At 44.3% G+C, this 55,866-nt stretch carries 73 protein-coding genes and 1 other annotated feature (1 of these 74 only partly in view); of the genes, 3 read left to right on the top strand and 70 right to left on the bottom strand.

Annotation, left to right across the window (positions count from 1 at the left end; translation table 11 throughout):
• Positions 1-362: 362 nt before the first annotated feature.
• Both ABRS97_RS26100 and ABRS97_RS26105 read right to left on the bottom strand, forming a co-directional pair.
• Complete coding sequence (locus ABRS97_RS26100) at positions 363-593, bottom strand: hypothetical protein (protein ID WP_270881330.1); 231 nt, start codon at positions 591-593, stop codon at positions 363-365.
• Positions 594-806: 213 nt separating this feature from the next.
• Positions 807-1,412, bottom strand: a complete 606-nt coding sequence (locus ABRS97_RS26105; RefSeq protein ID WP_367818883.1) for a stage II sporulation protein M — start codon at positions 1,410-1,412, stop codon at positions 807-809.
• 111 nt (positions 1,413-1,523) lie between these two features.
• Between ABRS97_RS26105 and pdaB the strand changes: the two genes are divergently transcribed.
• On the top strand, positions 1,524-2,306 hold the full coding sequence (gene pdaB / locus ABRS97_RS26110) for a polysaccharide deacetylase family sporulation protein PdaB (RefSeq protein ID WP_367818885.1): 783 nt from the start codon (positions 1,524-1,526) through the stop codon (positions 2,304-2,306).
• A gap of 45 nt (positions 2,307-2,351) precedes the next feature.
• Here the strand turns inward: pdaB and ABRS97_RS26115 are convergent, their stop codons facing one another.
• Positions 2,352-2,948, bottom strand: coding sequence for a KinB-signaling pathway activation protein (locus ABRS97_RS26115; protein ID WP_367818887.1), 597 nt, complete (start codon positions 2,946-2,948; stop codon positions 2,352-2,354).
• A 137-nt stretch (positions 2,949-3,085) separates the two neighbouring features.
• On the opposite strand from ABRS97_RS26115, the gene gerD reads away from it, so the two are divergent.
• Complete coding sequence (gene gerD, locus ABRS97_RS26120) at positions 3,086-3,850, top strand: spore germination lipoprotein GerD (RefSeq protein WP_367818889.1); 765 nt, start codon at positions 3,086-3,088, stop codon at positions 3,848-3,850.
• Between the two features lie 50 nt (positions 3,851-3,900).
• Here gerD and ABRS97_RS26125 read toward each other — a convergent pair whose 3' ends face one another.
• From ABRS97_RS26125 to ABRS97_RS26435, 63 genes are all read right to left on the bottom strand, one after another.
• Positions 3,901-4,980: a P-loop NTPase gene (locus ABRS97_RS26125; protein ID WP_367818890.1), complete on the bottom strand. Its 1,080-nt coding sequence runs from the start codon at positions 4,978-4,980 to the stop codon at positions 3,901-3,903.
• Between the two features lie 64 nt (positions 4,981-5,044).
• A complete protein-coding gene (cwlD, locus tag ABRS97_RS26130; protein ID WP_367818892.1) occupies positions 5,045-5,800 on the bottom strand; it encodes an N-acetylmuramoyl-L-alanine amidase CwlD in 756 nt (251 codons plus the stop codon).
• 71 nt (positions 5,801-5,871) lie between these two features.
• Positions 5,872-7,044 (bottom strand): sulfate adenylyltransferase, encoded by a 1,173-nt coding sequence (sat, locus tag ABRS97_RS26135; protein ID WP_367818894.1) that lies wholly within the window; start codon positions 7,042-7,044, stop codon positions 5,872-5,874.
• A gap of 47 nt (positions 7,045-7,091) precedes the next feature.
• Positions 7,092-7,784: a phosphoadenylyl-sulfate reductase gene (locus tag ABRS97_RS26140; RefSeq protein ID WP_367818895.1), complete on the bottom strand. Its 693-nt coding sequence runs from the start codon at positions 7,782-7,784 to the stop codon at positions 7,092-7,094.
• 224 nt (positions 7,785-8,008) lie between these two features.
• Positions 8,009-8,401: a 30S ribosomal protein S9 gene (gene rpsI, locus ABRS97_RS26145; protein ID WP_367818897.1), complete on the bottom strand. Its 393-nt coding sequence runs from the start codon at positions 8,399-8,401 to the stop codon at positions 8,009-8,011.
• Between the two features lie 21 nt (positions 8,402-8,422).
• A complete protein-coding gene (rplM, locus tag ABRS97_RS26150; protein WP_367818899.1) occupies positions 8,423-8,860 on the bottom strand; it encodes a 50S ribosomal protein L13 in 438 nt (145 codons plus the stop codon).
• A gap of 171 nt (positions 8,861-9,031) precedes the next feature.
• Positions 9,032-9,799 (bottom strand): tRNA pseudouridine(38-40) synthase TruA, encoded by a 768-nt coding sequence (gene truA, locus ABRS97_RS26155; protein ID WP_367818901.1) that lies wholly within the window; start codon positions 9,797-9,799, stop codon positions 9,032-9,034.
• A 131-nt stretch (positions 9,800-9,930) separates the two neighbouring features.
• Positions 9,931-10,296, bottom strand: a complete 366-nt coding sequence (rplQ, locus tag ABRS97_RS26160; protein WP_163953683.1) for a 50S ribosomal protein L17 — start codon at positions 10,294-10,296, stop codon at positions 9,931-9,933.
• 24 nt (positions 10,297-10,320) lie between these two features.
• On the bottom strand, positions 10,321-11,265 hold the full coding sequence (locus ABRS97_RS26165; RefSeq protein ID WP_367818903.1) for a DNA-directed RNA polymerase subunit alpha: 945 nt from the start codon (positions 11,263-11,265) through the stop codon (positions 10,321-10,323).
• A 125-nt stretch (positions 11,266-11,390) separates the two neighbouring features.
• A complete protein-coding gene (rpsK, locus tag ABRS97_RS26170) occupies positions 11,391-11,786 on the bottom strand; it encodes a 30S ribosomal protein S11 (RefSeq protein WP_367818905.1) in 396 nt (131 codons plus the stop codon).
• A gap of 18 nt (positions 11,787-11,804) precedes the next feature.
• Entirely contained in the window at positions 11,805-12,173 is a 369-nt protein-coding gene (gene rpsM, locus ABRS97_RS26175) for a 30S ribosomal protein S13 (protein ID WP_367818907.1), read from the bottom strand.
• An 18-nt stretch (positions 12,174-12,191) separates the two neighbouring features.
• Positions 12,192-12,305: a 50S ribosomal protein L36 gene (gene rpmJ, locus ABRS97_RS26180; RefSeq protein WP_003333770.1), complete on the bottom strand. Its 114-nt coding sequence runs from the start codon at positions 12,303-12,305 to the stop codon at positions 12,192-12,194.
• Positions 12,306-12,432: 127 nt separating this feature from the next.
• Positions 12,433-12,651, bottom strand: a complete 219-nt coding sequence (gene infA / locus ABRS97_RS26185; RefSeq protein WP_009676800.1) for a translation initiation factor IF-1 — start codon at positions 12,649-12,651, stop codon at positions 12,433-12,435.
• Positions 12,652-12,653: 2 nt separating this feature from the next.
• Positions 12,654-12,959 (bottom strand): hypothetical protein, encoded by a 306-nt coding sequence (locus tag ABRS97_RS26190; protein ID WP_367818910.1) that lies wholly within the window; start codon positions 12,957-12,959, stop codon positions 12,654-12,656.
• 10 nt (positions 12,960-12,969) lie between these two features.
• On the bottom strand, positions 12,970-13,722 hold the full coding sequence (map, locus tag ABRS97_RS26195; RefSeq protein WP_367818911.1) for a type I methionyl aminopeptidase: 753 nt from the start codon (positions 13,720-13,722) through the stop codon (positions 12,970-12,972).
• The gene (locus tag ABRS97_RS26200; protein WP_367818912.1) at positions 13,722-14,372 is read right to left on the bottom strand and encodes an adenylate kinase; all 651 of its coding nucleotides are present in this window, start codon (positions 14,370-14,372) and stop codon (positions 13,722-13,724) included. The genes map and ABRS97_RS26200 overlap by 1 nt, the downstream gene beginning before the upstream one ends.
• Positions 14,373-14,457: 85 nt before the next feature.
• A complete protein-coding gene (secY, locus tag ABRS97_RS26205) occupies positions 14,458-15,762 on the bottom strand; it encodes a preprotein translocase subunit SecY (protein WP_367818913.1) in 1,305 nt (434 codons plus the stop codon).
• On the bottom strand, positions 15,762-16,202 hold the full coding sequence (gene rplO / locus ABRS97_RS26210) for a 50S ribosomal protein L15 (protein WP_367818915.1): 441 nt from the start codon (positions 16,200-16,202) through the stop codon (positions 15,762-15,764). Before rplO ends, secY begins: the two co-directional genes overlap by 1 nt.
• A gap of 37 nt (positions 16,203-16,239) precedes the next feature.
• Positions 16,240-16,428 (bottom strand): 50S ribosomal protein L30, encoded by a 189-nt coding sequence (gene rpmD / locus ABRS97_RS26215; protein ID WP_163953700.1) that lies wholly within the window; start codon positions 16,426-16,428, stop codon positions 16,240-16,242.
• A gap of 11 nt (positions 16,429-16,439) precedes the next feature.
• Positions 16,440-16,937: a 30S ribosomal protein S5 gene (rpsE, locus tag ABRS97_RS26220; RefSeq protein WP_367818917.1), complete on the bottom strand. Its 498-nt coding sequence runs from the start codon at positions 16,935-16,937 to the stop codon at positions 16,440-16,442.
• A gap of 28 nt (positions 16,938-16,965) precedes the next feature.
• On the bottom strand, positions 16,966-17,334 hold the full coding sequence (gene rplR, locus ABRS97_RS26225) for a 50S ribosomal protein L18 (protein WP_367818918.1): 369 nt from the start codon (positions 17,332-17,334) through the stop codon (positions 16,966-16,968).
• A gap of 101 nt (positions 17,335-17,435) precedes the next feature.
• A complete protein-coding gene (gene rplF, locus ABRS97_RS26230; RefSeq protein WP_367818920.1) occupies positions 17,436-17,978 on the bottom strand; it encodes a 50S ribosomal protein L6 in 543 nt (180 codons plus the stop codon).
• Between the two features lie 29 nt (positions 17,979-18,007).
• Positions 18,008-18,406: a 30S ribosomal protein S8 gene (gene rpsH / locus ABRS97_RS26235; protein WP_367818922.1), complete on the bottom strand. Its 399-nt coding sequence runs from the start codon at positions 18,404-18,406 to the stop codon at positions 18,008-18,010.
• 32 nt (positions 18,407-18,438) lie between these two features.
• Positions 18,439-18,624, bottom strand: a complete 186-nt coding sequence (locus ABRS97_RS26240) for a type Z 30S ribosomal protein S14 (RefSeq protein ID WP_367818924.1) — start codon at positions 18,622-18,624, stop codon at positions 18,439-18,441.
• A 39-nt stretch (positions 18,625-18,663) separates the two neighbouring features.
• Complete coding sequence (rplE, locus tag ABRS97_RS26245) at positions 18,664-19,206, bottom strand: 50S ribosomal protein L5 (protein WP_367818926.1); 543 nt, start codon at positions 19,204-19,206, stop codon at positions 18,664-18,666.
• Positions 19,207-19,238: 32 nt separating this feature from the next.
• Positions 19,239-19,592: a 50S ribosomal protein L24 gene (gene rplX / locus ABRS97_RS26250; RefSeq protein WP_240344311.1), complete on the bottom strand. Its 354-nt coding sequence runs from the start codon at positions 19,590-19,592 to the stop codon at positions 19,239-19,241.
• 39 nt (positions 19,593-19,631) lie between these two features.
• Positions 19,632-20,000: a 50S ribosomal protein L14 gene (gene rplN / locus ABRS97_RS26255; protein WP_367818927.1), complete on the bottom strand. Its 369-nt coding sequence runs from the start codon at positions 19,998-20,000 to the stop codon at positions 19,632-19,634.
• Positions 20,001-20,036: 36 nt separating this feature from the next.
• Positions 20,037-20,300: a 30S ribosomal protein S17 gene (gene rpsQ / locus ABRS97_RS26260; protein WP_367818929.1), complete on the bottom strand. Its 264-nt coding sequence runs from the start codon at positions 20,298-20,300 to the stop codon at positions 20,037-20,039.
• 27 nt (positions 20,301-20,327) lie between these two features.
• Positions 20,328-20,525, bottom strand: coding sequence for a 50S ribosomal protein L29 (gene rpmC, locus ABRS97_RS26265; RefSeq protein ID WP_028557487.1), 198 nt, complete (start codon positions 20,523-20,525; stop codon positions 20,328-20,330).
• A complete protein-coding gene (gene rplP / locus ABRS97_RS26270; RefSeq protein ID WP_367818930.1) occupies positions 20,515-20,949 on the bottom strand; it encodes a 50S ribosomal protein L16 in 435 nt (144 codons plus the stop codon). The genes rpmC and rplP overlap by 11 nt, the downstream gene beginning before the upstream one ends.
• A 3-nt stretch (positions 20,950-20,952) precedes the next feature.
• Positions 20,953-21,615, bottom strand: a complete 663-nt coding sequence (rpsC, locus tag ABRS97_RS26275; RefSeq protein WP_367818931.1) for a 30S ribosomal protein S3 — start codon at positions 21,613-21,615, stop codon at positions 20,953-20,955.
• A 13-nt stretch (positions 21,616-21,628) separates the two neighbouring features.
• Entirely contained in the window at positions 21,629-21,961 is a 333-nt protein-coding gene (rplV, locus tag ABRS97_RS26280) for a 50S ribosomal protein L22 (protein ID WP_314799769.1), read from the bottom strand.
• Between the two features lie 30 nt (positions 21,962-21,991).
• Positions 21,992-22,270, bottom strand: coding sequence for a 30S ribosomal protein S19 (rpsS, locus tag ABRS97_RS26285; protein WP_367818932.1), 279 nt, complete (start codon positions 22,268-22,270; stop codon positions 21,992-21,994).
• Between the two features lie 42 nt (positions 22,271-22,312).
• Entirely contained in the window at positions 22,313-23,143 is an 831-nt protein-coding gene (gene rplB, locus ABRS97_RS26290; protein ID WP_367818933.1) for a 50S ribosomal protein L2, read from the bottom strand.
• A 29-nt stretch (positions 23,144-23,172) separates the two neighbouring features.
• A complete protein-coding gene (gene rplW, locus ABRS97_RS26295) occupies positions 23,173-23,463 on the bottom strand; it encodes a 50S ribosomal protein L23 (RefSeq protein WP_367818934.1) in 291 nt (96 codons plus the stop codon).
• Positions 23,460-24,086 carry a 50S ribosomal protein L4 gene (gene rplD, locus ABRS97_RS26300; protein ID WP_367818935.1) on the bottom strand — a complete coding sequence of 209 codons (627 nt, stop codon included), beginning with the start codon at positions 24,084-24,086 and terminating at the stop codon, positions 23,460-23,462. Before rplD ends, rplW begins: the two co-directional genes overlap by 4 nt.
• A gap of 16 nt (positions 24,087-24,102) precedes the next feature.
• Positions 24,103-24,726 carry a 50S ribosomal protein L3 gene (gene rplC, locus ABRS97_RS26305; RefSeq protein WP_367818936.1) on the bottom strand — a complete coding sequence of 208 codons (624 nt, stop codon included), beginning with the start codon at positions 24,724-24,726 and terminating at the stop codon, positions 24,103-24,105.
• Positions 24,727-24,771: 45 nt separating this feature from the next.
• Positions 24,772-25,080, bottom strand: a complete 309-nt coding sequence (gene rpsJ / locus ABRS97_RS26310) for a 30S ribosomal protein S10 (RefSeq protein ID WP_028557496.1) — start codon at positions 25,078-25,080, stop codon at positions 24,772-24,774.
• A gap of 240 nt (positions 25,081-25,320) precedes the next feature.
• Positions 25,321-26,511, bottom strand: coding sequence for an elongation factor Tu (gene tuf, locus ABRS97_RS26315; protein WP_367818938.1), 1,191 nt, complete (start codon positions 26,509-26,511; stop codon positions 25,321-25,323).
• 39 nt (positions 26,512-26,550) lie between these two features.
• The gene (fusA, locus tag ABRS97_RS26320) at positions 26,551-28,626 is read right to left on the bottom strand and encodes an elongation factor G (protein ID WP_367818940.1); all 2,076 of its coding nucleotides are present in this window, start codon (positions 28,624-28,626) and stop codon (positions 26,551-26,553) included.
• A gap of 38 nt (positions 28,627-28,664) precedes the next feature.
• Entirely contained in the window at positions 28,665-29,135 is a 471-nt protein-coding gene (gene rpsG, locus ABRS97_RS26325) for a 30S ribosomal protein S7 (protein ID WP_367818942.1), read from the bottom strand.
• 44 nt (positions 29,136-29,179) lie between these two features.
• On the bottom strand, positions 29,180-29,599 hold the full coding sequence (gene rpsL / locus ABRS97_RS26330) for a 30S ribosomal protein S12 (RefSeq protein WP_367818944.1): 420 nt from the start codon (positions 29,597-29,599) through the stop codon (positions 29,180-29,182).
• Positions 29,600-29,759: 160 nt separating this feature from the next.
• The gene (locus ABRS97_RS26335; protein ID WP_367818945.1) at positions 29,760-30,011 is read right to left on the bottom strand and encodes a ribosomal L7Ae/L30e/S12e/Gadd45 family protein; all 252 of its coding nucleotides are present in this window, start codon (positions 30,009-30,011) and stop codon (positions 29,760-29,762) included.
• Between the two features lie 176 nt (positions 30,012-30,187).
• On the bottom strand, positions 30,188-33,808 hold the full coding sequence (rpoC, locus tag ABRS97_RS26340) for a DNA-directed RNA polymerase subunit beta' (RefSeq protein ID WP_367818947.1): 3,621 nt from the start codon (positions 33,806-33,808) through the stop codon (positions 30,188-30,190).
• A 69-nt stretch (positions 33,809-33,877) separates the two neighbouring features.
• Positions 33,878-37,414, bottom strand: a complete 3,537-nt coding sequence (gene rpoB / locus ABRS97_RS26345; RefSeq protein ID WP_367818948.1) for a DNA-directed RNA polymerase subunit beta — start codon at positions 37,412-37,414, stop codon at positions 33,878-33,880.
• Positions 37,415-37,771: 357 nt separating this feature from the next.
• Positions 37,772-38,371 carry a class I SAM-dependent methyltransferase gene (locus ABRS97_RS26350; protein ID WP_367818950.1) on the bottom strand — a complete coding sequence of 200 codons (600 nt, stop codon included), beginning with the start codon at positions 38,369-38,371 and terminating at the stop codon, positions 37,772-37,774.
• Between the two features lie 126 nt (positions 38,372-38,497).
• Positions 38,498-38,863 carry a 50S ribosomal protein L7/L12 gene (rplL, locus tag ABRS97_RS26355; RefSeq protein WP_367818951.1) on the bottom strand — a complete coding sequence of 122 codons (366 nt, stop codon included), beginning with the start codon at positions 38,861-38,863 and terminating at the stop codon, positions 38,498-38,500.
• A 51-nt stretch (positions 38,864-38,914) separates the two neighbouring features.
• On the bottom strand, positions 38,915-39,424 hold the full coding sequence (gene rplJ, locus ABRS97_RS26360; RefSeq protein WP_367818953.1) for a 50S ribosomal protein L10: 510 nt from the start codon (positions 39,422-39,424) through the stop codon (positions 38,915-38,917).
• 68 nt (positions 39,425-39,492) lie between these two features.
• Positions 39,493-39,647 (bottom strand) — a sequence feature (ribosomal protein L10 leader region).
• 54 nt (positions 39,648-39,701) lie between these two features.
• Positions 39,702-40,394 carry a 50S ribosomal protein L1 gene (gene rplA / locus ABRS97_RS26365; protein ID WP_367818955.1) on the bottom strand — a complete coding sequence of 231 codons (693 nt, stop codon included), beginning with the start codon at positions 40,392-40,394 and terminating at the stop codon, positions 39,702-39,704.
• Positions 40,395-40,509: 115 nt separating this feature from the next.
• Positions 40,510-40,935, bottom strand: coding sequence for a 50S ribosomal protein L11 (gene rplK / locus ABRS97_RS26370; RefSeq protein WP_126144112.1), 426 nt, complete (start codon positions 40,933-40,935; stop codon positions 40,510-40,512).
• 108 nt (positions 40,936-41,043) lie between these two features.
• Positions 41,044-41,577 carry a transcription termination/antitermination protein NusG gene (gene nusG, locus ABRS97_RS26375; protein WP_367818956.1) on the bottom strand — a complete coding sequence of 178 codons (534 nt, stop codon included), beginning with the start codon at positions 41,575-41,577 and terminating at the stop codon, positions 41,044-41,046.
• 24 nt (positions 41,578-41,601) lie between these two features.
• Positions 41,602-41,814, bottom strand: coding sequence for a preprotein translocase subunit SecE (gene secE / locus ABRS97_RS26380; protein WP_367818958.1), 213 nt, complete (start codon positions 41,812-41,814; stop codon positions 41,602-41,604).
• A gap of 19 nt (positions 41,815-41,833) precedes the next feature.
• Positions 41,834-41,983, bottom strand: coding sequence for a 50S ribosomal protein L33 (rpmG, locus tag ABRS97_RS26385; protein WP_134756045.1), 150 nt, complete (start codon positions 41,981-41,983; stop codon positions 41,834-41,836).
• A 255-nt stretch (positions 41,984-42,238) separates the two neighbouring features.
• A complete protein-coding gene (gene sigH / locus ABRS97_RS26390; RefSeq protein ID WP_028557511.1) occupies positions 42,239-42,883 on the bottom strand; it encodes an RNA polymerase sporulation sigma factor SigH in 645 nt (214 codons plus the stop codon).
• A 116-nt stretch (positions 42,884-42,999) separates the two neighbouring features.
• Positions 43,000-43,515, bottom strand: coding sequence for an NYN domain-containing protein (locus ABRS97_RS26395; RefSeq protein ID WP_367818959.1), 516 nt, complete (start codon positions 43,513-43,515; stop codon positions 43,000-43,002).
• A gap of 5 nt (positions 43,516-43,520) precedes the next feature.
• Positions 43,521-44,261, bottom strand: coding sequence for a 23S rRNA (guanosine(2251)-2'-O)-methyltransferase RlmB (gene rlmB, locus ABRS97_RS26400; RefSeq protein ID WP_367818961.1), 741 nt, complete (start codon positions 44,259-44,261; stop codon positions 43,521-43,523).
• A gap of 36 nt (positions 44,262-44,297) precedes the next feature.
• Entirely contained in the window at positions 44,298-44,735 is a 438-nt protein-coding gene (locus ABRS97_RS26405; protein ID WP_367818962.1) for a Mini-ribonuclease 3, read from the bottom strand.
• Complete coding sequence (cysS, locus tag ABRS97_RS26410) at positions 44,732-46,138, bottom strand: cysteine--tRNA ligase (protein ID WP_367818964.1); 1,407 nt, start codon at positions 46,136-46,138, stop codon at positions 44,732-44,734. The genes ABRS97_RS26405 and cysS overlap by 4 nt, the downstream gene beginning before the upstream one ends.
• Positions 46,119-46,790 (bottom strand): serine O-acetyltransferase, encoded by a 672-nt coding sequence (gene cysE / locus ABRS97_RS26415; RefSeq protein ID WP_367818966.1) that lies wholly within the window; start codon positions 46,788-46,790, stop codon positions 46,119-46,121. Before cysE ends, cysS begins: the two co-directional genes overlap by 20 nt.
• Before the next feature lie 330 nt (positions 46,791-47,120).
• Positions 47,121-48,575: a glutamate--tRNA ligase gene (gene gltX / locus ABRS97_RS26420; RefSeq protein ID WP_367818968.1), complete on the bottom strand. Its 1,455-nt coding sequence runs from the start codon at positions 48,573-48,575 to the stop codon at positions 47,121-47,123.
• A gap of 37 nt (positions 48,576-48,612) precedes the next feature.
• Complete coding sequence (gene ispF, locus ABRS97_RS26425; protein ID WP_367818970.1) at positions 48,613-49,098, bottom strand: 2-C-methyl-D-erythritol 2,4-cyclodiphosphate synthase; 486 nt, start codon at positions 49,096-49,098, stop codon at positions 48,613-48,615.
• The gene (ispD, locus tag ABRS97_RS26430) at positions 49,095-49,799 is read right to left on the bottom strand and encodes a 2-C-methyl-D-erythritol 4-phosphate cytidylyltransferase (protein ID WP_483312501.1); all 705 of its coding nucleotides are present in this window, start codon (positions 49,797-49,799) and stop codon (positions 49,095-49,097) included. Before ispD ends, ispF begins: the two co-directional genes overlap by 4 nt.
• Positions 49,800-49,921: 122 nt before the next feature.
• Positions 49,922-50,986: a PIN/TRAM domain-containing protein gene (locus ABRS97_RS26435; RefSeq protein ID WP_483312502.1), complete on the bottom strand. Its 1,065-nt coding sequence runs from the start codon at positions 50,984-50,986 to the stop codon at positions 49,922-49,924.
• Between the two features lie 157 nt (positions 50,987-51,143).
• Here ABRS97_RS26435 and ABRS97_RS26440 point away from each other — a divergent pair, with 157 nt between their 5' ends.
• Positions 51,144-51,539 carry a DUF1573 domain-containing protein gene (locus ABRS97_RS26440; RefSeq protein WP_367818974.1) on the top strand — a complete coding sequence of 132 codons (396 nt, stop codon included), beginning with the start codon at positions 51,144-51,146 and terminating at the stop codon, positions 51,537-51,539.
• Between the two features lie 82 nt (positions 51,540-51,621).
• Here ABRS97_RS26440 and pssA read toward each other — a convergent pair whose 3' ends face one another.
• The 4 genes from pssA to clpC form a co-directional block, all read right to left on the bottom strand.
• The gene (pssA, locus tag ABRS97_RS26445) at positions 51,622-52,371 is read right to left on the bottom strand and encodes a CDP-diacylglycerol--serine O-phosphatidyltransferase (RefSeq protein WP_367818976.1); all 750 of its coding nucleotides are present in this window, start codon (positions 52,369-52,371) and stop codon (positions 51,622-51,624) included.
• A gap of 85 nt (positions 52,372-52,456) precedes the next feature.
• Entirely contained in the window at positions 52,457-53,536 is a 1,080-nt protein-coding gene (gene disA, locus ABRS97_RS26450; protein WP_367818978.1) for a DNA integrity scanning diadenylate cyclase DisA, read from the bottom strand.
• A gap of 39 nt (positions 53,537-53,575) precedes the next feature.
• Positions 53,576-54,943, bottom strand: coding sequence for a DNA repair protein RadA (gene radA, locus ABRS97_RS26455; RefSeq protein WP_367818980.1), 1,368 nt, complete (start codon positions 54,941-54,943; stop codon positions 53,576-53,578).
• Positions 54,944-55,146: 203 nt separating this feature from the next.
• Positions 55,147-55,866, bottom strand: the final stretch of a protein-coding gene (gene clpC, locus ABRS97_RS26460) for an ATP-dependent protease ATP-binding subunit ClpC (protein WP_367818982.1). The gene runs 1,722 nt beyond the window's last position; only the last 720 of its 2,442 coding nucleotides appear in the window; its start codon lies beyond the right edge, outside the window; it ends in the stop codon at positions 55,147-55,149.

Genomic DNA, 55,866 nt, shown 5'->3' on the forward strand with positions numbered 1-55,866 from the left:
TAGGCACGCCGCCAGCGTTCGTCCTGAGCCAGGATCAAACTCTCCAAAAAGGTAAACCTTTATCGAAAGCTCAATAGCTCAATTGACTTGCTAGCGAGATTTTCATCTCTTTTTTTGAACGATTGCTCGTTCGTGCTTCTTCACTCGTTGTTCAGTTTTCAAAGAACAATTACATTCATTTCGTCGTCACCGTTGTTTTAGCGGCGACTTTTTAAATATACCACATTAGCCTACTTGATTGCAAGTGTTTTTTTCAACTTCGTTATTCCTATGTTGTTCTTCACTTCGCCAACCGACCTGCACATCAGAGCAGCGAAATATAAAATAACATAATTGAAGAGGGTAAGTCAAGCATCTACCCTCTATTTTTTCTCAACTTGATAATTGCGGTTTCTCGCGTACTTCGAAATCTCCTTGGGCGTGGCTAGACGAGCATACATTCGAAATATTACTTTGTATCTTGATTCTATTGCTCCTTTTATCTCCTGATCGATTCTCTTGTCATTCAGATCGAACAGCATTTCATCTAACTCTTTTCGAAGTACATAATCTAATTCTCTGCATTCCCGATCATTGAATAAAAATCCGAGCATACATCCATTCAAACCCCTCTCAACTGTAGATACAGAAAGGACATGTTAATGCAGCGGCTAAGCATCTTAGTTTGCTAACATGCCCACTATACAAGGATTTATGGCTTACTTACCAACAGGCGCACAAGAAGCTCGACGTGTGTAACGTCTTCCTTTTGGCTTTACTGTTATGCTCAGATTTTCCCACTTTTATCACACGTATCCAAAATTTTTTTAGGTCTGCATTAGCCAGAAGGTGAGTGTGCTCTCAATAATGGCTGCCAAGAATAGCAAAACAACGATTACAACTACTAACGGTTTAGTTAAGCGAAGTATTCTTGAAATCTCAGCTCTCGCTGTTCTTGATTCAAGAGGCACAAATAGCTGGATCCCTGATTTCCACACGAGCATGCCGAGTTTAAGGCCATAAGCGCATGCAAGCAATATAACCGGAATTTCAATGATTCCGTGGGGCAATATGCCTTTCAATACAATCAGCAAAGTGCTTTCATGCGTTTGTAATGATAATACATACCCCAGGATCATACCGTTCGCCACCAGCATAAATAAAGGGAGTATCCCAAGTAACAATCCCAGGAACATGATTAGTACCGATTTGATTGCATTGTTTAAAAAAATAACGATGAAGAACCAGAGTTGAGGATTATTTTGGGAGCTGAGCGATTGGCTCAACGACTTCATTCCTTGTAATTGAGTGTCTAAAAAGTGCGAGAAATGATCTGAATTCCCCCATCCTAAGTAAAAGCTGACTCCAAAAACAATTACAACAGCAATAAAGTAATGTTTCATTTCCCCGAAATGTCGCCATAGTAAATTCATTAATTTTATCCTCCTGCTATTTAAGCATAAATGAGATCTGTACGAGCATACATTGTTAATAAAAGTCATACAAGCCTTATCGATTATAAGGCATAAGGAGGTTCCAGCACAGTGAACTATTTCTTCGTTGTAAATGCTCGAAAGTTAAAGCAATTCATTTTTATTGCGGTTGCTATTGTATTCGCGGCAGCTATCGTGTATTCGGAGCAGCGGAACATTTCCGTTTTCTCAAATGGAGAGCCTGCGGCTATCTATAGCGTGCAAACAGATAAGAAACTTATTGCCCTGACATTCGATATTAGCTGGGGAGACAGGCGTACGGATCCCATTCTTAAAGTGCTCGAAGATAAAGGCGTAAAAGATGCTACCTTCTTCCTCTCCTCTCCATGGAGTAAAAGTCACCCTGAAATTGTCGAACACATTAAAAGGGATGGCTTCGAAATTGGAAGCCACGGAAACAAGCATGATAATTACAGCACTTTCTCTGACGAAGAGATCCGCAAACAAATTTCTACTGCACATGGAATTTTGACGGAACTCGTCGGAAAAGAGCCGAATTTAATTCGTATGCCTAACGGAGATTTTGACAAAAGGGTCCTTCGCATCGCAGGGGATTTGGGTTATTCGGTTGTCCAATGGGACACCGACTCACTTGATTGGATGAACATTGGTGTCGATAAAATTATAGATCGAGTGGTTTCTAGAGCTCATCCTGGTGATATCGTGTTAATGCATGCAAGCGATTCCTGCCAACAAACACATGAGGCTTTGCCAGTCATTATCGATCAACTACGTGCTAAAGGCTACGAGTTTGTAACTGTCGGTAAATTATTACAGCAAACTCAGGTTGATACCAAGTCCGTTGAAGATCAAGCGATGAAACATATCCATTAAACCGCAATTGAATCATGCAAATAAAAAGAGCTAATCAATTTCGAATTAGCTCTTTTTGTTTTCTAAAATTTTATGTAGGATCAGAATTTGCCATGCATTACATACTAGAAGGGGCGCCAACATGAATAAACTAGATGCCGAATTGTCAAGTTTGAGCGCCGGAACAGCTTCAAGAGCTGTAACTGCTGTCATGAAAAACAATGTCGGGATGAATGCGTTCCGATTAGTCATTTTCATTTTCCAATAAGCAACTGCCATTGCAATGACCACTAAAATGATAGGTAAAGCTAAATGATTCACAATTGCACTTGTTCCATCCACATTCGTCGATCTTAGATATACCAAGTCAAATAAAACGACAATTACAATCGTTAGCTGAAGCAAATCCCAAACTGTTTTGGAACGAATAATGCCCATTACAATAAACCTAACAATCAGGTATGCAAAAAAACCCATTTGGCTTAACACACTTATCGTCGCGCCACCCAGGAGCATATTAACCACATTGAAGCCTACAGCTGACAATCCCATAACCGAGAACTCACGATCCGAGTATTGTAAGATAAGCCCTATCGCTATCGAAACGACCATTCCAAATGCTAATGTTGTCCAGAATAAATGAAACCATTTCCTTAAAGTCAAGATCAAAACCCCCACATTTCAAACTCTAGTAAATAATTGTACCAACGTTTTAAATAAAAAGCCAATGAATGGACGTTATAATCTGTCTCTAACCACACATACTAACAATATTCAGCTAGGGAAGGGAGCTTGCTTTCATGTTGATAAAAAGGTTAAGAACACTGAAAGTCGTACCGTTTATCCTGTTCACCGTGCTTCTCTCTTCATGTGGATCGGACAACTCCTCGCAAGGCCAAGGCAATACGTATAAAGAAACAAAATCTATGGTACTGGATATTTTAAAATCAGATGATGGCAAGAAAGCAATCAGTACTGCAAACCAAAGTATTATGAATGGAGATATCGGAACGAATAGTTTAGCCGGTCAATCACAAATAAAGCTCCTGTCTGCCAATGAGTCGCTGCAGTTGCAAATGGCCGTTAAAGATGTCTTAACTGCACAGGAAAACAATAAATTTCTTCAAGACATGATGAAAGACCCTAAATTTGCCGGAGACTTTGCTAAAGCTATTCAGAAAGATACAAAACAAATGTTTAAAGAATTGCTAAAAGACCCCGAGTATCAAAAAGCGCTCGTTGATGTTATGAAGAACCCTGATTATGAGAAAATGATTCTTGATGTCATGAAGACAGCTGCATACCGCCAACAAATGATGACAGTCATGCAGGACGCTGTTCAGAGCCCTCTTTTCCGAGCACAGATGGTCGATTTGTTAAAAGCTGCAATCGCGCAGCAAAGCAGTCCTGAACAGCTATCCACAAGCAACCAGCAAGGTCAGAAGAAAAGCGACGGTGGAGGCGATACTGGAGGAGACAGTCAGAAGGATCAGAAGAGTGATTCAAAAGATTCTCAAAAACAAGACAGCGATCAGAAGAAAGATTCTAGCTCCGGTGACTCTTAATAGAAGAAGGACTAACAGCATATTATTGCCGCTAGTCCTTTTCTTTAATTTTACAACTTCGCGATAATATTCGCGGCGACTTCTAAATATATTTGTCCCGTTGTTGTATCCTGTTTATACACTGAAGGCGAGTAATCGATTTCTGAAATGTGATTATCAGGTGCTCCTAATGGAATTTGGGCCAGAAGTTCACTATGCAAATCCTCAGCCAATTTTGCCCCTCCACCTTTGCCAAAGACAAAATCTTTGCCTCCACATGTTTTGCATTCATAGTAGGACATATTCTCAACAATACCTAGGATGTCGTGGTTCGTTTGCACGGCCATCGCGCCCGCTCTGGCAGCTACAAATGCCGCTGTGGCATGAGGTGTAGTGACAATGATCTCTTTGCTTTGCGGAATCATTTGATGCACGTCTAAGGCAACATCTCCTGTACCTGGCGGTAAATCCAGTAGGATGTAATCGACATCTCCCCAGTTAACTTCATGAAAGAAGTTTTTCAACATTTTCCCAAGCATAGGGCCACGCCAAATGACAGGAGCATTATCTTGAACGAAGAAGCCCATTGAGATTACCTTAACCCCGAATTTCTCTACTGGAATAATCGTATTATCGACCAATTTCGGCTGCTCATCGATTCCCATCATATCAGGGATGCTGAAGCCGTAGATATCCGCATCTACGATGCCAACTTTTTTACCTAGGCGCGCCAAAGCTACAGCCAGGTTGACTGTAACTGTCGACTTGCCTACTCCCCCTTTTCCACTCGCGACCGCTATAAAAGTCACATTGGAGTCTTCACCAATTATGGGTTTTATTACAGTAGTTTGTTGGTCTTTATCAGGTTGTTGCTTTGTCTGAGAAGCTTCGTTTAACTGCTCGCGTTCATAATCCGTTATTGCGCGAAACCGGATATGTACTTGCGTAATTCCAAGAGGTTTCAGACTTAATTGAATGGCTGTTTTAGCTTGATTCTTGTAAGCCTCATCCTCTGTTGTTGTTATTAAACTAAGAGAGACACTATCTTCCTTGATCATAACATCTCTTACCAAATTAAGTTCAGTAATACTCTTGTTGTACCCAGGATCGACAAGAGGCTTCAATGCTTCTAATAATTGGTCTTTATTCACGTAGCCACACCACACCTTCGTTAGGACATAGTATTTATGCGGCTTTAATTATATCATAATTCTATTAAGAACCAACTTTTTCCCCTGAATAAAATCGGAGGATCCCTTGATAAATAGATGCAGCGACCATTCTTTGATACTTTTCGCTAGCTAATAGCCTGGCTTCTTCAGGGTTAGATAAAAAGCCCACTTCCACTAATGCGCTTGGAATTTGTAAAACTTTCAATAGATAAACTGTTTTATCGGCAGGCTTCGCTACTCGTTCCGTATTCTCGAGATTCTTCTTCAACTCATTTTGAATTAAAGCGGCCAGGTTAGCATTGCTCGGATTGTTAGGAACGTAAAACGTTTGAGCGCCTCTCCATTTTGGAGAAGGTATGCTGTTTAAATGTATGCTGAGAAACATCTCCGCTTTTTTATCCTTGGTTAAATCAGCTCTATTGTGAAGATCCTCCGTTTTTCTTTTGCTGTAGCCTTTCGTTCTAGGATCTGCTAGGTCAATATCGGTTTCTCTGGTCATGATAACTAGGGCACCAGCCTGCTGCAAATAATCTCGGAGCTGCAGCGTTATCGCCAGATTTATATCCTTTTCTATAACTCCGCTACTGCTCTCGGCACCCCCATCCGGCCCACCATGTCCTGCATCCAATCCAATGACCTTCCCTGACAAAGGAAGGCTCCAGTCAGACCAAGTTTTCGTAGCTGGCAGCTCATGTGTGTAAATAAAAACAACCAAAGCCAACAGCATGACCGACAGAACAAGTTTAAGACTGCTGTGAAAGGTTAACCACACAACTAGCCTTTTCTTCCTTTTACGCATAAAAAATCCACCTCTGTTCCAAATAGACTCTGTATCATCTATATGGGACAGGGTGGACAAATATACCTTACTTACACTTGATACTCAGGATCTCGCAAACCTTCAATCAACACTTGAGCTACTTCAGGACGCGTAAACTCCGGAGGCGGGCATTCACCGCTTCTTAGCAAGCCACGAACTTTGGTCCCCGAAAGATGCATGTGGACTGATTTGTCGTGAGGACAGGTTTTGCTTGAAGCCATATTGCCGCATTTCGTACAGAAAAAGCTATGCTCAAAAAATAGAGGTGTAATTCCAATTTCTTCAGCTGTGAAATTACTAAAAATTTCTTGAGCTTCATAAGTGCCGTAATAATCGCCTACGCCCGCGTGGTCGCGTCCGACGATAAAATGAGTGCAACCGTAGTTTCTACGTACAATAGCGTGTAGAATGGCTTCACGCGGCCCAGCGTATCTCATAGCCGCTGGATATACACCCAAGAAAGTCCGATCCTTGGGATAGTAATTTTCAAGGAGAACACGATAGCTTTTCATGCGGACATCTGCTGAGATATCGTCAGACTTCGTTTCTCCAACCAAAGGATTCAAGAAAAGGGCATCCACGATTTCCATAGCGGACTTTTGAATATATTCATGTGCGCGGTGAACTGGATTACGCGTCTGGAATCCAACGACTGTTTTCCAACCTTTTTCAGTGAAAATACGCCTTGTATCGGACGGATCAAAGTAAAACTCTTCGAATTTTTTGGGTTTTGGGCGATTTAACAACTGAATGGATCCACCAACGTTTGTTGAAGGGCGAGAAAAGACTTTATCAACGCCAGGATGAGCCATATCGTCTGTTTTAAATACCTTTAGGGCTTCATGTTTCTGATCTACTTTATATACGCTCGTTACATCCATAATGGCATAAGTAACGTTATCCTCTTCTCCTACAAGGGCAATTTGCTCGCCAACAACGAGTCTAGATGCGATTTCCGGAGAGATAGGCAAAGTAATTGGAATGCTCCATACTGTACCATCAGCTAGTCGCATATTCTCCACAACAGATAGATAATTTTTCTCATCCAGAAAACCAGTCAATGGTGAAAATGCACCAACGCCGATCAAATCGAGATCAGAAATCGTCCATGAGGTAACACGAATTTGCTTCAGGCCGGAAGCTATCCCAAGCAAACGTACTTTATCTGCTTCTGGTACTAAACGATTAATCAATCCCCCGCCGTGAGGATGTATTGAAGTCATAATCGTGATACCTCCAATAATAATTAATAAAAATTATTATAGATCTCTTACTTGTGCAAACCACACTCTGTTTTTTCAATATTTGCCCAACGGCCTGCTCGAGGATCTTCTCCATCTGCTACTGGGCGTGTGCAGTGCTCGCAACCGATACTAGGGAAATTACGGTCATGCAGCGGATTATAGATAACATCATTCTCACGGATATAGTTCCAAACATCTTCAGAAGTCCAGCCAGCAAGTGGATTAAATTTAATCAATCCAAATTTCACGTCATATTCTACTTTTTTAGCATTTGCACGAGTTGGAGCTTGGTCGCGGCGGATTCCCGTAATCCATGCATCGTAGTTTTTTAAAATATCTGTTAATGGGTCAACTTTACGAATGTTACAGCATTGATTCGCATCACTCTTCCAAAGCTCATCTCCAAATTTTTCGGCTTGCTCATCAAGCGTCAACTTTGGTAAAACTTGCACGAATTTAGTACCGTAATGTTTTTCGAGACGATCCCTTGTTTCATAAGTTTCTGCAAAATGAACATTCGTGTCCAAGTAGAAGATATCTACATTAGGGTTAATTTTTTGTAGCATATCGACTAGCACAACATCCTCTGCCCCAAAGCTGCAAGCAAGAGTCAGTCTCGGAAATGTCTCGACAGCAAGCTTAAGCAATTCTTCTGGAGAGCGATTTTCAAATTCTTCAGCTGCTTTTGATACATATGCTTCTTTTTCAAATAGATTCATTGTAAATTCCTCCTATGGTTTATAATCCCGACTTTATTTATATGAATTATAATTTATTATATCGGAGATCTTACGTATGTCAATGACTTTTTATCATTTTGGTATTAACTTTAATGATTTCTTTAAAATATTATATGAATTGTAGCGATGCTGTGCAAAAAAGAGAAACCTTTCCAGCATAATGCCAAAAAGGTTTCTCTTGTGCGCCAAAGCGCTGTTTGATATTAACGTTTGGAGAATTGAGGAGCGCGACGAGCGGCTTTCAATCCGTATTTTTTACGCTCTTTCATACGTGAATCACGAGTTAGAAAACCCGCTTTTTTCAAAGATCCACGGTATTCTGGGTCAGCTTTAAGCAATGCACGGGAAATTCCGTGACGAATTGCTCCAGCTTGACCACTGATTCCACCACCATTTGCAAGAACTAGAACATCGTACTTTCCGAGTGTTTCAGTCAATGTCAAAGGTTGTTTTACGATCAGCTTCAATGTTTCTAGACCGAAATATTCGTCCAGATTACGTTTATTGATAATGATGCGTCCTTCACCCGGTACAAGGCGCACACGCGCTACCGAATGTTTACGACGACCCGTTCCATAATATTGAACTTGTGCCACGAAAACAGTCCTCCCTTATAATTATCCGCGAAGATTCCAAACTTCTGGTTGTTGTGCTTGATGTGGATGCTCTGCTCCACCGTAGACTTTCAGCTTTGTTTTCAAGCTGTCGCCAAGACGGTTTTTTGGAAGCATACCATGAACTGCAAACTCGATCATGCGGTCAGGCTTGCTGTTCAGCAGGTCCTGTGCAGAAGTCACTTTCAAACCACCTTGGTATAAGGAGTGACGGTAGTACATTTTGTTTTGCATTTTCTTACCAGTAAGCTTAATTTGGGATGCATTGATAACAACTACAAAATCCCCTGTGTCTACATGCGGAGTAAACTCCGGCTTGTGCTTTCCGCGGATAATGGTAGCAACTTCACTTGCCAGACGACCAAGTGTTTGGCCTGCAGCGTCAACAATGTACCATTTACGCTCAACTTCATTAGGCTTAGCCATATATGTGGTGCGCATGCTTAATCCTCCTAAAAATATATCTCAATACATGTTCGTCATTAGTAACTTGAATAGCGATGGATGGTTATGGCCACTTCATGATCAGGGGCTGTGGGTTAGCCGATCACGAAACGCCAAGTTATATTCTACAGGAAAACTAGACAAGAATCAAGTTAAGTTTTTCACTTTTTAATACTCGACTTTCCAAAGCGTCAGTCCCATAGCTTCAGCTGTTGGACCCGCTTGGCCTCGGTCTTTGGCTTCAAGAATTCGCAGCATATCGCTGCTAGGTCTTTTTCCCTCACCGATCTGAACAAGCGTTCCAGCAATGATCCGCACCATATTATATAGAAAACCATTACCAGACACGATAAGTCGTATCCGGGCTATTTTCCCATTGGCAGAAAGCTCATCGACTTCCGTCTCCAGGCGAGCCTCATAGAGCGTTCTCACCTTGATTTCCTTATCCGTTCTCACCGTGCAAAACGAAGTAAAATCATGCTCACCTAGCAAGCAAGGGAGCGCCTCTCTCATGGCTTCCACATTTAATTGCGTAGGATGATGGTATTCATAATTCCGGTGAAAGACATCAGGGAAGCGCGCCGAACGAATCGTGAAACAATACGTTTTTCGCTTCGCGGCTTTACGAGAATGAAAGAATAGAGGCACTTCTTCCGCTGTATGTGCGACGATATCTTTGGGTAGTCTAGCATTTAAAGCCAAGCACCAACGTTCAACCGGTATCTTAGAAGTCGTTGTAAAATTAATAACTTGCGCTTTCGCATGAACCCCAGCATCAGTACGCCCAGATGAGATCACTTTCACCGTTTCGCCTGTCAATAAAAGCACGGCAGACTCTAGCCGGTGTTGAATGGTATCTGCATTGGGCTGTATCTGAAAGCCCGAGTAAGCCGTCCCATCATAGCTAATTGTAAAACGAAGATTTCTCTGGCGCATGTTCCTCCGTGAGTCATCATTCCTACCTTAAAGTCTAGCTCACACTAAACCCGTTTAGGAAGCATAGGTTTAGACTGCAAAAAAAGGGCTTCACCAGAATCAATGATTCCGTCCACCCTTTCCCATCCGTCTTATGCTCGATCTACAAGCTCTAAATATACCATTGGTGCTGCGTCACCGCGGCGTGGTCCCAGTTTAAGGATACGTGTGTATCCGCCTGGACGCTCGGAATAACGAGTTGCCAATTCGGAGAAAAGCTTTTGGATAGCATCTTGATTCTCATTAGCAGCTTCTCTACGAACAAAAGCAGCCACCTGACGGCGAGCGTGAAGGTCTCCACGTTTCGCTAAAGTGATAAGCTTCTCAGCGATCGAACGGATCTCTTTTGCTTTTGCTTCTGTTGTTTGAATGCGTTCATGTATGAACAGATCTGTAACAAGATCACGGAATAATGCTTTACGATTACTGGAATCGCGGTTCAATTTCCTGTAGTTCATTGATTTAACCTCCTTCTGACTGGATTATTCCTCGGTACGTAAGCCTAGACCCAGCTCTTCGAGCTTCTCTTGAACTTCTTCAAGAGATTTGCGTCCTAAGTTCCGTACTTTCATCATGTCTTCTTCTGTTTTGGTAATCAGCTCTTGTACGGTGTTAATACCAGCACGCTTGAGGCAGTTGTAAGAACGAACGGAAAGATCTAGCTCCTCGATCGTCATCTCGAGCACTTTCTCTTTCTTATCTTCTTCCTTCTCCACCATAATCTCAGCATCTTTCGCTTCGTCAGTTAAACCAACGAATAAGAACAAATGCTCAGTTAAGATTTTGGCTCCCAAGCTCACCGCTTCTTCAGGTCTAATACTTCCATCGGTCCACACTTCGAGGGTCAATTTATCATAGTTAGTCACTTGGCCGACGCGAGTATTTTCTACACTGTAGTTTACTCGAGTAATAGGCGTGTAAATCGAGTCGATCGGAATCACACCAATCGGTTGATCTTCGCGCTTATTTTTGTCCGATTGGACATAACCGCGACCTCTGCCCGCATGAATCCTCATATGAAGACGCGCATCTGGAGACAAGGTGGCAATGTGCAGATCCGGATTAAGAATCTCTACATCGCTATCCCCGCGAATATCGGCTGCGGTAATATTACCTTCTCCTTCAGCATCAATTTCAAGCACTTTCTCCTCATCGGAGTGAATTTTCAAGGAAAGACCTTTCAAGTTGAGGATAATTTCCGTAACATCCTCAAGCACGCCAGGAATCGTTGAAAATTCATGCAAAACGCCATCGATTTGGACAGAGGTTACTGCAGCACCCGGTAAAGAGGACAGCAAGATACGACGTAGTGAGTTTCCTAAGGTTGTACCATAGCCACGCTCCAACGGCTCTACGACAAATTTGCCATAGGCGCCGTCTTCACTCAAAGCTACAGTTTCTATTTTTGGCTTTTCGATTTCGATCATGAAATGTACCCTCCATTCAAAACGTCGTTTCCCTCTGGATACTTCGGTGAAAATTTCATAGTATGCCTATCCTTCAAACCATTATTCACGATTTTGAGATATTTATACTACAAAGTGATCCTGAATTATACGCGACGACGTTTTGGAGGACGGCAGCCATTGTGAGGAACCGGAGTCACGTCTTTAATCAGGTTTACTTCAAGACCTGCTGCTTGCAAAGAACGAATTGCTGCTTCGCGGCCAGCTCCTGGACCTTTAACCATAACTTCAACAGTTTTCAAACCGTGCTCCATAGCTGCTTTAGCTGCAGATTCAGCTGCCATTTGTGCTGCAAAAGGCGTACTTTTACGGGAACCTTTGAAACCAAGGTTTCCTGAACTTGCCCAGGAAATTGCGTTACCATGCGGATCCGTGATCGTTACGATCGTGTTGTTAAATGTTGAACGAATGTGTGCCACACCAGTCTCAATATTTTTCCGGTCACGACGTTTTGTACGGACTACTTTTTTAGGTTTTGCCATTAGCTCTAACCCCCTTTATTATTTTTTCTTGTTAGCTACTGTACGACGAGGACCTTTACGTGTACGAGCATTTGTTTTAGTACGTTGACCACGAACAGGAAGACCACGGCGGTGACGAAGACCACGGTAGGATCCGATTTCGATCAAACGTTTGATGTTCAGGGAAATTTCGCGACGAAGATCGCCTTCTACTTTAAGCGATTTGTCGATTACATCACGGATCTTGCTCACTTCATCCTCAGTCAAATCACGAACGCGAGTATCAGGGTTAATACCTGTGCTTGCGATGATGTTTTGAGCTGTTGTAGTGCCGATACCGAAAATGTAAGTCAAAGCGATAACTACTCGCTTATCACGAGGTAAGTCAACTCCAGCTAAACGTGCCATCTATGGCTGCACCTCCTTCTATCCTTGTTTTTGTTTGTGTTTCGGGTTTTCGCAAATTACCATGACATTGCCTTTACGGCGAATGACTTTACATTTTTCACAGATCGGTTTAACCGATGGTCTTACCTTCATTCTTAAGCCCTCCTTAAAGATTTCTTCAAGAAATCTTGCATCGTAAGCAACCATGTTGCGTTTTCGTTAGAAAACTTGCTTCGTAAGCATACGCCTTGAGAGAGTAACTTACATGTAAGCCGAACATTTATTTGAAACGGTAGGTTATACGGCCTCTCGTTAAATCATAAGGCGATAATTCTACGGTAACCTTGTCACCAGGCAAAATGCGAATAAAGTGCATTCTAATCTTACCGGAAACATGGGCTAGGATTTTATGACCATTTTCCAATTCAACCTTAAACATTGCATTCGGAAGAGGTTCAATCACTGTACCTTCTACTTCAATTACATCTTCTTTGGCCACAGTCATTCTCCTTTCTCATGTGCTTCAACTTGCATATGATCTACGAATTTGGCAATTGCAAATCGCAACTTCCCATTAGTAACACGACCTGTTTCCCTGATGCTGGACTCTACTTCGCTGCTGATCGTTTCTTGTAGTTGAAGATGGTTAAGGTTCTTTTTCTTTGGTTGATCGAATTTGCGTTTATCACCGTCGGCAAGCCAGACAAAGCGAGAATCTACAATTCCGATGACAACCGCATATTCTCCGGGATCTTTACCGCGAAGCACCTTAACGATCTGACCTATCGCTGGTATTAAGTTATCCACTCACAATCACCTACGCTTTTGGCAAAGTCAAAATTTCATAGCCCGTTGCCGTAATTGCAATCGTATGTTCGAAATGAGCACATAACGTTCCATCCACCGTTACTACGGTCCAGTCGTCATCGAGTGTTTTGACATATCTTTCGCCGACAACCACCATCGGTTCTACAGCTAAGATCATGCCCGGTTTTAATCGAGGTCCTTTATTCGGGATACCATAATTCGGTATTTGCGGCTCTTCATGAAGTTCCGTACCAATACCATGCCCGACGTACTCTCTTACTACGGAAAATCCTGCATCTTCAATACAGGTTTGGATTGCATGCGACAAGGTGTAGAGCCTGGCGTCCGGTTTAGCCTCTGCAAGTCCTCGGAAGAGTGATTGTTCGGTAACTTCCAGCATACGCTTTGCGGTTTCCGAAACTTCTCCTACCGGATAGGTCCACGCTGAGTCTCCATGATAACCTTTAAACTTAGCTCCAATATCAATAGAGATAATATCGCCGTCTAACAGTTTTCTTGGACCAGGAATTCCATGAACTAATTCTTCGTTGACTGAAGCACAGATGCTGCCTGGAAAACCGTTGTAGCCTTTAAAAGATGGAATCGCTCCCTGACTGCGAATGAATTCCTCTGCGATCTGATCAAGTTCTTTCGTTGTAATGTTCGGACGAATAGCCCTTGCCAGTAAACAGTGCGTTTCAGCTACGATTCGGCCTGCTTCTCGCATTAGGTCCAGTTCAACCTCGGACTTACAAATGATCATTACGCTAAACCTCGTAGCAGCGAGCTAATTTGTTCGGTTACCGCATGAATGTCTTGTTCCCCGTTAACCTCACGCAATAATTCCCTCTTTTGGTAGTAATCCAGCAATGGAGCCGTTTTGTTCGTATACTCATCCAAGCGAGTCCCGACTTTCTCTTCCGTATCATCAGAACGCTGATACAATTCACCAGAACATTTATCACATACGCCTTCTTGCTTTGGTGGATTGAAGATCACATGATACGTAGCTCCACAGGATTTACAGATTCTTCGGCCAGTCAACCTAGCAAGCAGGAAGCTGCGATCAACGGATAGATTAATAACCAACTCAATCTTCTTACCCAAAGAATCAACGATTTCGGCTAAAGCATCTGCTTGGGCGACAGTTCTAGGGAACCCGTCAAGCAAAAAACCTTTATCGCAATCTGATTGAGCAAGCCGTTCTCTCACAATACCGTTCGTGATTTCATCAGGAACAAGAAGCCCCTTATCCACATATCCTTTGGCCTCGATACCAAGAGGCGTTCCTTGGCTCATAGCCAAACGGAAAGCATCACCTGTAGAAATATGAGGAATTTGAAACTCACTAACGATCTTCTCCGCCTGTGTACCTTTGCCTGCACCAGGAGGACCCATAAAAATTACGTTCACTTTGACACCCTCCCATCGCACTCGGCAATACGAACAGCACAATAGGTGCCGATGTCGCAGCAATTGCCCCATCAGAACCTATTAGCTATTTATTGATAAAACCTTTGTAATGACGCTTGATCAATTGGCTCTCGATTTGTTTCATCGTCTCAAGACCAACGCCTACTACGATAAGTAAGGAAGTTCCACCAATTTTAACTGAGTTAGGCAAACCTGCAAGTCCTCCGAACAACATCGGAAGAATAGAAATTGCTGACAAGAACAAAGCCCCCGACAGAGTAATTCTAGTCATCACGCGAGTCAGATAAACAGACGTCGTTTTACCAGGTCTGATACCTGGAATGTAACCACCGTTTTTCTTCATCTGATCGGCCATTTGAACTGGATTAATTTGAACGAAGGTGTAGAAGTATGTGAAACCAATAATCAACAAGACATAAAGTACAATCGCCAGAGGTGCTGTATTATTCAAACTTAGGTTCGAAATAATCCATTCTGCAACCACATTTCCTCTCCAATAGCTAGCTATTGTAGGAGGGAACATCAACAGCGATAGTGCAAAGATTACAGGGATTACACCAGCAGCATTCACTTTAAGTGGAATGTGCGTGGTTTGACCACCATACATTTTACGACCAACTACGCGTTTGGCATATTGTACAGGTATCTTACGAACACCCTGCTGAACGAATATGACGCCGGCAATAATCAGTATAACGACCAAAGCAATAATGACGAGTTTCACAATGTTTAAGAACAAAGCTCCCTCAGTCGCAAAAAGCGTTTTGTAGATTTGTTGAATGCCTGTAGGAATCGCCGCGACGATACCAGCAAAGATGATAATGGAAATACCGTTTCCAATCCCATACTCCGTAATTTGCTCTCCAAGCCACATCAAGAAAGCTGTACCAGCTGTAAGTACGATAGCAATTAACGCAAAGGTCGTAAAGCCTGCATCAATAACGAGTCCGTTATAAAGACGGTTAAACCCGATTGAAAGACCAAAGGCTTGAATTAAACCTAAAACGATCGTACCGTAACGTGTAACTTGTGTCATTTTCTTTCTTCCGACATCTCCTTCTTTTGCCCATTGCGCAAAGCGCGGGATAACATCCATGGACAAAAGCTGAACGATGATAGAAGCAGTGATGTAAGGCATGATACCCATCGCGAAGATGGAGAATTGGAAAAGCGCCCCGCCAGAGAACGTGTTAAGCAAACCAAAGACATCGCTCTGATTCGCTTGGTCCTGAAGTTTCAGAACACCTGTGTTGATGTTAGGCACCGGAATAAAGGCACCTAATCTGTAGACGATAAGCAAAATAAGAGTGAATACAATTCTTCTGCGTAAATCCTCTACTTTAAAGATGTTGGATATGGTATTAAACATTAAATCACCTCGGTTTGACCGCCGACAGCTTGGATTTTCTCAATTGCGGATTGAGAGAACTTATTCGCTTTAACGGTTAATTTTACTGTGATTTCACCGTTTCCTAAAATCTTGATGCCATCTTTAGGTGCTCTTACAATACCTGTTTCCAGTAATACCTCTGGAGTAACTTCGGTACCAGCTGCGAAATTGTTCAAATCTTCAAGGTTCACGATAGCGAACTCTGTACGGAAGCGGTTATTGAAACCACGTTTAGGTAAACGACGGTACAATGGATTTTGTCCACCCTCAAAACCAGGACGAACGCCTCCACCGGAACGTGAATTTTGACCTTTATGTCCGCGAGTCGATGTTTTACCCATACCGCTACTTGTACCACGCCCAACACGTTTGCGAGTGTGACGAGATCCAGTTGCAGAACTTAGCTCATGTAACTTCATCGTTGCACACCTCCTCTAAAGTCTTAATATCTTACTTCTATGCTTCGATTTCTTTAACTTCTACCAAGTGACTAACTTGATTAACCATGCCTCTGATAGCAGCGTTGTCTTGATGAACAACTGTTTGGTGCAGCTTGCGCAGACCTAAAGTTTTCACAGTTACACGCTGAGTTTCAGGACGGCCAATCAGGCTGCGTTTTAGGGTAATTTGTAATTGTTTCGCCATGTTTACCCCTCCTAACCTAATAGCTCTTGAACTGTTTTTCCACGAAGCTTTGCAACTTCTTCCGCTTTTTTCAAACGGCTTAAGCCTTCAAGCGTTGCGTTAACCATGTTCATGGAGTTGGAAGAGCCAAGGGATTTGGTCAAAATGTCGCCGATTCCGGCAAGTTCAAGAACCGCACGAACCGGTCCACCCGCGATAACTCCAGTACCTTGGGAAGCTGGCTTGAGCAGAACGCGGCCTGCGCCAAAGCGGCCAGTGACAAGGTGAGGAATGGATGTGCCTACGATTGGAACATGAATCAAGTTCTTTTTCGCATCTTCAATGCCTTTGCGAATCGCGTCAGGAACTTCGGATGCTTTACCGATTCCTGCACCAACCCAGCCATTGCCATCGCCTACGACAACAAGTGCGCTGAAGCTGAAACGACGTCCGCCTTTTACTACTTTAGCTACGCGGTTAATGTTAACAACTTTTTCAGTAAGCTCTAAAGTATTCGGATCTACACGCAAGTCTTTTACCTCCTTATATATGTTTTTCCTAGAATTCTAAACCTGCTTCACGTGCTGCATCAGCTAATGCTTGAACACGTCCATGGTAAAGGTATCCGCCGCGGTCAAAAACCACTTTGTCTACACCTTTTTCTTTCGCACGTTTTGCGATCAGTTCACCGACTTTACGAGCAGCTTCTACGTTACCGCCGTTGTTAACTTCTGCTTTCAGATCTTTGTCTTGAGTAGAAGCGGACACAACAGTGACGCCAGTCGTATCATCGATTAATTGAGCGTACATGTGTTTGGAAGAACGGAAGATGTTCAAACGCGGACGCGCTGTTGTACCTTCAATTTTCTTGCGAACACGAAGATGTCTTTTCAAACGGGCTTTGTTTTTATCGCTTTTTGTAATCATTTATACTTACACTCCTTTCATCAACTTATGATGCGAGGCTTATGTTTACGAAGCTAGTTTTCATCAGAAAACATTTAGCTCTTACCCGCGATCTATCTAACTTACTTTTTCTTACCAGCTTTACCTTCTTTACGAAGGATGCGTTCGCCTTCATACTTGATACCTTTACCTTTATAAGGTTCTGGTTCACGTACTGCGCGAACTTTAGCAGCAGTAGCACCTACTAGCTCTTTATCAATACCTTTAACGATAATTTTAGTGTTTGAAGGAACTTCAAACTCAATACCACTCTCAGGATTGATTTCAACGGGATGGGAGTACCCAACGTTAAGAACCAGTTTGTCGCCTGTTTTGTTGGCACGGTAACCTACGCCAACTAGATCCAAAGATTTCGAGAAGCCTTCCGTTACACCGCTAACCATGTTGGCAACAACAGAACGTGTTGTACCATGCAGGGAACGGTGAAGTTTGTTGTCGGAAGGGCGCTCAACGGAAATCTCGTTCTCGACAACGTTGACTTTCATATCTTTATGAAGTACACGAGATAAAGTACCTTTAGGTCCTTTAACTGTGATAACGGTATTGTCCAGTGTTACATTGACACCACTTGGTATGGTGATCGGCTTACGACCAATACGAGACATGTTTGCACCTCCATTCAATTACAATTGTATTACCAAACGTAGCAGATAACCTCTCCGCCAGCTTTGGATTGACGAGCATCTTTATCCGTCATTACTCCGCTTGAAGTGGAGATGATGGCAATCCCTAATCCGCCCAGAACACGAGGGATTTCTTGTGATTTTGTATAAACGCGCAGACCTGGTTTGGAAATTCTTTTCAAACCGGAGATAACACGTTCATTGTTTGAACCGTATTTCAGGAACAAACGAATGATACCTTGTTTGCTATCTTCAACGTATTCAGCGTCACGGATAAATCCTTCTTTTTTGAGGATTTCAGCGATTTCCCTTTTCACTTTAGATGCAGGAATTTCAACTGTTTCATGACGTACGATGTTCGCATTACGAATGCGTGTTAGCATATCTGCAATTGGATCTGACATGACCATTTGTGTAAACCTCCTTCCCGAAAATAGGGTGATTACCAGCTTGCTTTTCTAACACCTGGAATCTGACCTTTATGTGCTAATTCGCGGAAACAAATTCTGCAAATTTTGAACTTGCGTAGTACCGAATGCGGACGACCACAGCGTTCGCAACGTGTATATGCTTGAACTTTAAACTTCGGAGCACGTTGTTGCTTGATTTTCATCGAAGTTTTTGCCACTTAATATTCCACCTCCTGAGGTAGGTACGGCTCGCCAACTTATTTAACGAAAGGCGCTCCGAGTTGTGTTAAAAGCTCGCGAGCTTCTTCGTCGGACTTAGCCGTTGTTACGATAACGATGTCCATACCACGAACTTTATCAATTTTATCATACTCGATTTCCGGGAAAATCAATTGCTCTTTCAATCCCAATGTGTAATTTCCACGACCGTCAAAGGCTTTATTGGAAATACCACGGAAGTCACGTACACGCGGAAGTGTTACGTTGAAGAGTTTATCCAAGAAATAGTACATACGCTCGCCGCGAAGTGTTACTTTCGCTCCGATAGGCATATTTTCACGAAGTTTGAAACCCGCGATTGATTTTTTGGATTTTGTAACAACCGGTTTTTGACCAGAGATTTTTTGAAGATCTTCAACAGCAGCATCTAGAACCTTAGAGTTCGAAACAGCTTCACCAACACCCATGTTGATAACGATTTTCTCGATTTTAGGTACTTGCATCACTGTTGTGTAGTTAAACTTTTGAATTAAAGCTGGTGTGATTTCATTCAAGAACCGATCTTTCATTCTTGTTGACATGTTTGAGTTGCCTCCTTTCCATGTTAATTGTATTAGTCGATGACTTCACCGGATTTTTTCGCTACGCGAACTTTTGTTCCGTTATCTAATACTTTGTAACCTACGCGAGTAGGCTTGCCACTCTTAGGATCAATCAGCATCACGTTAGAAACATGAATGGCTGCTTCTTGATTCAGGATACCGCCTTGTGGGTTTTGTTGGGACGGCTTCGCATGTTTTTTGACCATGTTCACACCTTCAACAAGTACACGGTTTTGACGAGGGTAAGCAGCGATTACGCGACCTTTTTTACCTTTGTCCTTACCCGTGATTACAAAAACTGTATCATCTTTTTTCACGTGCAGTTTATTGTTATGAGACTCGAGTCTCTTTTTGGTTCTTGGCATTGTCTTCTACACCTCCTGAAAACATACTTCAACGCTCTATTAGATAACTTCTGGAGCCAAGGATACGATTTTCATGAAATCTCTATCACGCAGCTCACGAGCTACTGGTCCAAAGATACGCGTACCGCGTGGACTTTTATCTTCTTTTACGATTACAGCAGCATTTTCATCAAAAGCGATGTAAGATCCATCTTTACGGCGAGCACCGCTCTTAGTACGAACGATAACTGCTTTAACAACGTCACCCTTTTTGACAACGCCACCTGGTGTTGCTTCTTTTACTGAACAGACGATTAAATCACCAATGTGACCTACGCGACGACCTGTACCACCCAAAACGCGGATACACATTAATTGTTTAGCGCCTGAATTGTCAGCGACGGTCAAACGTGTAAATGGTTGAATCATCGTATTCACTCCTTTCGGGGTTCATGTCTAGATTTGTTAGATAACTACTGCTACTTCTACGATTTCAACGAGTCTCCAACTTTTATCTTTGGACAACGGTCTAGTTTCTGCGATTTTAACAGTATCACCAATTTTGGCTTGATTGTTTTCATCATGAGCCTTGAATTTTTTCGTATATTTGATTCTCTTATGGTAGAGATCATGTTTTTTGTAAGTTTCTACAGCAACTACGATGGTTTTATCCATTTTGTCACTGACCACTTTACCAACCTGCACTTTACGCTCATTGCGTTCAGTCATCTAAGGAACCCTCCCTTCTAGATTTGGTTACCCAATCCCCAATTCTCTTTCACGCAAAATTGTCTTGGCACGAGCGATCTCTTTACGCAAATCGCGGATTTGAGTCGGGTTGTCCAATTGACCGGTAGCTAGTTGAAAACGGAGGTTAAAGAGTTCTTCTTTAAAACCATTTACTTTTTGCTCGATCTCAGCAGTGGTTAAGTTCCGGAATTCACTACCCTTCATTTACTTCACCGCCTACTTCGTCTCTTTTCACGAACTTCGTTTTGATTGGAAGCTTATGTGCAGCAAGACGCATCGCTTCGCGAGCAACTTCTTCACTTACACCAGCAAGTTCAAACAAAATTTTGCCCGGTTTTACTACGGAAACCCATTTCTCCACGTTACCTTTACCACTACCCATACGAACTTCAAGCGGTTTTTGAGTAACTGGTTTAGCTGGGAAAATTTTAATCCAAACTTTACCACCACGTTTGATATAACGTGTCATGGCAATACGAGCAGCTTCGATTTGACGGTTGGTTACCCAAGCCGGTTCCATCGCTTGCAGACCATATTCGCCAAAAGCTACTTCCGTTCCGCCTTTAGCGCGACCCTTCATGCTACCGCGGTGTTCTTTACGGTGTTTTACACGTTTAGGTACTAACATGATTTAATTTCCTCCTTCCGGCTGAGCCTTTTTCTTAGCTGGCGGAAGCACTTCTCCACGGTAAATCCATACTTTCACACCGATACGGCCATATGTGGTCGCTGCTTCAGCAGTACCATAGTCGATATCCGCACGAAGAGTATGAAGTGGAACTGTTCCTTCGCTATATCCTTCCGTACGAGCAATCTCAGCACCGCCAAGACGTCCGCTAGTCGCAACTTTAATTCCTTTTGCTCCAGATCTCATTGTTCTTTGCATTGCTTGTTTCATTGCACGACGGAATGAAACGCGGCGCTCTAATTGAAGAGCAACAGCTTCTGCTACAAGAATAGCATCCAGATCTGGGTTTTTGATTTCAGAGATGTTGATGTGTACTTTTTTATTGGACAATGCCGCGATGTAGTTGCGAATAACTTCAACTTCCGCTCCGCCTTTACCAATAACCATACCTGGTTTTGCAGTATGAATCGTTACGTTCACACGGTTAGCCGCGCGTTCGATATCGATGTGGGATACTGCGGAATCTTTTAATTTATTTTTCAAGTATTCACGGATTTTAACGTCTTCAAGCAGCAGAGTTCCGAAATCTTTCTCTGCGAACCATTTGGACTCCCAATCGCGAATAATACCGATTCTAAGGCCTACCGGGTTTACTTTCTGACCCACACGTTATCCCTCCTTATTTTTCAGATACCACGATTGTAATGTGGCTGGTACGTTTTCTAATTGCGCTTGCGCGACCCATTGCACGTTGTTGGAACCTTTTCATTGTTGGCCCTTGGTTAACAAACGTCTCAGAGACCACTAATTTATTTGGATCTAACGAATAGTTATGCTCTGCATTGGCAATTGCGGAATTCAGAAGTTTCTCCAGAATTGGAGAAGCTGCTTTTGGTGTGTGACGCAGAATCGCAATCGCTTCACCTACCGCTTTTCCCCGAATCAAGTCAACGACTAGCTTTGCTTTACGAGGAGCAATCCGAGCGTGGTTCAAAATTGCTTTAGCTTGCATGGTAGTACCTCCTCTCGGTTAAAAATGCAATTAACGTTTCCCGGTTTTCTTATCGTCGTCGTGTCCTTTGTAAGTACGAGTTGGTGCGAATTCACCAAGTTTGTGTCCTACCATATCTTCAGTAACAAACACAGGCACGTGTTTTCTTCCATCGTACACTCCGAAAGTGTGACCAACGAATTGCGGGAAAATTGTAGAACGACGGGACCAAGTTTTGATAACAACTTTCTTACTAGACGTGTTCAAGTCTTCTACTTTTTTCAGTAAGTATCCATCGATAAATGGACCTTTCTTTAAGCTGCGACCCATGGGTGTTCCTCCCTTCCTTGAACCTCAAGAATATATCCTAGATTACTTTGTACGACGGCGCACAATGTATTTATTGGATGCTTTGTTTTTCTTACGAGTTTTGTATCCGAGCGTAGGTTTACCCCATGGAGACATAGGTGATTTACGTCCGATTGGCGCGCGTCCTTCACCACCACCGTGTGGGTGATCATTCGGGTTCATAACAACCCCACGAACTTGAGGACGATTGCCTTTCCAACGATTACGTCCAGCTTTACCGATTTTCACGAGCTCGTGATCTTCGTTACCTACAGATCCGATTGTCGCGCGGCAAACCTTCAATACTTTACGAACTTCACCAGATGAAAGGCGAATCGTAACGTAAGTTTCTTCTTTACCAAGAAGTTGAGCTTCTGTTCCAGCAGCGCGAACCAATTGTGCACCTTTACCTGGTTTCAACTCAATGTTGTGGATAACTGTACCCACTGGAATGTTTTCCAACGGAAGCGCGTTACCTACTTTAATATCTGATTGTGGTCCGGATACGATTTTATCGTCTACTTTAAGACCTTTAGGAGCGATAATATATCTTTTCTCACCATCAGCATAGTGAATCAATGCGATGTTAGCGGAACGATTAGGATCGTACTCAACTGTAGCAACGCGTCCTGGTATTCCATCTTTGGTACGTTTGAAATCGATAATACGGTATTTACGTTTGTGTCCACCACCATGGTGACGAACCGTAATTTTACCTTGGTTATTCCGCCCAGCATTTTTGCTTAATGGTGCAAGCAATGATTTCTCTGGTGTGGATGTTGTGATTTCTTCAAAAGTAGAAACCGACATCGCACGTCTAGCCGGGGAGGTTGGTTTGTATTTTTTAATTGGCACTCTGATTTCCTCCTTACTTCAAGAATGTGTTATACCGTTTCAAAAAATTCCAATTCTTTGCTTTCTGCGCTTAGGGACACGATCGCTTTCTTCCATTCGGAAGTATAACCAGAGTGACGACCATAACGTTTAGGCTTAGCTGGCATTCTGAGTGTGTTTACATTTGTAACTTTCACTTTGAAAATAGCTTCGATAGCTTGTTTGATTTCTGTTTTGTTAGCGCGAATTTCCACTTCGAAAACGTACTTTTTGTTAGCCATCAGGTCGCTTGTACGCTCAGTGATGATCGGGCGCTTGATAATGTCGCGTGGATTTTTCATTGTGCAAGCACCTCCTCTACCTTTTGTACAGCTTCCTTCGTAATGATCAGTTTGTCATATAACATGACATCCAGAACATTGATTCCATCAGCAGCAACAAATTTCACACCTGGGATATTACGAGCGGAAAGAGCAACATTAGAATCGCTAGCAACGCCAACAACAAGTGCCTTTCTTTCTACTTTCAGGTTGTTCAAAATGGCCACGAATTCTTTTGTCTTAGGAGCATTCAGTTGAAGTTGATCCAATACGATCAATTCATTTGCAATAACTTTTGAAGACAAAGCGGATTTAATCGCCAAACGACGAACTTTTCTAGGCAGTTTGTAACCATAGCTACGAGGAGTCGGTCCAAATACAGTACCGCCGCCTTTCCATTGCGGAGCACGAATACTACCTTGACGCGCACGTCCTGTACCTTTTTGCTTCCAAGGTTTACGTCCGCCGCCGCGTACTTCAGAACGACCTTTTGTTTTGTGAGTACCTTGACGAACAGCAGCTTGCTGCAGAAGAACAGCTTCATGAATTGCATGTACGTGAGGGTCGATTCCGAAAACAACATCAGATAGTTCAATATCGCCTACCTGAGCACCTGTTACGTTATATAAAGCTACTTTTGGCATCAGTCTTCCTCCTTTCTTACTTTTTAACAGCTGATTTCACGCTAACATAGCTGTTTGTAGGACCAGGAATGGAACCTTTAACAAGCAATACATTGCGTTCAGCATCTACTTTAATGATTTGCAGGTTTTGCAAAGTCACAGTTTCATTACCCATTTGTCCTGGCAGGTTTTTGCCTTTAGGTACACGGTTCGCTTGAATGGAACCCATGGAACCTGGTCCGCGGTGATAACGGGAACCGTGAGCCATTGGCCCTCTGGACTGGTTATGTCTTTTGATATTACCTTGGAAACCTTTACCCTTGGAAGTGCCTGTTACATCAACGAATTCGCCTTCTACAAACAGATCTGCCTTCAATTCCTGGCCAACTTCATAATCAGCCAACTGAACGCCGCGAATTTCTTTAACGTAGCGCTTAGGTGTTGCCCCTGCTTTTTTCGCATGGCCAAGCTCTGGCTTAATGATTCTGCTAGCTTTTACATCATCAAAACCGATTTGGATCGACTCATAACCATCGTTATCCACATCTTTCTTTTGGAGAACCACACATGGTCCCGCTTGAATGACAGTTACCGGTACTACATTACCCTCCGGAGTAAACAACTGTGTCATCCCAAGTTTTTTTCCTAAGATACCTTTCATCGTTGACACCTCATTTCCTTCCTAAACGTTTATTCTATAGTTGTTTTACAGTTTGATCTCAATGTCGACACCAGACGGTAAGTCTAGTCGCATCAAAGCATCAACTGTTTGTGGTGTTGGATTCACAATATCGATAAGACGCTTATGCGTACGCATTTCGAATTGCTCACGCGAATCCTTGTACTTGTGCACCGCACGAAGAATCGTGATGATTTGCTTCTCTGTCGGAAGCGGAATCGGACCGGATACACCTGCACCGGAACGCTTGGCAGTTTCCACGATTTTCTCAGCTGATTGATCAATGATTCTGTGATCATAAGCTTTCAAACGGATACGAATTTTTTGCTTTGCCATATAAGTCCCTCCTTCTATCGCCCAATTTATTATCGGACATACTCCGCGAAAATTCTCCGACAACCTTCACCATGGCAAAGGGTCCGGGTGTGTCGGCAACCTCTCACATCATCGCAACGTCACAGACCAACGTTTAATATTATATAAAATTTCAAAACGAATTGCAAGCGAAATATTAGTCATCTGTCTATAAAAAACACTCACCGCCTAAACGGTGAGTGTTTCTTCTATTATAGAGAATTACTTTTGAATTGTAGCAACCGCGCCCGCACCAACAGTACGTCCGCCTTCACGAATCGCGAAGCGTGTACCTTCTTCGATTGCGATTGGGTTGATCAGTTCAACTGTAACCGTGATGTTATCACCTGGCATAACCATTTCAGTACCTTCTGGAAGGGAAATGATTCCTGTTACGTCAGTTGTACGGAAGTAAAACTGTGGACGGTAACCTGTGAAGAAAGGCTTGTGACGGCCACCCTCTTCTTTAGTCAATACGTAGATTTGAGCTGTAAAGTTCGTGTGTGGTTTAACTGAACCTGGTTTCGCAAGAACTTGTCCACGCTCGATATCTTTACGGTCTACACCACGAAGCAGGGCTCCGATGTTGTCACCAGCTTGAGCGGAATCGAGCAATTTGCGGAACATCTCTACACCAGTTACGATGCATTTACGAGTTTCTTCAGCAATACCAACGATTTCAACTTCTTCTTGTACTTTAACAGTTCCACGCTCTACACGGCCTGTAGCAACAGTTCCGCGGCCAGTGATTGAGAATACATCCTCAACAGGCATAAGGAATGGTTTGTCTGTTTGACGCTCTGGAGTTGGGATATAAGTATCAACTTGCTCGAAGAGCTCAATGATTTTATCAGCCCATGCACCCTCTGGGTTTTGAAGAGCTTCACGAGCTGCGCCGCGGATGATTGGAGTATCATCACCTGGGAACTCATACTCGTTAAGAAGGTCGCGAACTTCCATCTCAACTAGTTCAAGCAACTCATCATCTTCAACCATGTCACATTTGTTCAAGAATACAACGATGTAAGGTACGCCTACTTGACGAGAAAGAAGGATGTGCTCGCGAGTTTGTGGCATAGGGCCATCAGCTGCGGATACAACCAGAATCGCTCCGTCCATTTGAGCAGCACCAGTGATCATGTTTTTAACATAATCAGCATGTCCTGGGCAGTCAACGTGTGCGTAGTGACGGTTAGGTGTTTCGTACTCAACGTGAGCTGTGGAGATTGTGATACCGCGCTCGCGCTCTTCTGGCGCTTTATCGATTTGGTCGAATGCTACAGCAGCACCACCGTATCTTTTGGACAATACAGTTGTAATAGCAGCTGTCAAAGTTGTTTTACCATGGTCAACGTGACCGATAGTACCGATGTTAACATGCGGTTTATTACGTTCAAATTTAGCCTTTGCCATTTTAAACGATTCCTCCTTAGAGTGACTAATAGTTTTATATTAAGCGCCTTTACCCTTAGCAATAATTTCTTCTGCAATGGATTTAGGTACTTCTTCATAATGTGAAAGCTCCATGGAATAAACACCACGGCCTTGTGTTCTTGAACGAAGTGTTGTGGAATATCCAAACATTTCGGACAAAGGCACCTTAGCACGGATGATTTGTGCTCCATGACGGTTATCCATACCTTCAATACGTCCACGACGGGAGTTAAGGTCACCCATAACATCGCCCATGTACTCTTCTGGTACAGTAACTTCAACCTTCATGATTGGCTCAAGAAGAACCGGTTTACATTTTTCTTTAGCTGCTTTAAGTGCCATGGAACCCGCGATTTTGAACGCCATTTCATTGGAGTCAACATCATGGTAAGATCCATCGACAACTGTAGCTTTGATATCCACGAGCGGGAATCCTGCGATTACACCATTCTTCATGGATTCTTCGATACCAGCTTGAATAGGTGCGATGTATTCTCTAGGAATAGCACCACCGACAACTTTGCTTTCGAACAAGAATCCTGCACCAGCTTCTTGTGGTGCAAATTCAACCCAACAATGTCCGTATTGACCACGGCCGCCAGATTGGCGTACGAATTTACCTTCCACTTTTGCAGAAGCACGGAATGTCTCGCGATAAGCAACTTGCGGCTTACCTACATTGGTTTCTACTTTGAACTCACGAAGCATACGGTCAACGAGGATCTCAAGGTGAAGCTCACCCATACCCGCGATGATCGTTTGACCCGTTTCTTCATCCGTAGAAGCACGGAACGTAGGATCTTCTTCAGCTAGCTTTTGCAATGCGATGCCCATTTTATCTTGGTCGGCTTTCGTCTTCGGCTCAACAGCAAGCTGGATAACCGGTTCAGGGAATACCATTTTCTCAAGAATAACTGGATTTTTCTCATCACAAAGTGTATCACCAGTCGTTGTATCTTTCAATCCAACGGCCGCGGCGATGTCACCAGCGTATACAATGCTGATCTCTTGACGGCTGTTCGCATGCATTTGCAGGATACGACCAACGCGCTCACGTTTCCCTTTAGTCGCGTTAACGACATAGGAACCGGAGTTCAAGGTACCAGAGTAAACACGGAAGAACGTAAGACGACCAACGAAAGGATCTGTCATGATTTTAAAAGCAAGCGCTGAGAAAGGTTGATCATCAGCAGACTTACGAACCACTTCAGTACCATCGTCAAGAACACCTTTAATGTCAGGTACATCAAGAGGGGATGGCAGGTAGTTAATAACTGCATCCAACATCAATTGAACACCTTTATTTCTGTATGAGGACCCTACGATAACTGGGAAGATTTTCACTTCACAGACACCTTTACGTAGAGCTGCTTTGATTTCGTCAACAGTAATTTCTTCACCTTCAAGATATTTCATTGTGAGCTCTTCATCAAGCTCAGCAACTTTCTCGATCAGTTCCAATCTTAATTCTGCGACTTGATCCTTGAACTCTGCAGGAATCTCAACTTTTTCGATATCCTTACCAAGATCATCTTTGTACATATAAGCTACTTCTTCAACCAAATCGATGATGCCTTTAAATTCATTCTCAGCACCGATCGGGAGTTGAATAGCAACTGAATTTGCACCAAGCTTTTGACGCATGGAATCTACTACGCCCAAGAAATCAGCGCCGATAATATCCATTTTGTTAACGTATGCGATCCGAGGTACATTGTACTTATCAGCTTGTCTCCAAACTGTTTCGGATTGAGGCTCAACGCCCTCTTTCGCACTAAATACGCCAACTGCTCCATCCAACACGCGAAGGGAACGCTCTACCTCTACGGTAAAGTCAACGTGCCCCGGGGTATCGATGATATTGATGCGGTGACCTTCCCATTGCGCAGTCGTAGCGGCGGAAGTAATCGTAATTCCGCGCTCTTGCTCTTGCTCCATCCAGTCCATCGTAGCTGCACCTTCGTGCACTTCTCCGATTTTGTGAACTTTACCTGTGTAGTACAGGATGCGCTCAGTAGTCGTAGTCTTACCAGCATCAATATGCGCCATAATCCCGATATTGCGTGTGTTTTTTAAGGAGAACTCTCTAGCCATAGGTCGTTATTTCTCCTTTCTCTATTTGAATCAATATCCTAGAAACGGTAGTGTGCAAACGCTTTGTTTGCTTCAGCCATTTTATGAGTATCTTCACGTTTCTTAACAGAAGAACCCGTGCTATTGCTAGCATCGATAATTTCATAAGCCAATCTTTCTTCCATCGTCTTCTCACCGCGAAGACGGGAGTAGTTGACCAACCAACGCAAACCTAATGTCGAACGACGATCAGGTCTTACTTCGATAGGCACTTGATAGTTAGCTCCACCTACGCGGCGAGCTTTAACTTCTAGTACTGGCATAATGTTTTTGATTGCAGCTTCGAACACTTCCATCGGCTCTTTACCTGTACGTTCTTGAATGAGGTTAAAAGCGTTGTATAGGATGGTCTGTGCAACCCCTCTTTTTCCATCAATCATGATGCGATTGATAAGACGAGTAACAAGTTTGCTATTGTAAATCGGATCTGGCAATACGTCTCTGCGAGTAACTGGACCTTTACGAGGCATAGTTATCCCCCTTTCTTTAAAGAATGATGCCTATTGGCAATTTCTTATTTTTTAACTTTCGGACGTTTCGTACCGTATTTGGAACGGGATTGCTTACGGTTGTTAACACCGGAAGTATCCAGCGCGCCACGCACGATGTGATAACGTACCCCTGGAAGATCTTTAATTCTACCTCCACGAATCAATACAACACTGTGTTCTTGCAGGTTGTGACCGATACCTGGAATGTAAGCTGTCACCTCTACGCGATTCGTTAAACGAACACGTGCATATTTACGAAGTGCGGAGTTTGGCTTCTTAGGAGTCATAGTACCTACACGGGTGCAGACACCACGTTTTTGAGGAGCACTCAATTCCGTTGACTCTCTTTTCAAAGCATTAAATCCTTTTTGTAAAGCTGGTGATTTAGACTTCTCCACCTTCGCTTGACGACCTTTACGTACTAGTTGGTTAATTGTTGGCATATCGCCACCTCCTTCCTACATTCATAACGCTTAAATCTTCTTGCAAGCCCACAGATCCAGGCGAGTCGTAAATGAGCAAATGAAAAGTCTTTGCCACAGACGTATGCCAAGTTTGTAATAACTCACGCAACTTTGTCCACTAACAAAAACAGTTTTGAGTTTATTCATTTACAACAGCTGCTACCGCAGCTCCAACTTCAATTCCACATGCTTTACCTAGCATCTTCATAGAATCAACGTAGGTTACAGGTATATCCATCTTATTACAGAGGCTAACCAGTTTTATCGTCAATCGCGGATCTGCATCTTTGGCAACAATAACTTCAGCTGCCTTACCTTGCTCTACCATCTTTGTAACTTTCTTCGTGCCTATACTAATGTCCTTCGCCTGTTTGACTTTATCATAAGACATAAAGCTCTTCCTCCAAAGCACAGGTAAGATAGTTTCTTAGGCACACTACGATATATTAGCATTTTGAATTTGCAGTGTCAAGAAATTACTTTCACTTCATCAAAAATTCATAAAACAAGTGAACGGGAAAGCACTCATTATTCGAATGAGGCTTTCCCGTACGACTTATTTATTCATTATTCGACAGCAACCGTCTCTTTTTCTACATCTTCATCTGCTACCAATTCTGCATTCGGATCTGTAATACGGATGTTACGGTAACGAGGCATACCTGTACCAGCAGGAATCAGTTTACCGATAATTACATTTTCCTTCAGGCCGAGCAATTGGTCGACTTTACCTTTAATCGCTGCGTCTGTCAAGACACGAGTCGTCTCTTGGAAGGAAGCGGCAGATAGGAAGGAATCTGTCTCTAGGGAAGCTTTCGTGATACCTAACAAGATCGGTCTTGCGACCGCAGGCTCATTACCTGCAAACAGAGCTACTTTGTTTGCTTCTTCATATTCATGAATATCAACAAAGGAACCTGGCAGCAATGTTGTATCCCCAGCATCAACGATACGAATTTTGCGAAGCATTTGACGAACCATAACTTCGATATGTTTATCGTTAATTTCTACCCCTTGGTTACGATATACGCGTTGTACCTCTTGCAGAATATAGTTCTGCACGCCGCGAATGCCTTTAATACGCAGCATTTCTTTTGGATCGATAGATCCATCCGTCAACTCGTCACCAGCTTCTATGTGCTGATTCACAGTTGCACGAACACGAGAGCCGTAAGGAACAGCGTAGACTTTGGATTCCGCTTCACCTTGAACTTCAATTTCACGGCGATCCTTAGCTTCGCGAATTTCTTTAACTACGCCATCGATTTCGGAAATGATGGCCTGCCCTTTCGGATTACGAGCCTCAAAAAGCTCCTGAATACGCGGCAAACCTTGAGTAATATCATCTCCAGCAACACCACCGGTATGGAACGTACGCATCGTCAGCTGTGTGCCTGGTTCACCAATCGATTGTGCAGCAATAATCCCTACAGCTTCCCCAATTTCAACGAACTGCCCTGTAGCCAAGTTACGCCCATAACATTTTTTACAAACGCCATGATGGGAACGGCAGCTCAAGACGGAACGAATTTGCAGTCTCTCAATACCAGCTTCTATGATAGCATCAGCGATGCCGGATTCAATCAGTTCATTTCGTTGAACAAGGATTTCACCTGTCTTAGGGTTACGCAATGTTTCAAATGCGTAGCGCCCTTCAATACGGTCGTAGAGATCTTCAATAACCTCTTTACCATCTTGAATTTTGCTAACCATAAAGCCTTTATCTGTACCGCAATCTTCATCACGGACAATGACATCTTGTGCAACGTCAACGAGACGTCGAGTCAAATAACCGGAGTCAGCAGTTCGAAGTGCTGTATCGGCAAGACCTTTACGCGCACCATGCGTCGAAATAAAGTATTCCAAAATCGTCAAACCTTCACGGAAATTGGATTTGATCGGCAACTCCATAATTTTACCGGATGGGTTAGCCATCAGCCCCCGCATACCGCCAAGCTGTGTAATCTGAGATTTGTTACCCCGTGCTTTGGACTCAACCATCATGCTAATGGAGTTGTATTTATCAAGGGACTTCATCAAAATTTCCGTGATTTCATCCTTCGCTTTACTCCAAATCGCAATAACACGGTCATAACGTTCTTCATCCGTGATCAAGCCGCGGCGATATTGGTTCGTAACAACGCGTACTTTCTCTTCGCACTCTTTGAGAATGCCTTCTTTCTCAGTTGGAACTACAACGTCAGAAACCGCAACAGTAATACCCGCTTTTGTCGAGTACGTGAAGCCAAGTTCTTTGATTTTATCAAGAATAATCGATGTTTGCGTTGTGTGGTATTTACGGAAACACTCTGCAATAATCGAGCCTAAGTATTCTTTACCAACTGCTTTATTCTCATCACGTTCCAGCATAATGGCTCTTAAATCTGCGCCCTTTTCAAAGACGAAGTGAGAATCCGGTATTCCGTTCAACAAGTTCGTCTTCGTCGGTTCGTTAATGAACGGAAAGTCGCTAGGGTAAATCTCATTGAAAATGATTTTACCAATTGTTGTAATCAGGAACGCGTTTTGTTGCTTTTCAGTAAAGCTTGTTTTATTCAATGCACTTGCAGGTATCGCAACCCGAGCATGCAGTGCTGATTTACCAGATTGGTAAGAAGAAACTGCTTCGTGTACGGTTCTAATAATAGCTCCGGCACCTTTAGCAAATTTATTATCCGTTGTTAAATAGAAACTTCCCAGAACCATATCCTGTGAAGGCGTAACAACCGGCTTACCGTCTTTCGGGTTCAAAATGTTACCCGCGGCTAGCATCAACAAACGCGCTTCTGCTTGCGCTTCAGAGGACAATGGCACGTGCACGGCCATTTGGTCACCGTCGAAGTCAGCGTTGTAGGCTGTACATACGAGCGGGTGAAGTTTAATGGCACGACCCTCAACAAGAATCGGTTCGAACGCCTGAATCCCGAGTCTATGCAGCGTAGGGGCACGGTTCAGAAGAACCGGATGCTCCTTAATGACTTCTTCGAGAACATCCCAAACATCTGGGCTAACGCGCTCAACTTTACGCTTCGCACTCTTGATGTTATGAGCCAAACCTTTATTCACAAGCTCCTTCATTACGAAAGGCTTGAACAATTCAAGTGCCATTTCCTTCGGAAGACCACATTGGTACATCTTCAGGTTAGGACCTACGACGATAACTGAACGACCGGAATAGTCAACACGTTTACCGAGCAAGTTTTGACGGAAACGACCTTGTTTACCTTTCAGCATATGGCTGAGAGATTTCAAAGGACGGTTACCTGGTCCTGTTACAGGACGCCCACGGCGACCATTGTCAATCAGCGCATCAACCGCTTCTTGAAGCATCCGTTTTTCATTTTGCACGATAATATCTGGTGCGCCCAGATCGAGCAATCTTTTCAAACGGTTGTTACGATTGATTACACGGCGGTACAAGTCATTCAAATCGGAGGTCGCGAAGCGGCCGCCGTCCAATTGTACCATCGGACGAAGCTCAGGCGGTATGACAGGAAGCACGTCCAGTACCATCCAGCCTGGCAAGTTCTTGGAATTGCGGAATGCTTCCATAACTTCCAAACGCTTGATCGCACGGTTACGACGTTGTCCTTGAGCTGTTTTAAGCTCTTCTTTCAACGTATCCACTTCGCGCTCGATGTCGATGTCGATTAGCAGCTTTTTGACTGCTTCAGCACCCATACCTGCTTGAAATGCGTAGCCGTATTTTTCACGATAGCTACGATATTCCTTTTCGGACAAGAGCTGTTTCTTCTCCAAAGGTGTATCCCCTGGATCTGTTACCACATAGGAAGCGAAATAGATGATTTCCTCCAAAGATCTTGGAGACATATCCAGCGCAAGGCCCATGCGGCTTGGGATACCTTTAAAGTACCAAATGTGAGATACAGGAGCAGCGAGCTCAATGTGACCCATACGTTCACGACGAACTTTTTGGCGAGTTACTTCAACACCACAGCGATCACAAACAACGCCTTTGTAACGAACGCGTTTGTATTTACCGCAATGACATTCCCAATCTTTCGTTGGCCCGAAGATCTTTTCACAGAAAAGACCTTCTTTCTCAGGCTTTAAGGTTCTGTAGTTAATCGTTTCCGGCTTCTTTACTTCCCCACGGGACCAAGAGCGAATTTTATCGGGTGATGCCAAGCCGATTTTCATAAACTCGAAGTTGTTAACGTCCATCAAGGAGCAACCCTCCTTTAAGAATTTAAACCTACTGTGCTGCGGATCGTGCTCGATCAATTACGTAAAAGTTTATTCGACCCCTAATTCGGATCCTTCTAAATTCAGGTTCAATTTATCGCTAGTGACTTCGTCCTCGTCATCCATTTCTTTCATTTCAATCTCTTCTTCGTTACCTGATAGGATTTTGACATCCATGCCTAAGCTTTGAAGCTCTTTGATCAAAACTTTGAATGATTCTGGTACGCCTGGTTCTGGAACATTCTCGCCTTTGACGATAGATTCGTACGTCTTCACACGACCAACCACGTCATCTGACTTGACTGTAAGGATTTCTTGCAGTGTATAAGCGGCTCCGTAAGCCTCAAGCGCCCACACTTCCATCTCCCCGAAACGTTGCCCACCGAACTGCGCTTTACCACCCAGCGGCTGCTGTGTAACAAGCGAGTAAGGTCCTGTGGACCGAGCATGAATTTTATCGTCAACCATGTGCGCCAGTTTAATCATATACATGACGCCTACAGTAACTTCTCGTTCAAACGATTCTCCTGTACGACCATCGTATAGGATCGTTTTACCGCTACGCTGCATGCCTGCTTCTTCCATCGCATCGAATACGTCATATTCACGCGCTCCGTCAAATACAGGCGTAGCTGCATGAATACCCAAGAATTTGGACGCCATACCCAAGTGAACCTCAAGCACTTGACCGATGTTCATACGGGACGGAACACCAAGCGGGTTCAACACGACCTCAACAGGTGTACCATCCGGCAGGAACGGCATATCTTCCTCAGGAAGAATACGTGCTACTACCCCTTTGTTTCCGTGACGGCCCGCCATTTTGTCACCTTCGGAAATTTTCCGTTTTTGTGCAATATAAACGCGAACCAATTGATTCACACCTGGAGGCAGCTCATCGCCGTTCTCACGTGTAAATACTTTCACATCGACTACGATACCATCGGTACCATGCGGCACCCGTAGGGACGTATCACGGACCTCACGAGCCTTCTCACCGAAGATGGCATGGAGCAATCTTTCTTCCGCAGTCAATTCAGTTACACCCTTAGGCGTTACTTTACCTACGAGAATATCTCCTGCGCTTATTTCTGCACCGACACGGATAATCCCGCGCTCGTCGAGGTTTTTAAGCGCATCTTCCCCCACGTTTGGAATATCACGAGTGATTTCTTCAGGTCCAAGCTTCGTATCACGCGCTTCCGACTCGTATTCTTCAATATGAATCGAAGTATACACATCTTCTTTAACGAGTTTTTGGCTGAGCAGGATCGCATCCTCGTAGTTATAACCTTCCCAAGTCATGAAGGCAACGACTACGTTGCGACCAAGCGCCAATTCACCTTGTTCTGTCGAAGGACCGTCAGCAAGAATGTCTCCCGCTTTAACCAATTGCCCTTTTTTCACAATCGGACGTTGGTTGATACAAGTACCTTGGTTAGAACGCATGAATTTATGCAATTTATATTTAACGATATTCCCGTTAACTAATTTGCCATCAACCAATTCTTGGCGGCGCAGCCAAATTTCATTCGCAGCTGCTTTTTCAATAATTCCGTCAAATTTGGATACAATACATACTCCCGAGTCCTTAGCAACCTTATGCTCCATACCTGTACCTACCAACGGAGCTTTCGGGATAAGCAGCGGAACTGCTTGGCGCTGCATGTTCGAACCCATGAGGGCGCGGTTAGAGTCATCGTTTTCAAGGAACGGAATGAGCGCTGTCGCCACGGAAACAACTTGTTTCGGCGAAACGTCCATGTAATCGACACGTTCAACAGGAAGTGTTAAGTTATCGTCTTTGTAACGAACAATAATAGATTCCTCAACGAATTTCCCTTCTTCTGTCAGAACAGCATTTGCTTGCGCGATAACATAGTTATCCTCTTCATCCGCTGTCATGTATACGATTTGTTCCGTAACAACGCTAGTCTTCGGATCTACCCAACGGTATGGCGCCTCGATGAAGCCATATTCGTTAATGCGAGCAAACGTCGACAAGGAGTTGATCAAACCGATATTCGGACCCTCGGGGGTCTCAATCGGGCACATACGTCCATAATGAGAGTGATGCACGTCACGAACTTCCATACCCGCGCGCTCTCTCGTCAAACCGCCGGGTCCGAGTGCAGAAAGACGACGTTTGTGCGTCAATTCAGCCAGCGGATTCGTTTGATCCATAAACTGAGAGAGCTGTGAGCTTCCGAAGAACTCTTTAATCGATGCAATAACAGGACGAATATTGATTAGAGCCTGAGGCGTAATCACATTAGCGTCTTGGATTGACATCCGCTCACGTACAACACGCTCCATACGGGACAAACCAATACGGAATTGATTTTGAAGCAACTCACCTACGGAACGGAGTCTGCGGTTACCCAGATGGTCAATATCATCCGTATTACCAATACCGTGCAGCAAGTTAATAAAATAGTTAATGGATGAAATAATATCGGCAGGCGTGATGTTCTTAACGGATTTGTCAATGACGCCGTTAGAAATTACTTTCACAACCTTACCTTCTTCATTAGGCGAATAAACGTTAATACATTGAACCGGTATACTATCCGCCTCAGTCACGCCATTAGGGATTGAGAATTCTTTAAAGCCCGCACCTTTTTCAATAAAAGGAAGAATCTCATCCAGAGTGCGACGATCTAGCAACTGACCAGCCTCTGCAATGATCTCACCCGTTTCCGAATCGACCAAGGTTTCAGCCAAACGCTGATTAAACAATCTATTTTTGATGTGAAGCTTTTTGTTAATTTTATAACGACCTACATTCGCCAAATCATAACGCTTCGGATCAAAGAAACGAGCTACAAGCAAGCTTCTAGCATTATCAAGCGTCGGTGGCTCGCCTGGACGAAGACGTTCATAGATTTCAATGAGCGCTTTTTCCGTAGAATCTGTATTATCTTTATCGAGCGTATTCCGGATATACTCATTATCGCCAAGCAGATCCAGAATCTCTGCATCCGTACCGAAACCTAAAGAGCGAAGCAGTACTGTGACAGGAATTTTACGCGTGCGATCAATACGAACATAGATGATATCTTTCGCATCCGTTTCAAGTTCCAACCATGCGCCACGGTTCGGAATGACAGTTGCCGTGTAAGTTTTTTTGCCGTTTTTATCCACTTTCGTGCTATAATAGACACTGGGAGAACGAACGAGCTGGGAGACGATTACACGCTCCGCACCGTTGATAATAAAGGTTCCCGTATCGGTCATAATAGGGAAATCACCCATGAACACTTCTTGTTCTTTGACCTCGCCGGTTTCTTTGTTGATCAAACGGACTTTGACTCTTAACGGCGCCGCATATGTTACGTCGCGTTCTTTGGATTCATCAACAGAATACTTAGGATCGCCTAAGCTATAGTCAATAAACTCCAGTACCAGGTTACCCGTAAAATCCTGAATCGGGGAGATATCTTGAAACATTTCTCTGAGTCCCTCTTCCAAAAACCACTCATACGATTTTTGCTGGATTTCAATCAGGTTTGGAATCCCCAGCACCTCATTAATTCGTGCATAAGTCCTGCGTTTACGTCGTCCAAATTGAACAAGATGTCCCGCCAACTTTCATTCACCCCTCAAGTCTACTCAATAAATAAAAAGAAAGAAGAAAAACTTCTACCGACGTACACTCAGGACGCCTCCGATATTGGAGCCCGTCCGAATCAAGCGACTGTATGGATGGAGGTTTTTCTCTGTTGTTCGACAAGACTTTTCCAGATATTTCTTCTCATCCTGTTAGAGTTTCCTAAAATTCCAACATTATACGTTACAGGTTAAAATTTTATTCATCTCGAATGAAAAAAAGACTTGACATTTTTATTAACTAAAGACATGTGTCCCATCTTAATACTGACATTTTTCAATGATACCACATATAAAAAGTCAAGTCAAACAAATTCCCACTATCTTTTTTTATTTTTAGGGCTTTGTTGCTTTCAGTATTCTGTAACCCTTATCCTTAGACACTTCGACTACCTCACCATATACCGCTTCAAGCTTTGCCATTGCCGAAGGAGCTCCCTGCTTCTTCTGAATGACCACCCATATCGACCCACCGGATTCCAAACAATCATAGGCATCCGTAAATATGCGATGCACCACCTCTTTGCCAGCGCGAATCGGCGGGTTGGTTAATACAACATTGAACTTTTCCTCTTTTACTTCATCCAGCAGATCACTTTGCAAGATCGTTACATTGGTGATCCCATTGCGTTTCGCGTTATCAATTGCCAGTTCGATCGCTCTCTCATTGATATCTACCATCGTGACGTGACCCTTTGGACACATCAGTGCCGCTGTCAAACCTATAGGTCCATAGCCGCAGCCTACATCGAGAACTTTCGCATCCTGACGCAACACCATCGTTTCAATTAGATGCTTGCTGCCATAATCCACGCCTTTTTTCGAAAATACGCCCGCATCCGTCATAAAAGTAAATTCTCTGCCTCTTAACAACTCTTTCGTTGTATGCAAGTCACGCTCTACCGACGGTCGCTTTGTATAATAGTGCTCTGACACGCTAAAAATGCCTCCTCTTCTTTAACCGAATAGGAAAATCGCCGATTCTGTGTAATCATGCAGCTTTCCTATTCAGTGAAAAAAACCTCTTGAAGTCAAGCTTCAAGAGGTTCCCTGATTGAAAAATTACTTCACTTCTACAGTAGCGCCTGCTTCTGTAAGTTTTGCTTTTACTGCTTCTGCTTCTTCTTGGCCAACTTTTTCTTTGATTGGCTTAGGAGCGCCGTCTACCAAATCTTTCGCTTCTTTCAGGCCAAGACCTGTGATTTCGCGAACAACTTTAATTACGTTGATTTTGGATGCGCCTGCGTTAGTCAAGATAACATCAAACTCAGTTTGTGCTTCTTCAACCGCTGCTACTGCGCCGCCTGCTGCTGCTACTGGAGCTGCTGCAGTTACGCCAAACTCTTCTTCAATTGCTTTAACCAGATCATTCAGTTCCAAGATTGTCATGCCTTTGATTGCTTCTAGGATAGTTGCATTGTTACTCATGGTTAAACCTCCGTTATCATTAATAAATTTTTGGGTTGTTGTAAAACAAGATTAAGCTTGACCTTCAGCTTCTTTTTTCTCAGCAACTGCTTTAACAGCAAGTGCAAAGTTACGAACTGGAGCCTGAAGAACGCTAAGCAACATGGAGAGAAGACCTTCTTTGGAAGGAAGCTCTGCAAGTGCTTTGATTTGATCGTATCCAACTACGCGGCCTTCAACCACGCCAGCTTTCACGCTCAATTGATCATTCTTTTTCGCAAATTCAGTCAAGATTTTAGCAGGAGCGACAACATCGTCTTTGCTGAAAGCAATGGCTGTAGGACCAGTTAGGTACTCATCCAATGCACTCAACTCAGCGTTTGCTGTTGCGCGTCTTGCCAATGTATTCTTAAGGACTGTAAATTCGATACCAGCTTCGCGCAAAGATTTACGCAGCTGAGTTACTTGAGCTACGTTCAATCCGCGGTAGTCTGCAACGATTGTACAAGAGCTAGCTTTTAGCTTCTCAGTTACTTCAGCTACAGCTTGTTCTTTCTCTGCAAGAATTTTCGCGTTTGCCATAGTACACCTCACTTCTTATGCATTTGTATCTTTCACTACGTAAACAGTAGGAGCATCAGCATTTCTTATTTTCAAATAAGAAATGCCTTCGTAGACGCTACGAAGGCATGATGTGTTCACTTTTTCCTTGTCAAACAAAGAAATCGCTGTATATATCATAACACCTCGGTAGGAAATTAAGCTTGTCGGCACCTACTGTCTACGGTTTGCATATTCATTTTTAAGACCTTAGATAGATTATCACGACCAGCTAACGAAGTCAACTGGATGGTTTTTCTTATCTGAAGGATTGCAGGTTCACACGAACGCTTGGTCCCATTGTCGAGGAAACAGCAATGTTTTTCAGGTAAACACCTTTAGCAGCTGCTGGTTTTGCTCTCAAGAGCGCGTCTACCAATGCTTTAAAGTTTTCGTTCAACTTATCAGCATCGAAAGAAACTTTACCAAGTGGAGCATGAATTTGTCCTGCTTTATCAAGACGGTATTCGATTTTACCAGCTTTGATCTCTTGAACAGCTTTGGTAACGTCGAAAGTAACTGTTCCTGCTTTAGGGTTTGGCATTAAACCTTTACCCCCGAGGATACGACCCAGTTTACCAACTTCGCTCATCATGTCAGGAGTAGCTACGCAAACGTCAAATTCGAACCAACCTTGTTGAATTTTGTTGATCATGTCAGCATCACCAACAAAATCTGCACCAGCTGCTTCAGCTTCTTTCGCTTTCTCGCCTTTGGCAAATACAAGTACACGTTTCGTTTTACCAGTTCCGTGTGGAAGTACAACAACGCCACGAACAGCCTGGTCTTGTTTTCTTGGGTCTACACCCAGACGAACTGCGATATCCACAGTTTCATCAAATTTAGCAGGAGCTGTTTTCTTAACAAGCTCGATTGCTTCTGACGGATCATACAAAGTTTCAGCGTTAACCAACTGAGACACTTCGCGGTATTTTTTACCGTGTTTAGGCATAATCAAAATCCTCCTTAGTGGTATTAGCGGATAATCCTCCCACCGAGCGGCATCTACGTAAAATGCTTACGAAGAAAGTTTTCTGCGAAAACTCTAAGCCGCATTCCTTGCGGAATTAATCTTCGATGACGATTCCCATGCTGCGAGCAGTACCTTCAACCATACGCATTGCAGCCTCAACGGATGCAGCATTTAAGTCAGGCATTTTTTGCTCAGCGATTTCGCGAACTTTCGCGCGCTTCACAGTTGCAACTTTCTTTTTGTTTGGTTCACCGGATCCTTTTTCGATACCAGCAACGACGCGAAGAAGAACTGCAGCCGGAGGCGTTTTTGTGATAAATGTAAAGGAACGATCTTCGAATACTGTAATTTCAACCGGAATGATAAGACCCGCTTGATCTGCAGTACGAGCGTTAAACTCTTTACAGAATGCCATAATGTTCACACCCGCTTGACCCAAAGCTGGACCGATAGGTGGTGCTGGATTCGCTTTCGCAGCTTGAACTTGCAGCTTCACGATTTTAATAACCTTTTTTGCCATGTTGGACACCTCCTTGCACATAGTGTGGTTAGACGGGCACAGAACCCTCCCACTAACGAAGGTCTATCCCGAGGAATAGACCTGGTAGAAACCCTTGGTTGTCTTGTTTTATAGCTTTTCCACTTGGTCGAAATCCAACTCAAGCGGGGTTTCCCTACCAAACATATTGACGTGTACCTTAAGTTTGCCTTTGTCAGCGACAATTTCTTCTACTGATCCAACAAAGTTTGCAAAAGGCCCCACCTTGACGCGTACGGTCTCTTTGAGTTCGAAGTCAATCTTCGCCTTCGGCTCTTCCATACCCATATGCTTCAGGATGGATTCCACTTCCTCAGGCAGAAGTGCAGTCGGTTTAGAGCCTGATCCCGTAGAACCTACGAATCCAGTAACTCCCGGCGTATTGCGTACTACGTACCAAGAGTCATCTGTTTGAATCATTTCCACAAGAACATATCCCGGGTAAACTTTACGCATGACCGTTTTCTTCTTGCCATCTTTGTTCACCAGTTCTTCTTCCATCGGCACAAGGACGCGGAAGATCTTGTCCGTCATTTCCATGGATTCAACGCGTTTCTCTAGGTTGGCTTTTACTTTGTTTTCATACCCGGAATAGGTATGTACGACGTACCATCTTTTTTCCATGAATAAATTCACCTATAGTCCTGTTTATTTAAAAACAAGGCGCAGCAACTCAGAAATTCCAAGATCCAGTACAAAGAAATAAACAGCAACAAATGCTACCGTACCTATTACAACAAGTGTGTAGGTAGTCATTTCTTTGCGGCTTGGCCACTTGACTTTTTTGAGTTCTGACCAACTGTCGGTGAAGAAGGAAAACGTGGACCCGAAGCTTTGTCTCATTCTAGCCAAGAACGCCACAAACTACACCTCCAAAGAACTACCTAGTCTCGCGATGAGCAGTATGTTCATTGCAAAATCTGCAATATTTCTTCAACTCAATACGGTCGGGATTGTTGCGCTTATTTTTAGTGGATGCATAGTTTCTTTGTTTGCAATTTGTGCACGCTAATGTGATGATAACCCGCATGATGTACACCTCCTACAGACACTTTCTAATTAAAGCCCTTCGAAGCGCATCAAAAAGAAAGCGACTTTTAGGGCTACCTGAAATACTTTATCACAACCCACAACTGGGTGTCAAGGAAGAAGTATGTCATTTGCCTCTATTCTATGCCAAAGATTTGCTATCCAAGAGAGTATCATCATTATAGACGATGCTTTCGAATATTAAACCTCTGAAAATGAAAAGCACCCGCGCCGCGGATGCTTCTGGTCTTGCCTTTTATAAATCTCTGACTTCTAAATATCGTTCAAGTTTACGCTTAACCCGTTGAAGCGCGTTATCAATCGACTTTACATGCCGGTCAAGATCGACCGCAATCTCTTGATAGGATCTACCATCCAAATAGAGCATGAGCACTCTACGCTCCAAATCGCTCAGGATCTCACCCATTTTATCTTCAAGACCTGTAAACTCTTCTTGATTAATGACTAGTTCTTCTGGATCCGTTACTCGGGAACCACTTATAACATCAAGCAGCGTGCGATCAGAATCTTCATCGTAGATAGGCTTGTCCAATGACACGTAGGAGTTTAAAGGAATATGCTTCTGACGAGTCGCTGTCTTAATCGCCGTGATGATCTGTCTCGTAATGCACAGCTCAGCAAAAGCTTTGAATGAAGCAAGCTTGTCCCCGCGGAAGTCGCGAATAGATTTATACAAACCTATCATGCCTTCTTGCACAATGTCTTCTCGATCTGCGCCTATCAAGAAATAGGAACGTGCTTTGGCACGAACGAAATTCTTATATTTATTGATTAGGTATTCCAGCGCTTCACTACTGCCTTCACGGACTGCCTCGACTATGTCTTCATCTGGCTTGAGGTCATAATCATACATTCTCAATTCTTTGAGGTCGACACTCACTAACGATCCCTCCGGCCTGCAGCACTACCCAGATTCACAAAAAGTTTAGGTTAAGTATACATGATGAAATCTTACACCGTCAACGGGGAACCGCGTCATTTCTAGCATTTGGAGGATTATCGTTCGCCTCTGCGCCATCGTTCAAGCTGCTCGATAAGCTCAGAATTTAGTTTACCGGCTATCGGATTCCGTTTGGAAGTCGCTTCTGGATGGATCCGTTCACGCACTTCTTTGCGACTTTGGGTGATTTTGACTAGAAGCTCATTCGCAGGAAGACGCAGCGCGCCTTTACCGAATATAACATGCTGCTCGATCATATCAGAGGTTGCAACGTAGATCTGCTTACGCCTGCCCATGAGATTGACAACTAACCGTTCAATAAGCTCGTCAGCGGTTTCCTTCTCTTTGGTATAGAGGACATCAAGCTTGCTCTGCAAGTATTTCTTGCCAAGTCCCGGGACCATGTACGCATCAAATACGAGATAGACTTTCATCCCGGAAAAAGACTGATATTCCGCCAGCATATGTATAAGCTTGTCCCTGGCTCCTTCAAGATCAATGTCCTTCAGCCTGCTAAGCTGGGGCCAAGCTCCAATGATATTGTACCCATCCACGATCAGAAACTCTTCCATACGCTTTAGCTCAGGCTTCGCTGTCTAACCACTTCGTACATCAGCACACCCGCGGCCACGGAAGCATTGAGCGAGTTGATATGTCCTGCCATCGGCAGCTTGACCAGGAAATCGCATTTTTCTTTAATTAATCGACCTACTCCCTTACCTTCGTTTCCGATGACAAGAGCAATTGGCATTTTAAAGTTTGACTTATATACTTCTTGAGCTCCAACCACGTCGGTGCCTGCTACCCAAACGCCCTCTTCTTTCAACTGTTCAATGGTCTGGGCAATGTTCGTAACCCGAGCCACAGGCACATACTCAACGGCTCCTGCTGAAGTTTTGGAAACTGTAGCTGTCAGTCCAACGGAACGTCTTTTGGGAATAATGACGCCATGCACACCTGTGCAGTCGGCAGTTCTAAGAATTGAGCCTAAATTATGCGGGTCTTCGATCTCATCCAAAATAAGGATGAATGGATCTTCTCCCTTTTCTTTGGCTTTTGCTAAAATATCCTCGACTTCCACATACTCATATGCAGCAACTTGAGCAACCACACCTTGATGCTGAAGGCCTTCAGCCATTTGATCCAGCTTGCGCTTGTCCGTGAACTGTACAATAATTCCGTTATTTTTGGCTTCTGCCACGATGGGAGCAGCAAATTGTTTCTGCGCATTTTCTGCCAGCCATATTTTGTTTATTGTTCGACCAGAACGGAGCGCCTCTAACACAGAGTGCTTCCCGCCAATATATTCTTCTTCCATATTGATCCTCCCAAAACTTGCTTCGTAACCCTTTATTTAAGTGGTCGATTGACGCCTTGAATCGAGCGCAAAATCCAAAATTTCCCTTAACCGTTCAAACGATTGCTTGTAGTATAAATAGCCGATTAAGCACTCAAATGCGGTACTGTGCCGGTATTCCAACACATCCGCATTTTTGGCTGTTGTTCCTGATTTGGCATTGCGTCCCCGCTTGACCATGTCGACTTCCTCTTCCGTGAGCATCGGCATCAGCGATTCCAATAGCTTCGATTGCGCTTTGGCAGATACAAACGTAGTTGCCGCTTTGTGCAAATGATTCGGTCTATGGTTATTACCGGAAATAACATACTGCCGAATATATACTTCATAAACCGCGTCTCCTATATAAGCGAGCACAAGCGGGTTCAATAGATGCGGACTTTTGGAAGGCGGAAAATGGAACAGGTTCGCCGCTTCTGAAAATGGATGGCTCATTTGCGGCGCCAGCGTATTCCTTGAGGCGTATCCTCTAGGAATATCCCTTTCTCTGTGAGCAGGTCGCGAATTTCGTCAGCACGCGCCCAATTTTTAGACTTGCGGGCTTCCGTCCGATCGACGATGAGCTGTTCGACTTCTTCATCCAGCAATTCCTCAGCTACCTGCGACAACAGCCCCAGAACCTGATCGAAGGCTTGCAACTGATTTAGAAAATGCTGCAGTGCCACTGCACTTACCCGCTCCTGTTGCAAATACAAATTCGCTTCGGCAACAAGATCGAATACAGCGGTGATGGCATCCGGCGTGTTGAAATCATCGTCCATTTTGTCATCGAATTGACGCGCAATCGCGGCGACGCGTTCCGTCAACTTGACTTCGATTTCACCCTCTTGCGAAGCGGATGCAGTGGCCAAGCGATGTTTGAGGTTATCGTATGCATTCTGAATACGTTCCAGTCCATTAGCTGCTTGCTTCAAACTTTCGTCGCTGAAGTTCAGTGGATTGCGATAGTGGGCAGAGAGCATGAAGAAACGGAATACCTGCGGCTTGATTTGCTTGATCAGGTCGCGTATCAAAATACCGTTGCCCAGCGATTTGGACATTTTTTCATTATCGATGTTAAGGAAAGCATTGTGCAGCCAGTAGTTAGCCATGGGATGACCCGTAACTGCCTCCGTTTGCGCAATCTCGCATTCATGATGGGGGAAGGTTAAATCTTGGCCGCCGCCATGAATATCAATCGTTTCGCCCAAATATTTGCGTACCATAGCCGAGCATTCAATGTGCCATCCTGGACGGCCTTGCCCCCACGGGCTATCCCAATATATCTCTCCGGGTTTTGCCGATTTCCACAACACGAAATCTTGCGGGTTTTCTTTTCGATCACCCACTTCAATTCGGATTCCGTACTGAAGCTCTTCCAGGTTCTGATGAGACAATTTGCCGTATTCAGCGAACTTGCTCGTGCGGTAGTATACGTCACCGCGGCTTTCGTATGCATAATCGGTATCTACCAAAGCGGCTATGAAATCGATAATTTCTTGGATATTCTCTGTTACACGCGGATTAAGCGTAGCTTCATGAACGCCAAGGGCTCTAATATCCTCCAGAAATGCTTGAATGAACGTTTCCGCCAACTGCGGCACGGTCACTTCCATTTCCTCGGCTTTACGAATCATTTTATCATCGACATCGGTAAAGTTCGTAATGTAGCTCACTTCGTATTTCTGCGATTCCAAATAACGGCGCACGACATCAAAGAAAATAACCGGTCTGCCATTCCCGATATGAATGTAGTTATAGACAGTTGGACCGCAAACGTACATCTTTACTTTGTTCGGTTCGATCGGAATGAACTCTTCTTTCTTACGCGTTAATGTATTATACACTCTGAGCGTCATGCTCTCTCGCGCCTCCATTCTTTAGCCGTTCTTGTTCGAGCTGTTTCTTTAATTCATTGATTTGCTGTTGCAATTCTTCAAATATATCGATAACCGGGTCAGGCAAGCTGGCATGATCCAATCGATTCACGCGTATGCCATCCCGCTTCACTATTTTGCCTGGGGTGGTCACGATCGTACTGTTGGGGGGAACTTCCTTAATCACGATAGCATTAGGGCCGACTCGCGCATTTTCACCGACTGTGAAAGAGCCGAGTATTTTGGCGCCGGAGCCTACAACTACATTATTGCCAATGGTTGGATGTCTCTTCCCCTTCTCTTTCCCGGTGCCGCCAAGGGTCACGCCTTGGTATAGAATAACGTCGTCGCCGATCTCACAGGTTTCTCCGATGACGACCCCCATGCCATGATCAATAAACAACCGTTTCCCAATTGTCGCACCGGGATGAATCTCAATCCCTGTCATGAAACGGCTCCATTGGGAAATAATCCGGGCAATCGTAAACATGCCTTTTGTATAGAACCAGTGACCGATCCGATGCGCCCAAATCGCGTGAAGTCCGGAATACGTAAACGCAACTTCGAACCAACTGCGCGCGGCCGGGTCGTTATCGAATACGGCAGATATATCGGATTTGATCGTTCTCCACATGTTTTTTCACCTTCTTCGTAGATTAGCTTTAATGCAAAAAGCCCCCGCAGCCCTAAGGCTGCAGAGGCGTGTACCCGCGGTTCCACTCTGCTTGGTGACTCGGAAGTCTCCCAACTCGATCCCCGTAACGTGGGGTTCCGGCAACGCCTACCATACTCTTACGAGATTTCGGCGCGGCTGCTCCCAGGTGCATTTCCGGTTACAGGGATTGGATAACTCACAGCCGAAGCCAACGGCTCCGATTATCCTCTCTGATAAATCCCTAGTTAAACGTACTCTCCTGATCGTCGCTTTGGATATTGAATTAAGTATAGCGAAAAGAATCTCGCTTTACAATAAGTTCCGAAGGCGGGAAGCGACTTTTTCTTTCCCGAGCAAATATAGGGACATGTTCAAATCCGGGCCGTGTACTTGACCGGTCAGCGCAGAACGAATCGACATGAACAATTGTTTGCCTTTGAACCCTGTATCTTTCTGCACTTGTTTAAGCAGCGCAGGTATCGCTTCCACAGTGAACGATTCCGCTTGCTCTACTTGCTGAAGAAAACTTGCCAGAACAATTGGAACATGTTCTTCTTTCAGGATAGCAGCCGCTTCTTCATCAATGACCGGCACGTCTTGAAAGAATAGGCTGGACAGCGCGACGATTTCTGCGGCAAAACGCATTCTCTCTTGGTTCAGACCAACCAATGCGGAAACCCATTCCTGAGCCGCTGCATCCAATTCCGCTTGGATATAACCGGCTTTTTGCAAGTGAGGCACGCATAGCTCCACGACGCGGTCTAGCGGCGCTTTTTTCAAATAATGATTGTTCATCCAGTTCAACTTGTCCATATCAAAAACAGCCGGACTTTTCGAAACGCGGTCCAAATCAAACTGAGCAATCAACTCTTCCTTGGTGAAAATCTCTTCTTCGCCGCCTGGTGACCAGCCGAGCAGCGCGATAAAGTTCACTACCGCTTCAGGAAGGTAGCCTAGTTCTTTGTATTGCTCGATAAACTGGATGATAGACTCATCGCGTTTGCTCATTTTTTTACGATCTTGATTGAGAATTAGTGCTAAATGGGCAAATTCAGGAATCGGAAGCCCCAGTGCTTCGTACATCAATATTTGTCTAGGGGTGTTGGACAGATGCTCTTCACCGCGAATAACCAAATTGATTTTCATCAAGTGGTCGTCAAGTATAACTGCGAAATTGTAAGTAGGGATACCATCGGCACGCACGATAATGAAATCGCCAATGCCATTCGATTCGAACTCGACATGTTCACGCACTTTATCTTCAAAACCGATGATACGATCTGCAGGCACGCGGAAACGCGTTGAAGGCTTGCGTTCTTCTGCCTGATAAGCCGCTACTTGCTCGGGCGTCAGATTGCGGCATTTCCCGGAGTATCCGCCCATCTCGCCGCGTGCCTCCTGCGCTTCGCGCTCCTGCTCCAAATCATGCTCGGAGCAGTAGCAATGGTAGGCATGTCCATCACGAATCAATTGCTCAGCATAGGGGCGGTAGATGTCCAGACGCTCCATTTGACGATAAGGACCGTATGGCCCTCCGATATCTACACTCTCGTCCCACTCCAGCCCTAGCCATCTCAGGCCACTCAATTGATCGTTAATCCCCGATTCCTTATGGCGGGTCTGATCCGTATCTTCAAAACGTACAATAAACGCACCGCCATCTCGGCGAGCCAAAAGATAATCAAACAGCGCCGTCCGAGCGCCGCCAATATGTAAATGTCCCGTCGGACTTGGTGCATAGCGCACACGTAAAGGCTGATTCATGATAGTTAACCCTCTTTTCCCCGATAATGAATATCTGCTATTCTAGCACATCTCGAATTAAACAAACAACCGATTGCGCTGCGATCCCTTCTCCACGGCCGGTAAAGCCAAGCTGTTCTGTCGTCGTCGCTTTAACATTCACTTGCTCTGGCTTCGCATCGAGCGCCTCGGCAATAATTTCAACCATTTGCGGTATGTACGGCGCCATCTTTGGCTTTTGCGCAATAATCGTTGAATCCGCATTCCCCAGACGGTAGCCTCTCTCTTTGGCCAGCTGCCATACGTGCTTTAACAAAACAAGACTATCTGCATCCTTGAACTCTGCCGCCGTGTCAGGGAAATGCTTACCGATATCACCAAGACCCAGCGCTCCAAGGATCGCATCGCTAACGGCATGCAGCAGCACGTCGGCGTCAGAGTGGCCAAGCAGCCCCTTTTCATAGGGAATGGTGACACCTCCGATTATGCATTTGCGTCCTTCCACCAGTTGATGAACGTCAAAACCTTGTCCAACTCGAATCATTGAAGTCCCTCTCCTCTTGCATTGTGTAATATCCATTCTGCCCAAGGCATGTCTTCGGGGGTCGTAATTTTGATATTATAATAGTCCCCTTCGACCACATGGACGGTTGTGCCTAATCTCTCCACCAGCATGGCATCATCAGTCCCGATAAAACCGTCGCGCTCCGCTCGCTCATGCGCTTCCTTCAGAAGGGAAAGCCGAAAAGCTTGCGGCGTTTGGATCGCCCACAAGCTTCGTCTATCTGGCGTAGATTGGATTTGTTTTGCTGCATCAACAATCTTAATCGTGTCCTTCACTGGGACAGCGAGCACAGCTGCATCATCCATATGAGCCTTCTCAATGCAATCGAACACATGTTCCATTTTCACGAAAGGCCGCACACCATCATGCACAAGCACCCATTCCGTATCGTTGTGAAGAGCACTCAGTCCATGCTTAACCGATTCTTGACGCTCAGCGCCTCCCGCTAGTACACTAGTTACTTTAGATAACGTGTGGTCCTTAACATAAGCCTTACAGCGCTCTACATCGGCTTCCCCAACTACCAAAATGATTTCATCCACTTCATGTATGTTTTGAAATAATTGCAAGGTATGTACCAGAATCGGCTTCTGTCCGAGCATTAAATATTGCTTGCTCTCAGCCGTTCGCATGCGTGAGCCTTTGCCCGCCGCCACGATGACAACCCCAAGCTTCCCCATAATGTCCCCACCCTAGAGTTTTCCGCAGGAAACCTTACTTCGTAAGCGCTACTTAGTTTTCCGTAGGAAAACTTGCTTTTCAAACGCCTACTGCGTTTCCCGCTCCCCCTATCATACTGGTTTTACTGTGCTTTTTCCAACAATTTTGGTTTGGCGAATATCATTCGGCCTGCTGAAGTTTGCAGCACACTGGTTACCATGACCTCGAGTGTAGATCCAATAAACTCACGGCCACCTTCAACGACAATCATCGTTCCATCGTCGAGATAGGCGACACCTTGTCCATGCTCTTTACCGTCTTTAATGACTTGAACAATAATTTCTTCTCCAGGCAGCACGACAGGCTTAACCGCATTCGCAAGATCATTAATGTTTAGTACCGAAACCCCTTGCAGTTCACATACTTTATTTAAATTAAAATCATTCGTAATCACTTTACCCTGCAACACCTTCGCTAAACGAACCAACTTGCTATCCACCTCGGAAATTTCTTCAAAATCTCCCTCATAGATGAGCACTTTCACTTCAAGTTCTTTTTGGATCTTGTTCAAAATGTCCAGCCCGCGCCGGCCGCGATTGCGTTTGAGCAGATCCGATGAATCCGCGATGTGCTGCAATTCCTCCAAGACAAATTCCGGAATAACCAACGTGCCTTCAATAAAGCCAGTTTTGCAAATATCGGCGATTCGACCATCAATAATGACGCTCGTATCCAGAATTTTGTGTTCTTCGTAGGGGCGATGCGTCTGCTTATCCTGACCTCCCGAACGTATGTTCTTGAACAACTGAAGGAGCTCATCACGCTTACTATATCCGATGCGATAACCCATTACAGCTAGTGTGCCCGCCGTAACAACCGGCAAATACGAACCCAGCCATGTTGCCTTCTCCAACACTGGAAAAGCCAAAACCGCGATTAAAAGGCCTATAACAAGCCCAATAGTTCCTGCCAGTAAATCAGATACAGGAATGCTTTCAACATTCTGTTCTCCCCTCACAAGCCACTTCATTCCGACATTGACTACCCATACTGAAACCAGAACCATTGCGACAACGCATAAGCTTTTTAACCAAATTGCTTGCCCATCTTCAGTTGCCATCCCTGCCAGACGAAGTATAGAATCACTCCACTTATAACCTAAACTTCCACCCATGATTGCAAAAATGATTTGTATCCATTTCCTCATCATAGATTCACCTCCACATCAACAATGTTTAAGCCTTATTACAATTATGTTCCAATTTATCCATAGCTAATCATTTCACAACATGGAAAATTGAAATATTAGGGGGGTTCCTATATAATGAAATTGGAAGTTTACAAACACACTCGAGGTGGATGGAATGAGTTCCTTGACTTTAAAACAGTTTCAAGATCAAGTGTCTGAATTGTTACTCCGTCACCGAAGTTTGCTTGACGTCTTATCCAAGTTCCAACAAACTAACGCAGCTGCCAATCGTTCTGTGGTCAAATCCATCACAGAATGCGGATGTATAGGGCTTCACGCAGCCAAACAGGCTTACCATTCAGAGATGACTTTGAATGAAGCCAAGGATGTGCTTGGAACCCATGTATCCGGCCACTTATGCGAGAACTGCGCAGAAGTTGTAAGTGCAGAGCTTGGAAGGAACCTCTTCTATATGTCGGCGCTAAGCAACATTTTAGATGTGAATTTGGAGCAAGTCGTTGAGAATGAATCCAAGAAATGTACGACACTAGGACTTTTCAACATGTCATGAAGATGATTGTAAGCAAACAAAAAAAGCATTTATTTTCTCTGAAACCATTCAGAAGAAAATAAATGCTTTTTATTTTCGAAGCTTATAAATCGGATTTCACGGAGTGGTTTTCTTCAACCGCGCGTCTTTTGTTCTTTCTGCGCAGTCGGATGAAGATGCCATCAACGTTTTTTTTTAAGCCGTACAGCGCATAACCCAGCAGCGGTACGAAAATCATTTTAGAAATCGACTCCGGCCATTTAATCGCAATCAAAATAGCAGCAGCTACGATAATTGGGGTAATCCAGATCGCAGCTTTGGGAATACCCGCTTTCTTGAAGTTCGGGTACTTTACTGTGCTTACCATCAGGTAAGAAAGAAGTACGGTACTGACCAACAGCACATAGACGTTGATTTCTGCATTGAATAAGGCCAACGTACAAAGCACGCCACCCGCAGCTGGAATCGGAAGACCAATAAAGTATCCCGGTGTACCGGCAACAACATTGAAACGAGCCAAACGGAGCGCTCCGCAAATCGGGAAGATGGCTGTTACAATCCATGCAAAGGCAGGGCTAATGACATTGGGATCGTTAAAAGCAACAACGTACATGATAAAGGCAGGAGCAACTCCGAAAGAAATAACATCGGAAAGGGAATCGAGTTCTTTACCAAACTCGCTCTGAGCGTTCAAAGCTCTAGCGACGCGACCGTCAAGTCCATCTAACAACATGGCAACAATAACGAGCACCGCTGCGCGACCAGCCTCACCATTAAAGACAAGAATAATCGACAGAACACCTAGGAATAAGTTCCCTACTGTAAAAAGACTGGGAATTGATTTCGTCAACATATGTTTTTGTCCACCTCTGGATTTACTATACCCTAATACAAACTTAATAAAACCTCAATAATGATACTTTATGATTGTATCCACTTTAAATATGTCTGTCAATGAAGACTTGTTCCTGAATTCGTTTGAGACCTTCTTTAATCGCGCGGGCTCTCACTTCGCCAATTCCATCCACTTCATCCAGCTCCTCAATTGTGGCCATCATCATATGAGGCAAGTAACCGAATTTCTCGACAAGATTTGCGATAATGATCGATGGGAGTCGTGGGATTTTGCCTAGCATACGGAAGCCGCGTGGCGATACAGGCTCTTCAGCAATCGCATTCGTATGCGGATAGCCAAGAAGGCGGATGATTTGCTGCGGCTCGAGCAGCTCGTCGGAGGAGAGGCGCTTCAAGCCCGCTTGCATCTCTTTAACCTTTTCCTCTGACAGCTCACGAACATAATCTTTGACAAGAAGACGAGCTTCAAGTTCCGTATTCCCAACGAGCTCTTCGAGCTGCATACTGATTAAGCGACCCTCATTGCCAAGCTCGTTAATATATCGGTTGATTTCCGATTTAATGCGCAGCACCATTTCAAATCGGGCAATCACATTCGTCACATCATGCAGCGTCACTAATTCCTCGAATTCAGAAGCACTAAGATTCGTCAAGGACTGATCCAAAACAACCTTATATCTCTCCAGCGTCTGAATCGCTTGATTCGCCTTAGTGAGGATCACTCCGATATCTTTCAGTGCGTATCTTAAATTACCTTGGTACAGGGTGATCACATTCCGCCGCTGCGAGATCGAAACGACGAGCTTATTCGTTTGCTTGGCGACACGTTCCGCAGTCCGGTGGCGTATTCCTGTCTCTGAAGATGAAATGGAGGAATCCGGAATTAACTGTGTGTTCGCATATAAAATACGCTTAATATCCTCGCTAAGGATAATAGCTCCATCCATTTTGGCGAGTTCATATAAATAATTCGGGGAGAAATCGCAATCAATCGAGAATCCGCCGTCGACGATTTCCATGACCTCTGGACTATAGCCAACTACGATAAGCCCCCCCGTTTTGGCGCGCAAAACGTTCTCTAAACCATCGCGGAACGGGGTGCCTGGCGCTACCATTTGCAGCAGTTGGCTCATTACGTCACGCTTTGTCTCTTCTTTACTCATCATTTTCCTCCTGATGCTTGCAGGTTGAATGCCTACGTGTTAACTCAGCGCCGCTTTAAGTGCTTCAGACACCGTGTTCACTCCGATAATTTCCATGCCAGGGGGATGCGTCCATCCTTTAAGGCTTTTCTCCGGCATAATGACTCTGCGGAAGCCAAGCTTCTCCGCTTCCTTCACTCGCTGATCGATCCGCGAAACACCTCGGACTTCTCCCGTCAATCCAATTTCGCCGAACACCACATCATAGGGCCTAGTGGGCTGATCCTTGAAACTGGAAGCGATACTGATGGCGACAGCCAAATCTACTGCCGGTTCATCCAGCTTAACGCCTCCGGCAACATTAAGGTAAGCGTCTTGATTTTGCAGGAAAAGCCCCATCCGCTTCTCCAGTACCGCCATAATGAGGGATAACCGGTTATGATCGATGCCCGTTGCCATTCTGCGCGGAGACGGAAAATTCGTTGTTGAGACCAACGCTTGAATCTCCACCAACACAGGGCGAGTTCCTTCCATGCTGGCGACAACGGTGGAACCAGCCACGCCCAGCGGCCTCTCTGAAAGAAACAATTCAGACGGGTTGCTAACTTCAACAAGCCCAGCTTCCTGCATTTCAAAGATGCCAATTTCATTCGTCGAACCAAAACGGTTCTTCACAGCTCTGAGCAACCGATAGGAATGATGACGCTCTCCTTCGAAGTAAAGCACGCAATCCACCATATGCTCCAGCATTCGGGGACCCGCGATAGCCCCTTCTTTGGTCACATGCCCGACCAGTACAGTTGCAATGCCCTTGCCTTTAGCTATTCTCATAAAGTGACCCGTACATTCTCGAACCTGGCCTACCGTCCCAGGGGCGGAAGCAATAGCAGGATGATAGACAGTTTGGATGGAGTCGATCACTAAGAAATCAGGGTTAATGTCCTGAATGGCTTCCTCAATCAGCTCAAGGTTCGTTTCGCAGAGCACATAAAGATGAGGTGATGACGCATTCAACCGGTCCGCGCGAAGCTTCGTTTGTTTAACGGATTCCTCGCCAGATATATAAAGCACTTTTTGCTGTGCTTGCGTGAGCGCAAATGAAGTTTGCAGCAGTAAGGTTGACTTGCCAATTCCCGGGTCTCCACCTACTAAAATTAAAGAGCCCGGTACAATCCCGCCGCCTAATACCCGATTCAGCTCTTTATTATTCGTCATAACCCTTGGTTCCGGGTCACTTTCTATATGTATGATGGGAGTCGCTTTTTCTTTCGTTCGAGAGCTCGAAGACTGCATCCCCTGTGTGCGGACAACTGTTTCTATTTCTTCCACCATCGTGTTCCACGACTGACAACCTGGACACTTGCCCATCCATTTTGGCGACTCATATCCGCATTCCTGACAGCAAAATTTCGTTTTCTGTTTACTCATGACGTTAGTAACTCCCTTTAGGAACATTTACGGAATTTTTGGCTATCCTTACCAATAAAGTTTACCATTTTTCAGTAAGCGGTGAAAGGGCTGAGGCAAACAAATCCCCCAAAAGCGCATAAAAGCCGAAACACTCACTTCATCATAAAAAAGCATTTTGCGGTCACCCTAGTTGGATGAAGCAAAATGCTTTTTTTGCTTTGTTACTGTGCAGCTACGCCTTCGCCCTTCAGGACGACAAGCTCGCCTTCTTTTTCATCAATGGTCAAGGAATCTCCTTTGGAAATATTGCCTCTCAGCAGCTCCTCGGACAACCGATCCTCGATATGCTTTTGAATGGCTCTACGCAGCGGTCTTGCTCCATAGGTCGGATCAAAGCCTTCCTTAGCCAGGAACAGCTTCGCTTTATCGGTAAGCGCGAAGTCGACCTCATGCTCCTTGAGACGTTTACGAAGATCATCCGCCATCAAGCTTACGATGCGAGCGATATGTGCCTCATCCAAGGAGTGGAACACAATAATTTCATCGATACGGTTAAGGAACTCCGGACGGAAGCTTTTCTTAAGCTCGCCCATCACTTTGTCCTTCATATTGGAATAATCTTTACCTGCATCTTGCGCTGCTGTAAAGCCAAGAGTGGAGTTCTTTTTGATGGTATCGGCTCCAACATTAGATGTCATAATAATCAACGTATTGCGGAAGTCGACTGTGCGGCCCTTGGAATCGGTCAAACGACCATCTTCCAACACTTGCAATAAGATATTGAACACTTCCGGATGTGCTTTCTCAATTTCATCAAGCAGCACGACGGAGTAAGGTTTGCGGCGTACTTTCTCGGTCAATTGGCCGCCTTCCTCATAACCGACATATCCTGGAGGCGCCCCTACCAGCCTGGACGTAGAATGTTTCTCCATGTATTCCGA

The organism is Paenibacillus tabacirhizosphaerae (assembly GCF_040812395.1).
GTDB lineage: Bacteria > Bacillota > Bacilli > Paenibacillales > NBRC-103111 > Paenibacillus_E.

Bases quoted from the DNA above. Each gene is read 5' to 3' on its own strand.
- cwlD (WP_367818892.1), bottom strand. From the start codon at position 5,800: ATGCGTAAAAGGAAGAAAAGGCTAGTTGTGTGGTTAACCTTTCACAGC.
- rpsK (WP_367818905.1), bottom strand. From the start codon at position 11,786: ATGGCAAAACCTAAAAAAGTAGTCCGTACAAAACGTCGTGACCGGAAA.
- rplF (WP_367818920.1), bottom strand. From the start codon at position 17,978: ATGTCTCGTATTGGTCGTAAGCCGATCACCATACCAAGTGGTGTCAAT.
- rpsL (WP_367818944.1), bottom strand. From the start codon at position 29,599: ATGCCAACAATTAACCAACTAGTACGTAAAGGTCGTCAAGCGAAGGTG.
- ABRS97_RS26440 (WP_367818974.1), top strand. From the start codon at position 51,144: ATGAGTTCCTTGACTTTAAAACAGTTTCAAGATCAAGTGTCTGAATTG.
- rplD (WP_367818935.1), bottom strand. From the start codon at position 24,086: ATGCCAAAAGTAGCTTTATATAACGTAACAGGTGCTCAGGTAGGCGAT.
- rplC (WP_367818936.1), bottom strand. From the start codon at position 24,726: ATGAAAGGTATCTTAGGAAAAAAACTTGGGATGACACAGTTGTTTACT.
- ispD (WP_483312501.1), bottom strand. From the start codon at position 49,799: ATGGGGAAGCTTGGGGTTGTCATCGTGGCGGCGGGCAAAGGCTCACGC.
- rpsH (WP_367818922.1), bottom strand. From the start codon at position 18,406: ATGGTCATGTCAGATCCAATTGCAGATATGCTAACACGCATTCGTAAT.
- ABRS97_RS26165 (WP_367818903.1), bottom strand. From the start codon at position 11,265: ATGATCGAAATCGAAAAGCCAAAAATAGAAACTGTAGCTTTGAGTGAA.
- rplX (WP_240344311.1), bottom strand. From the start codon at position 19,592: ATGCCAAGAACCAAAAAGAGACTCGAGTCTCATAACAATAAACTGCAC.
- rpmG (WP_134756045.1), bottom strand. From the start codon at position 41,983: ATGCGGGTTATCATCACATTAGCGTGCACAAATTGCAAACAAAGAAAC.
- rplL (WP_367818951.1), bottom strand. From the start codon at position 38,863: ATGAGTAACAATGCAACTATCCTAGAAGCAATCAAAGGCATGACAATC.
- rplQ (WP_163953683.1), bottom strand. From the start codon at position 10,296: ATGAACTACAGGAAATTGAACCGCGATTCCAGTAATCGTAAAGCATTA.
- cysE (WP_367818966.1), bottom strand. From the start codon at position 46,790: ATGTGGAGAACGATCAAATCCGATATATCTGCCGTATTCGATAACGAC.
- rplK (WP_126144112.1), bottom strand. From the start codon at position 40,935: ATGGCAAAAAAGGTTATTAAAATCGTGAAGCTGCAAGTTCAAGCTGCG.
- ABRS97_RS26100 (WP_270881330.1), bottom strand. From the start codon at position 593: ATGCTCGGATTTTTATTCAATGATCGGGAATGCAGAGAATTAGATTAT.
- rpsM (WP_367818907.1), bottom strand. From the start codon at position 12,173: ATGGCACGTTTAGCTGGAGTTGACTTACCTCGTGATAAGCGAGTAGTT.
- ABRS97_RS26105 (WP_367818883.1), bottom strand. From the start codon at position 1,412: ATGAATTTACTATGGCGACATTTCGGGGAAATGAAACATTACTTTATT.
- ABRS97_RS26395 (WP_367818959.1), bottom strand. From the start codon at position 43,515: ATGGAAGAGTTTCTGATCGTGGATGGGTACAATATCATTGGAGCTTGG.
- tuf (WP_367818938.1), bottom strand. From the start codon at position 26,511: ATGGCAAAGGCTAAATTTGAACGTAATAAACCGCATGTTAACATCGGT.
- ABRS97_RS26435 (WP_483312502.1), bottom strand. From the start codon at position 50,986: ATGAGGAAATGGATACAAATCATTTTTGCAATCATGGGTGGAAGTTTA.
- rlmB (WP_367818961.1), bottom strand. From the start codon at position 44,261: ATGGAAGAAGAATATATTGGCGGGAAGCACTCTGTGTTAGAGGCGCTC.
- gerD (WP_367818889.1), top strand. From the start codon at position 3,086: ATGTTGATAAAAAGGTTAAGAACACTGAAAGTCGTACCGTTTATCCTG.
- rpmC (WP_028557487.1), bottom strand. From the start codon at position 20,525: ATGAAGGGTAGTGAATTCCGGAACTTAACCACTGCTGAGATCGAGCAA.
- map (WP_367818911.1), bottom strand. From the start codon at position 13,722: ATGATCATTTGTAAGTCCGAGGTTGAACTGGACCTAATGCGAGAAGCA.
- rplE (WP_367818926.1), bottom strand. From the start codon at position 19,206: ATGTCAACAAGAATGAAAGATCGGTTCTTGAATGAAATCACACCAGCT.
- rplN (WP_367818927.1), bottom strand. From the start codon at position 20,000: ATGATTCAACCATTTACACGTTTGACCGTCGCTGACAATTCAGGCGCT.
- ABRS97_RS26405 (WP_367818962.1), bottom strand. From the start codon at position 44,735: ATGAGCCATCCATTTTCAGAAGCGGCGAACCTGTTCCATTTTCCGCCT.
- rplV (WP_314799769.1), bottom strand. From the start codon at position 21,961: ATGCAAGCTAAAGCAATTTTGAACCACGCTCGGATTGCTCCTCGTAAA.
- rplJ (WP_367818953.1), bottom strand. From the start codon at position 39,424: ATGGCAAACGCGAAAATTCTTGCAGAGAAAGAACAAGCTGTAGCTGAA.
- rpsG (WP_367818942.1), bottom strand. From the start codon at position 29,135: ATGCCTCGTAAAGGTCCAGTTACTCGCAGAGACGTATTGCCAGATCCG.
- disA (WP_367818978.1), bottom strand. From the start codon at position 53,536: ATGAGTAAAGAAGAGACAAAGCGTGACGTAATGAGCCAACTGCTGCAA.
- pssA (WP_367818976.1), bottom strand. From the start codon at position 52,371: ATGTTGACGAAATCAATTCCCAGTCTTTTTACAGTAGGGAACTTATTC.
- ABRS97_RS26335 (WP_367818945.1), bottom strand. From the start codon at position 30,011: ATGTCTTATGATAAAGTCAAACAGGCGAAGGACATTAGTATAGGCACG.
- rplW (WP_367818934.1), bottom strand. From the start codon at position 23,463: ATGAAAAATCCACGCGACATTATCAAGCGCCCGATCATCACTGAGCGT.
- cysS (WP_367818964.1), bottom strand. From the start codon at position 46,138: ATGACGCTCAGAGTGTATAATACATTAACGCGTAAGAAAGAAGAGTTC.
- rpmJ (WP_003333770.1), bottom strand. From the start codon at position 12,305: ATGAAGGTAAGACCATCGGTTAAACCGATCTGTGAAAAATGTAAAGTC.
- rpmD (WP_163953700.1), bottom strand. From the start codon at position 16,428: ATGGCGAAACAATTACAAATTACCCTAAAACGCAGCCTGATTGGCCGT.
- radA (WP_367818980.1), bottom strand. From the start codon at position 54,943: ATGAGTAAACAGAAAACGAAATTTTGCTGTCAGGAATGCGGATATGAG.
- ABRS97_RS26140 (WP_367818895.1), bottom strand. From the start codon at position 7,784: ATGAATCTATTTGAAAAAGAAGCATATGTATCAAAAGCAGCTGAAGAA.
- rpsS (WP_367818932.1), bottom strand. From the start codon at position 22,270: ATGGGTCGCAGCTTAAAGAAAGGTCCATTTATCGATGGATACTTACTG.
- rplA (WP_367818955.1), bottom strand. From the start codon at position 40,394: ATGCCTAAACACGGTAAAAAATACCGCGAAGTGTCTCAGTTGGTTAAC.
- truA (WP_367818901.1), bottom strand. From the start codon at position 9,799: ATGCGCCAGAGAAATCTTCGTTTTACAATTAGCTATGATGGGACGGCT.
- rplR (WP_367818918.1), bottom strand. From the start codon at position 17,334: ATGATTACAAAAAGCGATAAAAACAAAGCCCGTTTGAAAAGACATCTT.
- rpsQ (WP_367818929.1), bottom strand. From the start codon at position 20,300: ATGACTGAACGCAATGAGCGTAAAGTGCAGGTTGGTAAAGTGGTCAGT.
- sat (WP_367818894.1), bottom strand. From the start codon at position 7,044: ATGACTTCAATACATCCTCACGGCGGGGGATTGATTAATCGTTTAGTA.
- rplO (WP_367818915.1), bottom strand. From the start codon at position 16,202: ATGAAGTTACATGAGCTAAGTTCTGCAACTGGATCTCGTCACACTCGC.
- gltX (WP_367818968.1), bottom strand. From the start codon at position 48,575: ATGAATCAGCCTTTACGTGTGCGCTATGCACCAAGTCCGACGGGACAT.
- secY (WP_367818913.1), bottom strand. From the start codon at position 15,762: ATGTTTAATACCATATCCAACATCTTTAAAGTAGAGGATTTACGCAGA.
- fusA (WP_367818940.1), bottom strand. From the start codon at position 28,626: ATGGCTAGAGAGTTCTCCTTAAAAAACACACGCAATATCGGGATTATG.
- rplM (WP_367818899.1), bottom strand. From the start codon at position 8,860: ATGCGCACCACATATATGGCTAAGCCTAATGAAGTTGAGCGTAAATGG.
- rpsJ (WP_028557496.1), bottom strand. From the start codon at position 25,080: ATGGCAAAGCAAAAAATTCGTATCCGTTTGAAAGCTTATGATCACAGA.
- rplP (WP_367818930.1), bottom strand. From the start codon at position 20,949: ATGTTAGTACCTAAACGTGTAAAACACCGTAAAGAACACCGCGGTAGC.
- nusG (WP_367818956.1), bottom strand. From the start codon at position 41,577: ATGGAAAAAAGATGGTACGTCGTACATACCTATTCCGGGTATGAAAAC.
- ispF (WP_367818970.1), bottom strand. From the start codon at position 49,098: ATGATTCGAGTTGGACAAGGTTTTGACGTTCATCAACTGGTGGAAGGA.